Here is a 54,143-nt window from a genome sequence, read left to right as displayed (position 1 = left end):
ACGGTCAATCTCGCCGAATGGTGCGGGCATCTCCTGGAGCGGCTGCACCGGCAGTGCGAGGCGACGGCCGATCCGGAGCTGATCAAGCTCTACAATGATCTGAAGAGCTATCCCATGCCGGCGCGCTCGGCGCCGCTGTCGAGCGACAAGGTCGCGATCCCGTTCAAGCTGCGGCATGGCGGAGAGATCCTCAGCTTTTTCTCCACCACCATGGTGTTCGGCACGCCGGTCGACATCACCCTGTCGGAGCTGGCGCTGGAGACGTTCTTCCCGGCGGACGAGCGCACCGCCGAGCAGTTGAAGCAGATGGCCGCCCGCCTGCAGTGACGCCGTTTACAGGACCGAGCACCGCTCGCATAATCGCCGAATGGACACACGCGCGTTCCGGCGATTGCGGCCGGCCAATCCCGTCGGTGATCTCCTGCGCGGCTGGCGCACGCGCCGTTCGTTGAGCCAGGCGGAGCTCGCGTTCGAGGCCGGCATCTCGATCAAGCATCTGAGCTATGTCGAGACCGGCAAGGCGGCAGCAAGTAGGGACATCCTGCTGCAGCTCGCGTCCGCGCTGGATCTGTCGTTGCGCGACCGCAATGCGCTGCTCGAGGCCGGCGGCTTCGCGCGGCAATATGGCGAGCGCGATCTATCGGCGCCGGAGCTTGCCGAGGCGCGGCGTGCCATCGATCTTCTGCTCAGCCGTCACGAGCCGTTCCCGGCGATCGTCACCGACCGGCGCTGGAACGTGATGCAGGCCAATCGCGCCGCCTCGCGCCTGATGAGCATGCTGCTTGGCCCTGAGCGCATGCAGCGGCCGCTCAATCACATGCGCATGTTCCTCGCGCCCGACGAGCTCAAGCCGTTCGTCGAGAACTGGCCGATTGTTGCGGCTGCGCTGCTGGCGCGGGCGCGGCATGAAGCAATGGCCGCGCCGCTTGACGAGGCCTTGCAATCGACCTGGCGCGAATTGATGCGGCTGCCGCAGCTTCCTGCGCCGACCGAGGACAATTCCGTGCCAGGACCACTCTGCGAGGTGTGCCTGCGCAAGGGCGATGTCGGCATTGGTCTGGTCGGTGCGGTGCTGACGCTCGGCACCCCGCAGGACGTAACGCTGCAGGAGCTTCGCGTCGAAATGTTCATGCCTGTTGATGCCGCGTCCGAAGGCGCCTTGGTTGCGCTTGCAGCTCAGGACGCCTGAGCCTGCGCCTCGCGCCGCTCGAAGCTCATGGCTTGCATCACTTCCGCGAACGGTCCGTTGCGGTCACTCAGTGTCGCCGTGGTGAGGCCCGCGCCATTGGCGCCGACGCGCGTGGCGGCACGGATCAGGATCCATTCGCCCTCGGGCGGACGGAAGAAATAGAGGCTGATCTCCGGGTTGATGAAGGTCCATTGGCGCATGTCGACGATCTGGGCGACGCCGCTGGAGAAGTCCGCGGCCTGCACCGCCTGGAGCAGCGGCGTGTTCGGTTCGCCCTCGACCAGCGGCGCATCGAGCCGCATCCAGGCCGCGGCCGGGCCCGGCTTCTCCAGGGCGCCCTCGATCAGGCGCACCGACACGTTCTGGAAATAGCGACTCCATTTCTGCGCGAAGGCGGGCGGCAGGGTGCCGGCCTCGGGCCCCTTGTCGACGGCCACGGGCCTCGCGAAGGGGTCGATGGGCGACTCGCCGCTCGGCGCCGTCAGCAGCGCCGTGCAGCGGCCGATCTCGGTGTCGCCGTCCATCAGCCGCACCTGCAGGGTCTTGGCCTTGCGACCGTCGCGCAGCTTCTCGCTGACCGCCCTGAACAGGCGCAGGCCCGCCGGCCGCCACAGATCGAAGGTCAGGCGCCGCACCGCAAAGCCGGATTTGGCGGCGAGGCGCTCGACCTCGCGGGTCATCAGCGCGGTGGTGGCGCTTCCCTGCAGCATGTCCGGCGACCACGGGCCGCCGGCATGCTCGGTGGGCCGGAACAAATCGCCTTCCGGCTTGAAAATGGCGGTCATCGCGGTCTCCCCTTGGGCTTGATCGTGGCCGCAACTATCGGGGCGGGGGCAACGTGCCACAATAACCGCAGAGGTGAAGTCGTGAGCCATGCAGGACGGGTGCCTTGCACCGCCCCCGGTTCGGCTTATGTTCGGGCGGACCCTCGAAGTGCCCGAAGGAGGCGCCTGACATGAGCACGCTGAAACCGCTCCAGATCGACGTCGTCTCCGACGTGGTCTGCCCCTGGTGCTATATCGGCAAGCACCGCATCGAGAGCGCGCTGGCGCTCGTGCCCGACGTTCCGGTCAAGCTCAATTTCCGCCCCTTCTTCCTCAATCCCTGGGTGCCGCGCGAGGGCATCAGCCGCGAGGCCTATCTCACCCAGAAGTTCGGCTCGGTCGAAGCCTATAAGGGCATTGCGGGGCGCGTCGTCGCGGCCGCGAGCGAGGAGGGGCTCGTCTACAAGCCGGAGCTGGTGGCGCGCCAGCCCAACACGACCGACTGCCATCGCCTCATCCTCTGGGCGGAAGCGATCGGCAAGGCGCCCGAGATGAAGCAGCGCCTGATGGAGCTGTACTTCCGCGACGGCGGCGATCTCACCGATGTGAACGTGCTGGTGCAGGCGGCTGCCGATATCGGCCTCGATGCCGACGACGTTCGCAAGCGCCTCGCGACCGACGAGGACGTCGCGCGCGTCTCGGCAGATGCGCAGGAAGCCGCCGACAAGGGCATCTCCGGCGTGCCGACCTATGTCTTTGCACAGAAGTACGCCGTCTCCGGCGCGCAGGATCCGAACCTGCTCGCCCGCGCCATTCGCCAGGTCTCGGCGGAAATCAACGCGCAGGCGGCGGAGTAGGCTGAGAAAGTTGAATCTGTCGTCAGCTTGGGCAATTGTTCGGGGCGCGAGGACAATATGAAGATTAAGATTGTCATACACGAGGCGGAAGAGGGGGGCTTCTGGGCCGAAGTCCCGGCCATCCCTGGTTGTGCCACGGAAGGCGATACCATGGATGAGCTCATGGCAAATCTTCGCGACGCGATTGAAGGATGTCTGTCGGTCGAAGTAGCGCCGCCGGAGCCGGGTGGCATCGAACGGATTTTGGAACTGACGACGTGAAATCCGTCTCTGGTCGGGAGTTCGCGCGTATCGTCGAACGACACGGCTGGAGTTTACTTCGCGTCAGCGGCAGTCATCACATCTACGGCAAGCCGGGCAGCATCGTCCGGCTCTCCGTTCCGATCCATGGCAATAAGCCCCTAAAGACGGGGTCCTGCGTCATCTCGTCAAGATGGCTGAGCTATCGGACGACGATCTATAGGCTCACTTCCTGATCAAATGAGCCGCGTATCGGGCCGCCGCGTAGGCGATCTTGTGCGTCGCGAGCGCTCCATGAACCAGCGTCACGACCGGATCACTCCGCCGCAGCGGGATCAGCACATCGCCGATCGCGAGGCGTCCGCGCCAGATCGGGTTGATCATGGGATGATCGGCACTCGCCGTGGAATCCGCGCTGGCGATGGTGGGATCGGCGCAGAGATGGCGGGTGAGGTCCAGCGTCAGCTGCACGCCGGGCGAATATTTTGCAAAGCGCTCGTCGATGCCGAGCTTGAAGAAGAAGGCGCGATTCTGGTGGCGCAGCACGATGCCGGCGGCAATCGGGGTCGCGCCGGCGCGAAGCGTGACGATCTCGCACTGTGCAGCCTCTGCCAGCGCCGGCACGGCGCGGCGGATGAAGGTTGCGTCGCCCGCGTGCTGAACCAGCGCGGTGCCGCGCTTGCCCTTCCAGCCGCTGGCTTCGAGCTGCAGGAAGCTTTCGAGCGCAGGTCCGATCTCGTCGGAGCTGCGCGCAATCTCGAACACGACAGGGCCGTGCTCCTCGAGACGGTGGCGCTGTCGCCGCAGCTCCTTGAGCTTCTTGGCGCCGAGCGCGTCGCGCAACAGCATGTCCCCATCCTGCGTCGCATCGAGGCTGGCGCGGATGTAGGAGCTGAGGATACGCGGCTTCAGGCCGTCGCGCTTCAGCACCTGCTTGAGCGATGCCATGGCTGCGCCGTCGAGGGCGACGTCGGTCAGCACGAGCGCATGCGCGCCGGCCTCGCGTGCCTGCTGCAGCAGACGCGCGGCAGCCTCGAGCGGAGCGTCGCGGTCGAGCAGCGGGCTGCACAGCGTGCCATAGGGATGCGCGCTCACCAGGGCGGGCAGGGGAATCTTCAGGGCGCGCCAGAGCGAGATCACCGGCATCAGGCCGATCAGCCGCGCCGAAGAGTCGTGTGCGGCCAGAGCCAAGGCATCCGTGCGACCGCGCGCCGTTGCACTGACGGCGAGCTCCCAGGCGGGCAGATAATATCCGTTCGGCTCGATCGCCCGCTGCGCCAGCGCGCGCCATTGGCCGGTGTCGACGGCGGCAATCGGGACAGGCGCGTGCGCCATCGCGGCATCCCTTGCCGATGCCGGATTGATCGCAGCCTGATGCGCGATGTCGACCACGTCCCGTCGTCCCCCGTTCGCGCGAGCTGAGCCCGTGCTACCGGTCATGCTTAGCGCAAAGATTGGAAAATACCGTTGGGACGCCGCTGCAATTCGAGCGGTAGTGTTAACATTCCATTCAGCATCCGGCCGGGGGGTGATCCCGAAGTTTCAGGGCGGTCGCATATGACTTGCCCTGAGGAATCGTGACCAGTCTCCCGGCACGCCCGCCGTCTTACGAAGGCGAGAGTCCGACTTGCCGGCGCAGAAGAGGCGGTACAGAATCTCCAGCACTGCGCGGACTTCCGGTCTCGCGATTGCCTGCGAAACTACCTCGTTCGGGAGAGGCTCATGGTCTCGACATCATTTACGCCGATCGCGTCCCTTGTTGGCGGTGCGATGATTGGCCTCGCGGCCGTTCTGCTGATGTGGGCAACGGGCCGGATCGCCGGCGTCAGCGGCATCGCGGCGCGGCTGTTTCCGCCCTATGAGGATAGCGAATTCGCCGGGCGCCTCGCCTTCGTGGCCGGTCTCGCCGCCGCGCCCGTGCTGGTGCGGCTCGTCACGGGAGGTCTGCCGGAGCAGACGATCGCGGCGGGACCGGCTCTCCTGATCGTCGGCGGATTGCTCACGGGGTTCGGTTCGGTGTGGGGCAGTGGCTGCACCTCCGGCCACGGCGTTTGTGGCCTGTCGCGGCTGTCGGTGCGCTCGCTGGTCGCCACAATGACCTTCATGGCCGCCGGAATGGCCACCGTCTTCGTGATGCGGCACTGGAGCTGATCGCCATGGCAATCCTCGTTCAATTCGCGATCGGGTTGATCTTCGGCATCGGCCTCATCGTCTCCGGGATGTCGAACCCCGCAAAGGTGCTGAACTTCCTGGACATCGGCGGCATTCCGGCAGGGACATGGGATGCGAGCCTCGCATTCGTCATGGCGGGCGCGGTGGCGGTGACCTTCGTCGGATTCAACCGCGTCCTGAAGCTCGCGCGTCCGCTCTTCGCCGACCGATTCTATCTGCCGACGCGGCTCGACATCGATCCCAGGATCGTTGCAGGTCCTGCGATCTTCGGCGTCGGCTGGGGGCTGGTGGGCTTCTGTCCGGGGCCGGCGCTGACCGCGCTCGGATTTGGCTCGCTCTCTGCCGTCATCTTCGTCGTGGCGATGTGCGCCGGCATGGTGCTCGCCCGCTTCATCGCTCATCTGCCGTCGTTGACGCGCCTCGTCACGCCGGCCGATCCGCTCGAAACCTGAAGTCACGCCAAGAGAGCCGTCATGGACCACAGAGGCACTCATCAAGCTCGGCGGTTCCAGCAGCCCGACATCGGCGGTTGGTTCGGTCGCACGAACGGGACCGGGCGAATAGTCTCGTCCGGTCCCGACCATCAAGCCTTCATCGATCACCAGCGGTCGTCGACCCCGACGCCGACGCTGACGCCGGGCGCGCGAATGCCGACGCCGGCGCGCGGGCCGTCATCCCAATCGCGATGATAGGTCCGGCGCTCGTAGTAGCGCTCGCGCGGCATGTAGTTGTAGGAATCGCGCACGATCACGCGCGAACCGCCGCGTGTGCGATAGCAGCGGCCATCCTCGTCGCAGACAAGTCGCACCTGCTGCACGAGATCCGGATTGGTGTACTCGCTGCTCGTATAGATATCGGAAGCCTTCGCCCCCGAGGCGGCGGCCAAAGCACCCACGCCAGCCAACAGCGCAATAGTCAACGTCCTCATCATGTCCTCCTCGAAACTGCCCTCGGCGGTAACAAGAAGGGGAGGCGGTGATCGTTCCCGGTCGCGGTACTGGTTTTTCCCGGAACCTTGTCGTCCAGGCGGGTTCCTAGATCGGCTCGTAAGTCTCCGTCCCGCAGATGTCGTCGGCGTCCGCGCGCCGGCGGTCCACGACCTTGCCGCCGTTGATCGTCACGATGTAGGTCTGGGCGCCGAGCGACGTGCCGGTCGCCGAGGTGAGCTGCGCGCGGACGCACGCGGTCCAGCCCGGTCCTCGCACCTCACGATGGGGCGGGGCGACGTGCACCTCGCGCGGATAGGATGTTGCGAGAAAGACGACGTCGATCTGCTCGCGCACCACGCGCTTGACGTCGGGGGGCGCTTCCGGCGGCGGCTGCTCGGCCTCCTTCATGCGCATGAACTCCGGCACCGGAGCGCGGCTGTCGGCAAAGCCGCAGGCACCGAGCGCCAGCGCGCCGATGAGCAGCGCCGCATAAGCAATGATCCGCAACATCCGTGGAGGTCCCCTGCGGGCCAACAGATAGGCACGAACGCGATCCGACGAAGTCCCGGTCGATCAAGTTTTGCTGAAGTCTTGGAACCCGCAACATTGCTATTCCGCGATTGCGGGCTAGTTTGTACCCCACGCGAGGGGGATTGCTGCAATGAGGATTTTGGTCATCGCGGCCGCCGTGCTGGCACTGACGGTCGCATCAGTGCTGGCGCAGGGCCGGCGCCAGCCCAATGACGGCGCCAAGCCGATCGACAACAGTCTCAAGGTCGACGAGAAGGCCTACAAGGCCGCGCTCGAGCGCATTCCCGAACCCAAGGACAGATACGACCCCTGGGGCGGCGCCCGTCCGGGCGAACCTGCCAAGAAGCCGAAATGAGGTGAGGTGGATTGCGCGGACCTGTATTTCGGTTTCGGAGAAGCGCCGTCGCTCCTGTCGCGCACGACCGATCGTCTCGGTGGACGATTTGTTGCGGGGTCATCATCGATCGCGCTCGCGGTCGTCACGCGCGTGATTGCGAACCACGTTGGTGCCGCCGTCGTATCGAAGCAATCATGATCGTGTTGTGCATGTGATGCGAACGTTCGTTCACATCGCGCCTGCTATTACACGAAAGCGAGGCCGACGCGCTTGTCGCTGCGCCAAACTGTGCGACAATGCCGTACGAAATGGTCGCACGCGATCGAGAGCGTGACCGATTGCGGCAACATGACGGGAGTGTCGAGGTCGATCGCCGCGCCGCCCGCCGACATGTTTCGCACCGTGCAAGCAATGCCGCTGTTTTCAAAGGTGATCTTTCCGCCCTTGAAAACACGATGACGTTGCGATGTGCGCTTCTCAATCATCCGCGTCAGTCCTGCCGAGGATTATGAAGTAGTGCATAGAAATTACGTTGAACTAAACTCAATATTGGCGCTACTTGCGCGGCGTTTCAGACTTTGTTTACGACGTTGGAGCGGCGAGCCGCTCCAACGAACCTGCCCAAAGAGCCTACCCAAGAGCCTTTCCTTTATGGCGTGACGCGCCGATGGAGATATTGATGAAGACTTCGCTTTCGCTTCTTTTCGCCGCAGCGCTCTCGCTGGCCGCGATGCCCGCTCACGCCGCCAAGTGGGACCTCTCGACCATGTCCTGCAAGCAGTTCCTGGAGAGCGGCGAGGACAACATCGCGGTCGTGCTGACCTGGATGGACGGCTGGTACAAGGGCGACGAAGACAACGCGATCATCGACACCGACGTCTTCATCGCGAACGCCAAGAAGTTCGGCGCCTATTGTGGAAAGAATCCGACCGTCAGCGTCGTCACCGCCGCCGACGAGATACTCGGCAAATGACGTCGCGGGCGCAATGACGCGAAGCGCGTTCGCGCTTCCTGTCCCGACATGATTGCATCGAGAGCCGCGTCGAGCTTTGCGCTCCGCGCGGCTCTCTTGTTTCAGGGTGCGTTCACCCCGGCAGCATCGCGAACGCGCTCGAGACCATCGCGGCCGGCTTGCCGTCGGCGGCCGAGAGCAGCGTGACGCGGCCAAAGCTCATGGTGCGCCCGAGCCGCACCACGCGCGCGTCCGCCAGCACGTCGGACGCGGAGATTGCGCGCATGAAATGCGTGGTCTGGTCGACCGTGGTCATGGGACGGTAGCCGCGATTGGCCGCGAGGATCGCGATCACCATCGCGGTATCGGCGAGCGCCATCAGAGCCTGGCCGCAGACCACGCCGCCGTTCCGGCACAGCCGCTCCGAAAACGGCATGCGCAGCAGCGCGCCGGGCTGCCAGTCCGCAACGTCCGCGGGCGGCGCATGCTCGAGGCGCTCGACCGCGAGGTTGAGATCCTGGACCCAGGGCGCAAAGACCTCGCCGAGGATGCGTCTGGCGTCGTCGAGGCCGAACTCCGCTTCTGGCTGCGTTTGCATTGCTGTCGCGCGCTCCTGTGTTACTGGATGTTTCGTCGCATTGTGCGCGCATCGGCGAGGCAAAGTCACTCGGTCTCGCGCCGGCCGCCTCGGCTTGAAAATGCCTGACTTGGCCCGATATGATGCCTCGCTTGGGTAGGGTTGGATGATGTTGCGTCGCTGTGTCCTCGTCTTTTGCATGGCCGTGCTCGGTCTTGGGCTGGGCGGGTGCACCAAATGCGGTCCGATCTGGGACGACTGGCTGCATGCGCCGAAATCATGCAGATCGGATCGGCTCTAGCGGCCCTCCGGGTCGTGGCCGGGCTGACAAGGATGACACGGCGCGGGGCGATCCGCGCCTCATGGAAGATCTAAGGAGTGAATGATGAAGCTTTTCCGTTTGGCCGCGGTACTGGCCGTGCTGGCGGGACCTGCCTACGCGCAAATGCCCAATGTCAATTTGATGCAGGATCTCCCCAGCAAGTCCCCGGAGGAGAAGGCCGCCGAGGCCGAGCGTGACAGGGCCTACAAGGAAACGCTGAAGAAGATTCCGGATTCCAAGGCGTCCAGCGATCCCTGGGGCGGCATGCGCGCCGATCCGCCGAAGCAGCCGGCGGCCCCGAAGGCGTCAGCCGCAACCAGTGCGCCGAAGAAGTCCAAGAGCGGTACGGCCGCCAACTGACCCCGTTCCGGTAGGCACGAAGTCTTTCCGACGGGACTCCTCTTGATCCGGCCCGCGCCCTACATTGTCCGTAGCGTAGTGCGTTGAGGAAGGCAGGACATGGCCGATCGTCCGCGGGATCTCGCCGAGCGGATGGCGCGCCGGCGCAAGGCGGCCGGCAAGCCGGGGCCGACCGCGCGCGGTGATGGCTATCTGCGCGAGACTTTTACGCTGCCGCGCGCGGCGGCGCGGGAGAGGGCGCAGGCCTTCTTCGCCCGCTATCCCAAGGCCGGCTATATGAGCGAGGTCGAGACCTGGCGCGAATTGCCGGGCGGCGAGATCGAGTTCACGATGCGGCGGCTGCCCAGCGCGGACTGATGCGCTCTATGGCACATGAGGGCGAACGGTTCAGGCCGTCTTTCGCCCGATCGCCTTCAGCTCCCGGTCGATGCGCAGCTGCACGCGCCGGATCGCCAGCAGGTCGATCCTGGTCTCGGTCTTGCCGGTCTTGATCTGGTCGCCGATGCGGAACTGCCATTGCCAGATTCCGGGAATCGCCGTCTTGGCGATGGTGAACTCGACGCCCCTGTGATTCATGGTCACCTCCCACGATTCACCTTCATGCCTGCAAACATGTTGGTCGTCGCAATATTCCGCAGGCAAGGAAAATCTGTCGCCGGCCGCACGCGAACGGCGCTCGATCTCCGTGGTTCTCCGACCATGAACAAAGTTCCTGGGGCTCGGCGGGCCCACAGCGTGGTTCCGACCCGGGCCGGATCTGCTTCAGCTTGACGGCATGTGCCTTGCTTGCCTGATCGCGGGCAAGCAACCATGGGCCCCTCATGCTCGGCATTCCCCGCCGCTACTCTCACTTCGTCTTCGGCATCATCCAGTCCGGGCTGACCTCGCTGATCGCGGCGGGAATCGCGAGCTTTCCGGCAGGCAGCCCGGTGCTCTTCGTTCGGCACTGGATGGTGTCCTGGCTGATCGCATGGGCCGCGATGCTGCCGGTCGTGCTATTGGCGGCGCCCGCGATCCGCGCCTTCGCGCTGCGCCTGACCCGGGAGGAGCGGGAACCCAGCGCCGGCCGGCAGGCATGAAAAGGCCCCGCCTGGGGAGAGCCAAGCGGGGCTGAGAGTTGTTGGAGGCTGGGTGCTGGGCTGCAACACCATAGCCGAATGACCCTAGCCGGCTGAGCTTACGGCAGCCTGACAGGCGAACGACCGGCAGGAGCGTGATCGAAAGGCCGCAGACTGGCCCCGTACCGGTCCCAATTTCGACATCCGTCCGCACCACTGCGGACACACCCGTCGGCAAGATTTTCATCCGTTCGGCGCAGCCATGGGGGAAACGTGGCGCGCCGACAACGGGGTGGCATCATGGATAACGTAGAGCGGTCATTTGCCGCCGCGACGGCGGCTGGCTTCGTGGTGCTGGTGATAGGCCTGATTCTTCTGGCGCTGCTGTAGACGGGATCGGCGTGCCGGGCGGCTCGCATCGATGGCGCCGGCGCTGCCGCCTTTCAAAAAACGGGAAAACAACCCCATGCACAGTAGGGTGCCGGGCAGTTTCCTCGCTCGGCCAATGGGTTACGGGTAGTATTTAGATACCTTGGAGGCCCGCGGTTGCGGCAGCCGACTGGCGCTGCCGGGGTCGGGGATCCCGCCCTAAACCGCGGCTGGCGCCCCGTCGCGGGGCGGACCTCGACCCGCTCCGGAAGCCGGTCCTGGCGCTGCCTAGTGGACCTTGATCTCGTTCAGCGGCAGATGGAGCTCGGCGGCGCGCTCTTCGCGGTCCTTCTTGCGGAACTCGTTTTCCTTGCGCTCGAACTTCACCATCTCCTCGTGCGCCGCCTCCAGCAGCGGCTTTCGCCTGATCGTGTCGTGGTGCGTGTCGTTGTCCGTCATGAGCTGAGGTCCCCAAAAGTTGCGGTCCCATCCCCACAGAAAACCGGAGACCGCGAAAAGGTTCGGTGCCGCAGGATTACGGAAACATGACGGCGCGCCGGCCGCGCGTCGTTGATGCCGATCATATTCGCTTTGCCGAACCCGGCGGAGGCGCGGCTATTTCGGCGGCTGAAGCCCCGGCGATTTGACCCAATCGCTCAGATGATTGGCAACGTCGGCCTGACGGGCCTTCTTGAGCAGCGCGTCCCGCTCCGGCCCGGGAGGAAGCTTGGACGCTTGGTCGCGGATCTGCTTCACCCATGCGGATAGCCGGTCCTGAAGGGTCAGCTGCTGCTTGAAACGTCGTCGCTTGAACATGGCGCGCTCTTTCCGTGCGAGGAGGCGGGAGCGCGAGGTGAGCGTTCTCATCACCGATAGTGGCCAAGATCCGCGCGGTGATGATGCATTAGGATCCGGAAATGGATCCGCGTCTGTTCAGTTGTGCACTCAGTGCAAAGCGGGGAGGGTGACGATCCAGCATGGCTGATTTGTCGGGCCGCAGAGGTCGGCTCCATCAACCAATGGGGCCGGCTCGCGAGGCGGCCCCAGGTCATCCCAGGAGCTTGTCAAAAGCCACCAAGGCACCGAATGCGGTTGCGGTGACGGCGAGGAAGGCCACGAAATACCATAGGCGATGCATGAGCGGATAATCCGGACGCTCCGCGATGGTTCATGCCGGCTCGACCAGCTCCCATCATTTGGTCAGCGCTTGCTGCACGTCGGCTGATTTTTGCGGCACCAAGGTTCGGGATTCTTGCAATCACCCGGATCGAATGCGGACGGCGCCCGGGCCGCCAACTGAGGCGGCCTTACTGCCGTTGAATGATGCTGGGAGGGAGATTCCCGTCGGCCTTGGGCAGCCCTTCGTCGTCTATCCGCTCTTTGAGATCGGCGGCCCTCTCAATGAAGCCAGCCGCCACTGCTGGGTCGGAACTCGTCTTGGCCAGCTTAAGTAGCGTCGCTGCTACTTCTCGGGTGTTCTTCGTAACCACGGCATTCCCTACATGGATCAAGTGCAGGGAAGAGTCTGGAACAGCCAATTCCGTTCCGATGCTCGGTACAAAAATGCACGCAAGCGATAGGAGGCCTCAGCTCCGGGGCTGGCACCGAGCTGAGGCCTTCGTCTCACCGTCACGTTGTCGAGGCGTGAGGCTGCTATCAAGTCACCTGCCAGAGCCCTAGTTCCGGGAAATCAGGGCACTCGGTATTTCTACCTAGGACACCGGGGGCACATACGGACAGCAGCAAAATCCACAAAGAACATATTGCGAACTGAGAACAAATGGGGTACATTGCTTTTATCGCCGAGCTGCCTCGCAACCGTTTGTCCCTCACGCGAATCCTCGCCATAAGGAGCACGACCCAATGTCCGCAACTGCCCTGCGTATCGTCGAAGGATCTTCCATGGACAAGAGTAAAGCTCTGGCCGCCGCGCTCTCCCAGATCGAGCGGCAGTTCGGCAAGGGCTCGGTGATGAAGCTCGGCAAGAACGACCGCTCCATGGATATCGAGGCGGTGTCCTCCGGCTCGCTCGGGCTCGATATCGCGCTCGGCATCGGCGGCCTGCCGAAGGGACGCATCGTCGAGATCTACGGGCCGGAATCCTCGGGCAAGACCACGCTCGCGCTGCATACGGTGGCGGAAGCGCAGAAGAAGGGCGGCATCTGCGCCTTCATCGACGCCGAGCACGCGCTCGATCCGGTCTATGCCCGCAAGCTCGGCGTCAACATCGACGAGCTCCTGATCTCGCAGCCCGACACCGGCGAGCAGGCGCTGGAGATCTGCGACACCCTGGTGCGTTCGGGCGCCGTCGACGTTCTGGTGGTCGATTCGGTGGCGGCGCTGGTGCCGAAGGCCGAGCTCGAAGGCGAGATGGGCGATGCGCTGCCGGGCCTGCAGGCCCGCCTGATGAGCCAGGCGCTGCGCAAGCTGACGGCCTCCATCAACAAGTCCAACACCATGGTGATCTTCATCAACCAGATCCGCATGAAGATCGGCGTGATGTACGGCTCGCCGGAAACCACCACCGGCGGCAATGCGCTGAAATTCTACGCCTCCGTCCGCCTCGACATCCGCCGCATTGGTGCGATCAAGGAGCGCGACGAGGTGGTCGGCAACACCACGCGCGTCAAGGTGGTCAAGAACAAGCTGGCCCCGCCCTTCAAGCAGGTCGAGTTCGACATCATGTACGGCGAGGGCGTCTCCAAGATGGGCGAGATCCTCGATCTCGGCGTCAAGGCCGGCATCGTCGAGAAGTCCGGCGCCTGGTTCTCCTATGACAGCCAGCGCCTCGGCCAGGGCCGCGAGAACGCCAAGGCGTTCCTGAAGGGCAACCCCGACATCACCGCCAAGATCGAGACCGCGATCCGCCAGAACTCCGGCCTGATCGCCGAGCAGATTTTGGCCGGCACGCCCGAGCGCGACGCCGACGGCGAGGAGCCGGCGGACGAGTAAGCCTCGACCAGCGGAAAGTTTTTCGCGAGGAGCGGGCACTGAGGACGTTGAGTTGCCGACGTCTTTGGTGCCCGTTTCGTTTTGCGTTGCGTTGATCAGGTGGTGCGATGAAGCGTCTGATCTTGACTGGCTGGGGCGGCGGGAGGGAGCTTGCTCAATCGGGGTTGGCCGAGATCGTCATCCCGTTCCATTTTCAATTTGAGTGGGGGCCGCTCCCGCGCGAGGAAAAGCTGTCGGCTTATTTGGCTGCCTACACCGCAGAGCTTGGTCATGCCGAACATTGGTCGGATTGGGTCCGCTGGCCCCGCGGCGCCAAGGGCCGCAAATTGTCGCTGGCTGAATTTTGCGAGCCGTACGACGAGATCGAACTCTGGTTCGGAGCGACTGCCCGCGACCAATTGCAACTGGTCTGGTTGCTCGATCACCTCGGCAACCATCCTGCATTGGCGCAGAAGGTCGGGCTGCGATTGCTGGACTCCGACCTGTTTTTCGGCCCCGAATATGATTTCGCCGAGGGCGAACGCTATATTACCCTCGGGGATATCGGTGCGGAGGAGTTCGAGATTGCCAAATTGGCCTGGTCGGCCTACCGCGCGCCGACCCCGGAGCCCTGCATCGATCTGCTTCACCGCGATCTGAGCGCCTTGCTGATGCTGCGGCCAGCCTTGCTTCAGCTTCTGGCAGAGCTCCCGTCGCCTTTGACAGGGCTAGGCGCGACCGAGATTCGATTTCTGGAGATGCTCGACTGGTTTGCAAACACGAATCCGTTGTTCCATCTACGCTCGCTACGGGGCACTTACGTGTGGGGTGAGGTCGAACTGGGATATTTGCTCGAAGGCCTTGCCCTCGGCCCCAAGCCAGCCGTGGCCGGGCTGGGCGACGAATTACGCACCATCGATCTTGGCAATCTCAGAGCCCGGCACGAAGTTTACCTTCGCAGCCGCTTGTCGCTGACCGAATTCGGTAAGGCTGTCGTTGCCCATCAGGAGGATTTCAGCAGTTACAATCCGATTGATCGCTGGTGGGGCGGCACGCATCTGACCAACGACAGGCTGTGGCGCTACGGCGCTGTCCTGACGAAGCCCTGAGGGCGACGGCGTGACGCGGCTCATTGTGACGACAGATTCGTCCGCCGCCGGCGCCTTACAAGGGGCGGGCTTAGCCGACCTCGTCATTGCGATCGAGCGTCGCTTGGTCTGGGGACCGCCGCCCTCCGAAACGGAATGCGAGGCATTTTTCTCCCCGCGCATGACTCAGCCAAACGGCCTGCACTGGCTCGACGATACGCCGGTTTGGCGCCAGGAAAGGTCTGGCATCAAGGGGCGCGGACTGATCGAGCTGTTTTCAGAGTATGACTCGGCCGAACTAGGGATGGGGCCAGAGCCGAACGCACAATTACTTCTGCTCTGGCTACTCGACCATTGCGGCATCGAGGACGCGGCACTTTCCAAGCTCGCGATACGTCACCTGGACCTTGCCGTGGGCGATGTCGCGCCGGAGCAATTGGCCAAGATGAATCCGCCCATCGTCGAGATCACGCAAGATCACGTCGAACTGGCCGGTCGCGCGTGGCAGGCCTATCGCGCGCCGACGCCGCAGGCCTGGTTCGATCTCCGCGAAGCGGACTTGCGCCTGCTTCCGCGGCTCGGGCGTTGCGTCGTCGCCCTGCTCGAAGAGCTTCCAAACGTGACCAGCGGCCTTGGGGCCACGGAGACGCGGATACTGGAATTGATCGCGCCGGGTGAGGTACCGCCCTTTGACGTCTTCCCGGGATATCAGAAGCCCAACGAGCGTCGCGTCTTCGATTACTGGGAGGTGGGCGCGCTGCTTGATGGTCTCGCGCGATGCGAGAGGCCAGCGGTCGCTGGACTGGACGAAGGCCCATTTTCCCTGGAGATGCACGACGATTCACGCCGCCTCCAGCGCTACAAGCAATCCCGTTTGTCGCTCACCGAGTTCGGCCAAGCGGTGCTTGGCGGCGATGAAAACTTTTGCCGCCACAACCGAACCGATCGCTGGTGCGGCGGCACCCACCTGACCAACGACCGGCTGTGGCAGTGGGACCCCGAGGCCCTCTCACTCATCGCACCTGATTAGTACGTACCTGTTCGCTCAGAGTGTTCTTATTGCGTATTATTTCGAGAGGCAATCGTGTCACATTTGATCCTGGCAACGAACGATCGTGCGGAGGATACACTTCGCCGGTCCGGCGTTGCGAACGTCGCGCTCGGGTTCTATCCGCGTTTTGTCTGGAGGAAACTGCCTTCCGACGAGCGGCTTTTGAGGGGGCTGGAGCGCCGATCGGAGAAGCACTGCAATCCCGGCGATCATTGGCTCGATGACGTTTGTAGCGGCGCGCTCGACGGCTTCGGCACGCGCGATATCGGTTTGTTCGAGCTGTGTGCGAAGTTCGACTCGATTGAAATATGGGTTGATCCTCGGCCGAATGATCAGCTTGTGCTCGTCTGGCTGCTGGAGCTGCTCCGTCCCTACAAGGAGATCACCACGAAGCTGAGCCTTGTGCATGCGGACGACACTGTTGCCAACTATGCCCCGGAGTCTGTCGCAAAATGGAAGCTTCCGGCCTTCAAGGTGACCGAGAATCATTTGGTGACGGCAAGCCGCGCCTGGCGGGCCTATCGGGCTGACACGCCACAACCCTGTTTCGATCTGTTGATGACGGATCTGATGATCTTGCCGAGACTTCGATCGGCGCTGATTGCGGTGCTTGAAGAGCTTCCGGACAGCGTGACGGGACTCGGTGCAACTGAAATGGATCTGCTGGATTTTGTGAACGACGGGCAAACCGACCCGAGGCTCGTCGAAGATGCGAGATGGCTTCGCGATGTATTCGACGAAAACGACGCGCGTGACGCTTTGCTCGAACTGGGGGCGTATTCGGCGCCGCCGCTCTTGTTGGGCGATCCGGCGTTCGACAATGAGGACCGCTACTTCGGCAGGAGTGAGTGGAGGCTCACGCTGACCGAGCTCGGAGGTTCACTTCTCGCCCGTGAAGACGACATGTGGCGTCACAACCCGATCAAACGATGGTGGGGCGGGACCGAGTTGACCAACGAGCAGCTCTGGCGGTGGGATCGCGAATGCCGGTTGCTGGTGGCGCCCTAGGGCAGGTTCGTAGGGTGGACTAGTCTTGCTGAGTCATTCGGCCGCGCCGCAAGAAGTGTTATCGGTCAGGCAGCGCGGATGAGGCCACTGCATGATTATTGTACCGGCCTGATGCTGCCGGTGAACAAGGGCGCGTCGACGATGAAGCGTGTGATCCTGACCAGTTCGTCGGGCGTCGGCCTTGCCCTCGCCGATCGCGCCGACATGGTCATCCCGTTCATCTACCGCTTCGTTTCGGGGCCACTTCCCACCGCTGACCACCTCAACAGTTATCTCGGCGCGCGCGAGTCGTGGTTTGACGCAATGCACTGGTCGGATTGCGTCCGCGTCCGTCAATCGCCCCTTATCAGGCGCCCGGACCGGGCGGGTGGATTGCTCTGGGTCTGCGAAACCTATGGGGTCGATCTCATCGAACTATGGTTCGATCCCGAACCCAATAGTCAATTGCAGTTGATCTGGATCCTCGATTACCTGCGTTCCGAACCATCCATCACAGAGAAGCTGAGATTGCGACGCGTCGATTTCGACCTGCGCGAAGCAGATCCCTCAGAGCTTCGCCGTCGTGATGTGCAGCAGTTCGATATCGCAGAAAGCGATTTTGAGATCGCCAGGATGGCCTGGGAGGCCTACCGCGCGCCGACGCCCGAGCTTTGCGCCGGGCTGCTCGGCAGGCCGCTCGGCAAGCTGTCTTTCCTGAAGCCGGCCATGAAGGACCTGCTCGCAGAACTGCCGTCGCCGGCGACGGGACTGGGGGCGACGGAGACGCGGCTTCTCGAGCGGATTGCGGGCGGCCACAATCGTACCGATGAGCTGTTTCGGCCGGGCGCGCTGGGAACACGCGTGTTCGATCAGTGGGAGCTGGGCGCGCTGCTCGAAGGGCTCGCTTTTGGCCCGGCGCCAGCGGTCGCGGGTCTGGACGGCAAGCTGGCGACACTCGATCCGGACAACGCGAGAAGCCGCAATGCTGCCTTTCGCCGGAGCCGGCTGTCGCTGACTGAATTTGGCGAAGCGGTCCTGGCGGGCCGGGAAGATTTTCGCAGTCACAACCCGATCAAGCGCTGGTGGGGCGGCGCGCTTCTGACCAACGAACGGCTGTGGCGGTGGGATGGCGAACGCCGGTTGCTGGTTGCGCCGTAGAGGCACATTCAGTGTTGTAGGGTGGATTAGCCGAAGGCGTAATCCACCGTTGTTTATCTCCGCGAAAGCTGAAGTGGTGGGTTACGCGGGCGGCCTGCGCTTCGCGCGACCGCCCGCTAACCCACCCTACAAATCCTACTCCGCGGCTTCTGCGTAATCGCTGACCGGCGGGCAGGAGCACACCAGGTTACGATCACCATAGACGTTGTCGACACGGCCGACCGGGCACCAATATTTATCGGTGCGCGAGACGCCGTCGGGGAAGCAGCCCTCGCTGCGGGTATAGGCGCGCTTCCAATCGTCGTCCGCGATGTCGTGCACGGTGTGCGGGGCGTGGCGCAGGGGCGAGGCTTCGATCTTGAAGCGGCCGGCCTCGACCTCCGCAATCTCCTTCCGGATCGCGATCATGGCATCGCAGAAACGATCGAGCTCGGCCTTGGATTCCGACTCGGTCGGCTCGATCATCAGCGTGCCCGGCACCGGGAAGCTCATGGTAGGAGCGTGGAAGCCGTAATCGATCAGGCGCTTTGCGATGTCGTCGACGGTGACGCCGCTCGTCGTCTTCAGCGGACGCGGATCGACGATGCACTCATGCGCGACGCGGCCCTTCTCGTTCTTGTAGAGCACCGGGAAATGCGGATCGAGACGCGCTGCGATGTAATTGGCGTTGAGGATCGCGATCTCGGTGGCGCGCTTCAGGCCTTCACCGCCCATCATCAGGATGTAGATGTAGGAGATGGTGAGGATCGAGGCCGAGCCGAACGGCGCGGCCGAGACCGGACCGACCGGCGCATCCGCTTGCGTCGTCGGGTGTCCGGGAAGGAACGGGGCGAGATGCGCCTTGACGCCGATCGGGCCCATGCCGGGGCCGCCGCCGCCATGCGGGATGCAGAAGGTCTTGTGCAGATTGAGATGGCTGACGTCGGCGCCGTAATCGCCGGGCCTGCTGAGGCCGACCTGCGCGTTGAGGTTGGCGCCGTCGAGATACACCTGGCCGCCATGGCCGTGCACGATGTCGCAGATCTCGCGGATGTGCTCCTCGAACACGCCATGGGTCGAGGGATAGGTGATCATCACCGCGGCGAGATCGTTCGAATGCTTCTCCGCCTTGGCGCGGAGGTCATTGACGTCGACGTCGCCGTTCTTCTCGCAAGACACCACCACCACGTCCATGCCGACCATCGCGGCCGAAGCCGGATTGGTGCCGTGGGCGGAGGAGGGGATCAGGCAGATCTTGCGATGGCTTTGTCCGCGCGCGGCATGGTAGCCACGGATCGCCAAAAGCCCGGCATATTCGCCCTGCGCGCCCGAATTCGGCTGCAGCGAGATCGCGTCATAGCCGGTGATGTCGCAGAGCCATTTCTCCAGCCGCGCGAACAGCGCGTGGTAGCCCTTGGCCTGCTCGCGCGGGGCGAACGGATGCAGCGTGGCAAATTCCGGCCAGGTCAGCGGCATCATCTCGGTGGTCGCATTCAGCTTCATGGTGCACGATCCCAGCGGGATCATGGCGCGGTCGAGTGCGAGGTCGCGATCACTGAGCTTGCGCATGTAGCGCAGCATCTCGGTCTCCGAGCGATGCGCATGGAAGACCGGATGGGTCAGGAAGGCCGTGACGCGCTTCAATTCGTCCGGCAGCGCCTCGCGCGTCTCGGCGTCGATCTCGGCATAGGCAAGCTTGCCGCCGAAGGCGCGCCAGACCGCTTCGACCGTCGCGGGCGTCGTGGTCTCGTCGAGCGCGATGCGAAGCGCGGTATCACCCACGCCGAGATTGATCTTCTCGGCGCGCGCGCGCGCGACGATCTCCTCGCGCTTGCCGCCGGTATCGAGGCTGAGCGTGTCGAAGAAGGTCTCGCTGTCAGGCGCAAAGCCCAGCTTGCGCAAGCCGGTTGCGAGCACGGCGGCGCGGCGATGCACGTTGCGTGCGATCTGTGCCAGACCCTCGGGGCCGTGATAGACCGCATACATCGACGCGATCACGGCGAGCAGCACCTGCGCGGTGCAGATGTTGGAAGTCGCCTTCTCGCGCCGGATGTGCTGCTCGCGGGTCTGCAGCGCGAGCCGATAGGCAGGCATCCCGCGCGAGTCCACGGACAAGCCGACGATGCGGCCGGGCAGCGAGCGCTTCAGCGCATCGCGCACCGCCATATAGGCCGCGTGCGGTCCGCCATAGCCCATCGGCACGCCAAAGCGCTGCGCCGAGCCGATGGCGATGTCGGCGCCTATTTCGCCGGGCGAGGCGAGCAGTGTGAGCGCCAAGAGGTCGGCGGCAACGATGGCGAGCGCGCCCTTGGCCTTCAGCGCGGCGATCGCGGGCCTGAGGTCGCGCAGCGCGCCCGAAGAGCCCGGATATTGCAGCAGCGCGCCGAGCACGTCTGATTTGTCGAGATCGGTGAGGGGGTCGCCGACGACCAGAGACCACCCCAGCGGCTCGGCGCGGGTGCGCATCACCGCCAGCGTCTGCGGATGCACGTCCTTGTCGACGAAGAAGGCCTTGGCCTTGACCTGCGAGTGGCGCTCGGCGAGCGCCATGGCTTCGGCCGCCGCGGTGGCTTCATCGAGCAGCGAGGCGTTGGCGACGTCGAGCCCGGTGAGGTCGCAGATCATGGTCTGGAAGTTGAACAGCGCTTCCAGACGGCCCTGGCTGATCTCGGGCTGGTAGGGCGTGTAGGCCGTGTACCAGGCCGGGTTCTCCAGGATATTGCGCTGGATCACCGCGGGCAGGATGGTGCCGGAATAGCCCTGGCCGATCAGCGAGGTGAAGACCTGGTTCTGGCTTGCGAGCTCGGCCATATGCGCGATCGCCTCGGTCTCGCTCAGCGGCTTGCCGAGATCGAGCGGGGAGGTCTGCCGGATCGAGGCCGGCAGCGTCTCCGCCATCAGTGCATCGACGCTCTTGGCGCTGACGGCCTCCAGCATTGCGGTGACGTCGCGCGCGGATGGGCCGATATGGCGGCGAACGAAACTGGCGGCGGTGTCGCCGTTGGTCTTGCGGTGCGCGGTCATCGCTTGCTCCATCGTCCTTAAGCCGTATGCGCCTTGTAGGCGGCTTCATCCATGAGGCCGCCGAGCTCGCTTTTGTCGGCAATCTTGATCTTGAAGAACCAGGCCGCGCCTTGCGCATCCGAATTGATCAGCGCCGGCTCGGCGGCGAGCGCCTCGTTGGTCTCGAGCACTTCGCCCGTAACAGGGGCGTAGACGTCGGAGGCGGCCTTCACCGACTCCACGACGGCGGCGGCTTCGGCTTTCTTCAAGCTGCGGCCGACCTTGGGCAATTCGACGAACACGACGTCGCCGAGCTGCTGCTGCGCGTAGTCGGTAATGCCGACCGTGGCGGTGTCGCCGTCGATGGCGAGCCATTCATGGTCGGAAGTGTACAGCGTCGTGGTCATTGTCTCGTCCTCAGCGTTTGTAGGTGTTTTTCACGAAGGGCATGGCGGCGACCTGCACGGGTAAGCGCTGGCCGCGCACTTCGGCAAAGAGCTTTGTGCCGAGCGCAGCGAGGCTCACAGGCACGTAGCCCATCGCGACCGGCGCGCTCAGGCTCGGGCCGAAACCGCCCGACGTGACTTGTCCGATCGGCTCGCCACCCGCAGCGTCGGCAAACAGCAGCGCGCCCTCGCGCACCGGCGCGCGGCCCAGGGCGAGCAGGCCGACGCGGCGGCGGGATGCGCCGTTATCGAAATGGGCGAGGATCTTCGCAGCGCCGGGAAAGCCGCCGGCGCGCGCTCCGCCGGTGCGGCGGCTTTTCTGCACCGACCATTCCAGCGCGGCCTCGACCGGCGTGGTCGTGGTGTCGATGTCGTGGCCGTACAGGCAGAGCCCGGCTTCCAGCCGCAGGCTGTCGCGGGCTCCGAGGCCAATCGGGAGCACGTCGGGATTTGCCAGCAGCATTTTTGCGAGGCGTTCGGCATCGCCTGATGGAACCGAGATCTCGAAGCCGTCCTCGCCGGTGTAGCCGGAGCGCGAGACGAAACACTTGATGCCGGCGACCTCGTGCGGCCCGGCGTCCATGAATGTCATGGCCGGCGCCTCTGCACAGAGTTTCGCCAGCGCCGCTTCGGCCTTTGGACCCTGCAGCGCGATCAGCGCGCGGTCGGCAAGCTGCTCGATCACGCAGTCGTCGGACAGGTTGGCGCGCAGATGTGCCTCGTCCTCGGCCTTGCAGGCGGCGTTGACCACCAGGAACAGGTGATCGCCGAAATTGGCGACCATGAGGTCGTCGAGAATGCCGCCGTCTTCGTTGGTGAACTGGGCGTAGCGCTGCCGCCCCGCGGCGATCGCCACGATATCCTGCGGCACTAGCCGCTCCAGCGCGCGGGCAGCGTCTTCCACCTTGCCGGACTTCGGCCGAAGCGAGAGCTGGCCCATGTGGGAGACGTCGAACAGGCCCGCTTTGGTGCGGGTATGGAGGTGCTCCTTCAGCACGCCCGCGGGGTACTGCACGGGCATGTCGTAGCCCGCGAACGGCACCATCTTGCCGCCCAGGGACACGTGGAGGTCGTAGAGGGGGGTACGTTTCAGGGAGTCTTGGTCGTGTGCTAGCATCTTGAGGGCCCTCGGCGGTTCCCCGGGGAGGATTCCCCGATGGACACCAGTCGAAGCCCCATCTGTCGCTGTGCCTGAGAGTATTATCCCGTCGGCGGACGCTGTCCGGGTCTACACCCGTCGGCGCCTCTTTCCAGATGCTGTCAAAGCCACGCGGTCCTTTTGCCTGAGAGTTTCCGGGGCGGTTGCTCCTTCGGCGCCGGCTAAAAGTAGCCGGTCTCTCCCGACGTGGCCGTACGATACAAATGGGTAGAGACCACAGGGGAGCCAAGCCTGTCAACGCGTCCGCACGTCCTATCCAACGGGATTGCAAGGGGATTGAGCGCCTGCGGCAACCCTCTGATCTCCCTGCACAGTTTCTGGACAGCGAAGCTGGCCTTGTCTAAAAGCGCTTTGGCCCGCAGATATCAGCCTGAACGGTCCGGTTTGGACGGCGAGAAGCGGGCCCAAGCATACCGATTGGATGAACATGAGCGGCGTCAACGAGATCAGGTCGACCTTTCTGAACTACTTTGCCGAGAACGGCCACGAGATCGTGCCGTCCTCGCCACTCGTGCCGCGCAACGACCCGACGTTGATGTTCACCAATGCCGGCATGGTGCAGTTCAAGAACGTGTTCACCGGCGTCGAGAAGCGGCCCTACCAGCGCGCCACCACCTCGCAGAAATGCGTGCGCGCCGGCGGCAAGCACAACGACCTCGACAATGTCGGCTACACCGCGCGCCATCTCACCTTCTTCGAGATGCTCGGCAATTTCTCGTTCGGCGATTACTTCAAGGAGCGCGCGATCGAGCTCGCCTGGAAGCTGATCACCAAGGAGTTCGGGCTGAAGAAGGACAAGCTGCTCGTCACCGTCTATCACACCGACGACGAGGCGGCGGGTCTGTGGAAGAAGATCGCCGGCTTCTCCGAGGACCGCATCATCCGCATTCCGACCTCGGACAATTTCTGGGCGATGGGCGACACCGGGCCGTGCGGCCCGTGCTCGGAAATCTTCATCGACCGCGGCGAGCACATCTGGGGCGGGCCCCCGGGCTCGCCGGAAGAGGATGGCGATCGCTTCCTCGAATTCTGGAATCTCGTGTTCATGCAATACGAGCAGGTGACGAAGGAGGAGCGCGTCGGTCTGCCGCGTCCCTCGATTGACACCGGTATGGGCCTGGAGCGCATGGCCTGCATCCTCCAGGGCGTCGAGAGCGTGTTCGAGACTGACCTGTTCCGCAACCTGATCGAGGCCACCGCGTCCGCGCTCGGCAGCGGCCCGACCGCGCAGAATGCCGCCTCGTTCCGCGTCATCGCCGACCATTTGCGCTCCTCGGCCTTCCTCGTCTCCGACGGCGTGCTGCCCTCGAACGAGGGCCGCGGCTATGTGCTGCGCCGGATCATGCGCCGCGCGATGCGCCATGCGCAGCTGCTGGGCGCCAAGGAGCCGTTGATGCACCGGCTGGTCTGGGCGCTGGTTCGCGAGATGGGCCAGGCCTATCCGGAATTGATGCGCGCGGAAAAGCTGATCGAGGAAACGCTGCGGCTGGAAGAAACCCGCTTCCGCAAGACTCTTTCGCGCGGCTTGGCCATTCTCGACGAGAAGAGCGCGTCCTTGAAGAAAGGCGACATGTTCGACGGCGACGTCGCCTTCACGCTGTACGACACCTACGGCTTCCCGCTCGACCTGACGCAGGACGCGCTGAAGTCGCGCGGCATCGGCGTTGACCAGGCGGCGTTCACCGACGCGATGGAGCGCCAGAAGGCCAAGGCGCGCGAGTCCTGGAAAGGCTCGGGTGAGGCCGCGTCCGAAGCGATCTGGTTCCCGCTGCGCGAGAAGCTCGGCGCCACCGAATTCCTGGGCTACGAGACCGAGAGCGCCGAAGGCGTGGTCTCCGCGCTGGTCAAGGACGGCGCCGAGGTCACGAGCCTCAAGGCCGGCGAGACGGGCGCGCTTCTGCTGAACCAGACGCCGTTCTATGCGGAGTCGGGCGGCCAGGTCGGCGATACCGGCGTGCTCTCGGGCGAGGGCGGCATCAAGGTCCGCGTCACCGATACGCAGAAGAAGCTCGGCGATCTCTTCGTCCATATCGGCACGGTCGAGAGTGGCGAGTTGAAGCTCGGCACGGCGCTGCAGCTCGAGGTCGATCATTCCAGGCGCTCGACCATCCGCGCCCATCACTCCGCGACCCACATCATCCACGAGGCGCTGCGCCAGGTGCTCGGCGATCACATCGCCCAGCGCGGCTCGATGGTCGCGCCGGACCGGCTGCGCTTCGACTTCGTGCATCCGAAGCCGATCACGGCCGAGGAGCTCGCCCGGGTCGAGGACATCGCCAACGACGTGGTGCTGGAGAACGACGAGGTCACCACGCGCGTCATGGGCGTCGACGAGGCCCGCGAGGCCGGGGCGCGCGCGCTGTTCGGCGAGAAATATGGCGACGAGGTCCGCGTCGTCTCGATGGGCAGGACCGCGCGCGAGCGCGGCGCCAACGCGCTTGGCTGGTCGGTCGAGCTCTGCGGCGGCACCCATGTCAAGCGCACCGGCGATATCGGCCTGATCACGGTCACGAGCGAAAGCGCGGTCGCCTCCGGCGTGCGCCGTATCGAGGCGTTAACGGGCAACTACGCGCGAAAACACGCCAACGACACCATGGCGCTGGCAAAGACCGCGGCGAACGAGCTGCGCACCTCGCTCGACGACGTGCCGGCGCGCATCGCCGCTCTGATGGAGGAGCGCAAGAAGCTCGAGCGCGAGCTCTCCGACGCCCGCAAGAAGCTGGCGATGGGCGGCGGTGCCTCCGCCGGCAACGGCGCAGCGTCGGGTGTGCGCGAGGCCGGCGGCGTCAAGCTGATGGCGCGTGCGGTGGAAGGCATCGAGATGAAGGATCTCAAGAGCCTTGCCGACGACGGCAAGAAGCAGATCGGCTCGGGCGTCGTCGCCATCGTCGGCGTCACCGAGGACGGCAAGGCCGGAATCGTGGTCGGCGTCACGCAGGACCTCACCGCGCGCTTCAACGCCGTGAATCTCGTGCGCATCGCCTCCGAGGCGCTCGGCGGCAAGGGCGGCGGCGGCCGGCCCGATATGGCCCAGGCCGGCGGCCCCGATGGCGCCAAGGCGTCCGAGGCCTTGAGCGCGATCGAAAAAGCGATGGCAGGCGCGTAAGGCCGCCATGCGCCTCGTTCCGCGAGGACGTGGGCTTTCCGATCCGGACTTGAGGGATCGCCTCTACGAATTGCTGGAGCACGACCCCTTGGCCTATTCGGTCGGGTCGCGCTTCATCCAGCTGATCATCGCCGTCATCGTGCTCAACGTCGCCGCGATGATCCTCGCCTCGGTGCCGGAGCTCGACGCGCGGTTCGGCATGCTGTTCGCGGGCATCACCGTCCTCGCGGTGATCGTGTTCGCGCTGGAATATGCGGCGCGGTTGTGGACGGTGGCGGGGCATACCCAGCGCAAGGGGTCGGCGCTGTCCGACCGGCTGGGCTATGGCTTCTCGGCACTCGGCATCATCGATCTCATGGCGTTCCTGCCGGCGGCAATCGTGCTCGCGACGGGACGGCACGCGACGTTGGCAGCGCTCGGCGTGCTGCCGTTCTTCAAGCTGATACGGTACTCGCCGGCGATGCGCTCGCTGCTCGCCGCTGTGCATGCCGAGCGGCGCGCGCTGATCGGCTGCATCGTCATCCTGATCGGCGCCGTCCTGACCTTCGCCTCGCTGCTCTACGCCATCGAGCGCGACGTGCAGCCCGACAAGCTCGGCACCATCCCGCAAGCGATGTGGTGGGCGATCGTGACGCTCGGCACCGTCGGCTATGGCGACGTCGTGCCGGTGACGCCGCTCGGCAAGTTCGTCTCGACCTTCGCGATCATCTCAGGCTTTGCCATGATCGCGCTGCCGGTCGCGATCATCTCCTCCGCGTTCGCCGAAGAGGTGAAGCGGCGCGATTTCGTCGTCACCTGGGGCATGCTGGCGCGGGTGCCGCTGTTCTCGCACCTCTCCGCCGCGGAGATCGCCGACATCATGCGCCTATTGCGCGCGCGCACCATCGAGCAGGGCGAGATCCTGGTGCGGCGGGGCGATGTCGCCTCGTCGATGTATTTCATCACCGCCGGCGAGGTCGAGATCGCGCTGCCGAACCAGCATGTGCGCCTCGCCGACGGCACCTTCTTCGGCGAGATCGCGCTGCTGCACAAGACCAAGCGCAGCGGCACGGTAACGGCAACGCGCAAGACGCGGCTGCTCGTGCTCGACGCGCAGGACTTCCATGCCCTAATCGCGCGCATGCCGACGCTGGCCGCCCACGTCCACGAGACCGCGAAGGCGCGGCTCGCCGACACCGGCGACCTCGCGCTCGCGGAGCTCGCGCAGGCGAAGAAGGGAGGCACCGACCGCTGAGCGGTCAGCCCTTCTTCAGGAAGACGTAATCGGCCGCGTAGGGCGCGGTTTTGAATTCGCCGGCCTTGTCGCAAGCGCCGTCGAGCTTGCCGCCATGGGTGTTGATGCGCTGGACCGTGGTGACCGGCGTCAGCGTGCCGCTGCCGCGGCGGGCGGCGACTTCCAGCTTGAGCCACGGGATATCGGCAGGCGTTGCGCCCGGTGCGTTGCCGACGGCCTTGCCGACCACGGCGCTACCGTCGGCGAGCTCCCAGTTCGGGCCGGCATAGTGGCGGCCAACGGTCTTGCCTTCAGACAGCAGCGTCGCGACGGGCTCGCGGAAGGCCCAGGCGAGCTTGCCGTCGGGGGCTGACTTGCACTCATAGACCTGCGCGCCCTCGGCGTGGACGCTGAGCACGATGGTCTCGCCGGGGGCGGCGATGGCGTTGGGTAGCGGCTCGGCGGCCAGCGCAGGGGCACTCGCCAGCGCGAAGACCGCGAACGCAACGCTCATGAATGATGGCATGCACGGTCCTCGATCAACGGTCTCGTCATTGCGAGGAGCTCTTGCGACGAAGCAATCCAGACTGTCCCCGCGGAGGGATCTGGATTGCTTCGCTGCGCTCGCAATGACGGGTGGAGCAGGTAGCTTACGCCGCCAGCTCCTTGGTCAGGTTCTCGGCGACCTTGTCGAGGAAGCCGGTGGTCGAGAGCCAGCGCTGGTCGGCGCCGACCAGCAGCGCGAGGTCCTTGGTCATGTAGCCGGCCTCGACGGTGTCGACGCAGACCTTCTCCAGCGTGGCCGCGAACTTGGCGAGCTCGGGGTTGTTGTCGAGCTTGGCGCGGTGGGCGAGGCCACGGGTCCAGGCGAAGATCGACGCGATCGAGTTGGTCGAGGTCTCCTTGCCCTTCTGGTGCTCGCGGTAGTGACGGGTCACGGTGCCGTGGGCAGCTTCCGCCTCAACGGTCTTGCCGTCGGGGGTCAGCAGCACCGAGGTCATCAGGCCGAGCGAGCCGTAGCCCTGCGCGACCGTGTCGGACTGCACGTCGCCGTCGTAGTTCTTGCAGGCCCAGACATAGCCACCGGACCACTTCAGCGCCGAGGCGACCATGTCGTCGATCAGGCGGTGCTCGTAGGTCAGGCCCTTGGCGTCGAACTCCTTCTTGAACTCGCGGTCGAAGATGTCCTGGAAGATGTCCTTGAAGCGCCCGTCATAGACCTTGAGGATCGTGTTCTTGGTCGACAGGTACACCGGGTAATTACGGAGCAGGCCGTAATTGAAGGAGGCGCGGGCGAAGTCGATGATGGAATCGTCGAGATTGTACATCTCCATCGCGACGCCGGCGCCGGGCGCCTTGAACACTTCCTTCTCGATCACGGTGCCGTCCTCGCCGACGAACTTCAGCGAGAGGGTGCCCTTGCCGGGGAACTTGATGTCGGTGGCGCGGTACTGATCGCCATAGGCGTGGCGGCCGATGATGATCGGCTTGGTCCAGCCGGGAACCAGGCGCGGCACGTTCTTGCAGATGATCGGCTCGCGGAAGATCACGCCGCCGAGGATGTTGCGGATGGTGCCGTTCGGCGACTTCCACATCTGCTTGAGGTTGAACTCCTTCACCCGGGCCTCGTCGGGGGTGATGGTGGCGCACTTGACGCCGACGCCGACCTTCTTGATCGCCTCGGCGGCGTCGATGGTGACCTGATCGTTGGTGTGGTCGCGGTATTCCATGCCCAGGTCGAAATAGAGCAGCTCGACATCCAGGAACGGGCTGATCAGCTTGTCCTTGATGTACTGCCAGATGATCCGGGTCATCTCGTCGCCATCGAGTTCGACGACGGGATTGGATACCTTGATTTTTGCCATGATCGGGGAAGCCCTCTTGGGAACGGCGCTTTTGGCGCGCCAACGTGAATATCCGCCGCCTCTTAGCACCGCCGCGCGGCGGGCGAAAGCCAAGGGATTATGCACTTTTAGCTCATCCAGCTTGCGCAGGCGGGAAGCGGCGGGCCGGGCCGCTTCCGGGTCCGGCCTCACGTTCCAGGCGAGTTTCAAAAGTTGAATCCAAGCCGTTATTTCTCTTGAGAATTTTGTCAGGACGGGCAAACGACAGGCGGACAGCGCCCGGGCCGGCCCAAGACCAGTTCGAACGACCGGCTTGAATCAATTCCTGAAGACGGCCTCGCCAAGGCCTTGAGAGACAGTGTGAAAGCAAAGCGAGATGTCGGGGACTGACAAGAGCAAGGCCGGCCTTTCCCTCGACGGTCCCATCGTGATCCTGGTCGAGCCGCAGCTCGGCGAGAACATCGGCATGGCCGCGCGCGCCATGGGCAATTTCGCCCTCGACCGCTTGCGCATCGTCAATCCCCGGGATGGCTGGCCCAACATCGCGGCCCAGCGGGCGGCGGCCGGCGCCGACCACATTCTGGAAAAGGTCGAGTTGTTCGGCACGGTGGAAGAGGCGGTCGCCGATCTCGACCTCTTGTTCGCCACCACCGCGCGCCCCCACGACCAGGCCAAGCCGGTGATCGGGCCGGAGGCCGCAACGGCCGAGATCGCCGGGCACGTCGCGACCGGCGGCAGGGCCGGCATCCTGTTCGGCCGCGAGCGCTGGGGCCTGACCAACGAGGAGGTCGGGCTCTCCAACCGCATCATCACCTTCCCGGTCAATCCGGGCTTTGCCTCGCTCAACCTCGCCCAGGCCGTGCTGCTGATCGGCTATGAATGGTTCAAGCGGGCGACATCCGGCGAACTGCCGCACGCCATGCCGGAGCGCTCCGAGCGCGCCTCGCAGCACCAGATGCAGGCCTTCTTCGACAACCTCGTGCGTGAGCTCGACAAGGTCGAGTTCCTGCGGCCTGCCGAGAAGCGCGACACCATGCTGGTGAACCTGCGCAACATCTTCACCCGGATGGAGCCGACCAAGCAGGACATGCACACCCTGCACGGCGTCATCATGGCGATTGCCGAGGGGCGCAAGGGCCCGGCCAAGGGCGGCGTGCTCGACGGCGAGCAGGCCACGCGCCTGCGCGCGCTGCTGGCCGAGCACGGGCAGGGCGGCGGTGTCCCCGACAGCGGCTCGACCGTGCGCGGCCTCGCCCGCCTGCTCCGCCGCAACCCGACCGACGCCGAGCGACTGTTGTGGCAGGCGCTCACCCGCGACCGCCGCTTCGCAGGTGGGTTCAAGCGCCAGACCCCGGTGGGGCGCCACATCCCGGACTTCGTCTCGTTCCCGCACCGGATCGCGATCGAGCTGGTCAATCCCGGCGAGGGGGAGGCGATCGCAGCGGACCGGGCGGGGCGGCGGGCGTGGCTCGAGGCGCGGGACTATCGCGTGCTCGACATTCGCGCGGCGGATGTGGAGCGGGATCTGGAAGCGGAGCTGGTGCGGCTGCAGGGGATGATGGAGCAGGGAGTTTAGGTTGCGTCACGCGCCGCTGTTGTAGGGTGGGCAAAGGCGTTCTTACGCCGTGCCCACCATGTCTCTGCAAACATGAAAAAAGTCGTGGGCACAGCGCTGCGCCTTTGCCCACCCTACGACTCAGCGCTGAAACACAACCTTGCCGCCCACGAGCGTCATGTCCGCTTTGATGTCCTTGATCTGCTCCTCCGGCACGATTGTGTAGTCGGCGGAGAGCACCACGATGTCGGCAAGCTTTCCGGGCTCAATGGTCCCCTTGCGCTCCTCATCGAACGTGTAGCGCGAAGCCGCGCTGCTGTAGAGCCGTAGGGCCTGCTCGCGCGTGATGGCTTCTGCCGAGCCGTAGACGTTTCCGTTGGGGTCCTTCCTGGTGACCATGATGTACATGTTGAGGAAGGGATTGATCGGGTTCACGGGAAAATCCGTGCCGGCGCCGAGGCTGTTGAGCCCCATTTTTTCGATCAACGTCCGGGTCGGTACGGCGCGGTCAGCGGTCGCTTTCCCGAGAAATCGTTCGACGGTGGCTGCCTTGTCCCACATGAAAACGTTCTGGAAATCGATGCGCACTCCCAGCTTTTGCGCGCGCTCCATCTGTTCTGGCCGGATCAGGCTGGCGTGAATGAGGACGAAGCGACGGTCGCGGATCGATTTTTCCTTGTCCACCGCCTCGAATGCATCGAGCACCTGGTCAATACCAAGGTCACCCACCACGTGAACACCGACACGCCAGTCATAACGGTTGCAGATGGAGATGAGTTGCTTCAGCCGCTCGGGCGTTTGCTGCGCAATGCCATGGTAGTTGTCATGTGAATCGGGATACACGTCGCGCATGAGCGCCGTCTTCAGCGTCATGCCGCCGTCGTAGAAGATCTTGATGCCGGCGAACTTGAGCCAATCGTCGCCGAAACCCGAGGAGGCTCCGTTGCCTGCGATGATCGCCTCCCAGGCGGTCAGATCGGCCGGGGGCTCGGGCCGAAACATCGCGCCGGTGCGCAAAGTGGCTTTTCCGGACGCGACAAGCTTCCGCAAGATGCGGATGTCGCGCGCCTCTGTCGCTCCCTCGACCACGCTGGTGATGCCGAAGCTGTTCAGTACGCCTTCTGCAATGGTGAATTGTCGGATTTCGTCGTCTTCTGTCCAGGGCGGTACGGCCTTCTCGACCCGATCGATCGCTGTCTCCACAAGCAGGCCGGTCAATTCGCCGGCGGCGTCGCGCTCAAACTTTCCCCCACTTGGGTCCTCGGTGGTCTTGTCGATTCCGACCCGCTGCAGAGCCATCGTATTCGCCATCGAGAAGTGCCCGACAGTGCGCAGATAGACCGGATTGTCTGGAGCGACGCTGTCGATTTCCTGCCTCGTGAGATAACGCTTCTCGGCCAATTGGGAAGGCGGATGCCACGCGCCACCTACAATCCACTCGCCCGGCTTCTTCTTCGCAGCAAATGCCTTGATAGCCTCGAGTGCTTCCGCGACCGTCTTGGCTCGGCCCATGATGACGACGTAGTCGCCCAGACCAGCGGCCTTGAAGTGAGCGTGTGTATCGATCAATCCAGGGATGACGGTCTTGCCCGACACATCGATCACGCGGGTCCGGGCGCCCGCAAGCGCCCTTATCGAAGCACTGGATCCGGTTGCCAGGATCTTTCCATCTGCGACGGCCACCGCCTCCGTGACCGTCGATCGCTCGTCCAGCGTCAGAACCTTTCCGTTGATGAGGACCAGGTCAGGCGCGCTGAGCTCCGGCCGCTGCGCCTCAACATCCGCGATGCCCGCGATCCACATACTCGTGGCAACGATTGCGAACGCCGTTATCTTGCGAACCATGACGTCCCCTTGGATCTTGTTTTTGCTGGACGAAGATTTTCAAGGGTAGCTTTGATCGAACATGGGTTCAACGCTTCTCGATGCTCGGCAGCGGAGCGCAATCCCGGACGGTGTTCCCGCATCCGCTGCGCTCCATGCGGGCTACGAGACCAGCGCGTTTAGACCGCCTCCAGCTGTTCCGCTGCGCGCTTCTTCTTCGCCTTGGCCTGGCCGAGCAGGGGGCCTGCGGTAAGTGCGGCCGTATCCGCCACCCCCGGGTCGCGCGAGATCATCGCGGCGACGATGGCGCCGTCGATGATGAGGCCGAGCTGATGCGCCAGCACCGCGGGCTCGGCTGAGCCGAGCTCGCCGGCGAGCTTCTCGATGTGGCCGAGCACGATCTTCTTGTGCTTCAGCGCGATGTTGCGGAACTGTTTTGCGTCCTTGTCGTGCTCGCCGACGGCGTTGATGAAGGGGCAGCCGTAGAAGCGCTCCTCGGCGAACCAGCTCTTCAGTGCGGGGAAGATGCGCGTCAGCTTTGCCTGCGCATCGCCGCCGCCTTGCTCCATGGCGCCGATGAACCATTCGCGCCATTGCTTGCCTTCGCTCTCCAGCACCGCGTTGACGAGGTTGGTCTTGGAGCCGAACAATTTGTAGAGCGTGGTCTTGGCGGTGCCGGCCTCCTCGATGATCGCATCGATGCCGGTGGCGTTGATGCCGTTCTTGCAGAACAGATGCGTCGCCGCGCTCAAGAGGCGACCGCGTGCCGACTCGTCCTCGGCGGCGGCAGTATGGGGCGAATTCTTTCTCGATGACGTCTTTGCCATGGACTCAAACTTACCCGCAGCCGTGCCGCATCAGCAAGCCGCATCTGTTTCGCGCTGAAAAGATTCGCAGAGCCTGGCCGGTCTGCATCGCCTTTGAGCAAGGACCGGCTGACCAATCCGCAGGCAGGAAGGCTTAAGCGGCTCCAAAGCTTCGCCTTTTGTTTTTCGCGGGCTCTGGCACGCTCCATGCAAGGAAACAGACCGTTCGGTATCCTGCCGATTTCCACTTCTGCCAGGGAGAAGACTGATGACTGCCGTCGTTCAGAAGACAGTGCTGACGGGGTGCCTCGCGCCCATCGACAAGAACGGGCTCGAGCAACTGATTGCCAACGGCAAGGCAAATCCGAAGGTCATCAAGACCTTGAAGTGCAAGACGGTCGCGGAAGGCAAATTCCGCCACGCCAACTATATCCGCAACCTGCCGCCCTACATCGTCGACGAGCCGCCGGGTCTGCTCGGTGACGACACTGCGCCCAATCCGTCGGAAGCCTCGCTGGCCGCGCTCGGCTCGTGCCTTGCGGTCGGCCTGCATGCCAACGCCGTGCACCGCGGCTGGATCGTCAACAAGCTCGAGCTCGAGCTCGAAGGCGATCTCAACATCACCGCGGTCTGGGGCACCGGCGACACCTCCGACAAGCCGGTCGGATTCACCGACGTCCGCGTCAAGGTCGACATGGAATGCGAGGGCATCTCGCCGGACGAGATCAACGCGCTGGTCGCCCATGTGAAGAAATGGTCGCCGGTCGCCAACACCTTCACCCGGCCGGTCAATCTCGAGGTCGGCATCTAGCAGAGCGGCAATCAGGACAGGGTGCGGGAGACGATCATGGGTTCACTGGCTTTATCGCGGGCCGACGTTCTGGATCAGCCCGCACCGTCCATTGCGGGCGAGGTGGCGCGGATCGCGCGCGAAGAGCTCGCGCCGCTGGCCGCCGGCATCGACGACGGATCGGTCTATCCGGCCGAGGTGCTGCGCAAGTTCGGCGCGGTCGGAGCGTGGGGCAGCCACGTGCCGCACGAAGGCCCCGCCGATCTGCGCTGCGCGATCCAGGCGATGGCGGCGATCGGCGAGGTCTGCGGGGCGACGGCCTTCATGGCCTGGTGCCAGAACACGCTGGTGTGGTACGCGGCGAATTCCACCAATGTGAAGCTCGCCAAGCGCTTCGGCGATGCCTTCTCGACCGGTCGCGTGCTCGGCGGCACCGGGCTCTCCAATCCCATGAAGAGCTTTTTCGGCATCGAGAAGCTGAAGCTGAAGGGCCGCAAGGTCGAGGGCGGCTACATCGTGCGCGGTGCGCTGCCCTGGGTCTCCAATCTCGGCCCCGATCATTTCTTCGGCACTATCTTCGAGCGCGAGGACGAGCCGGGCATCGCAAGTGGCGAGCCCAGGACGGTCATGTTCCTGGCCGATTGCTCCGACCCGGCGATCACGCTGACACCGTGCAAGCCGTTCCTCGCCATGGACGGCACCGGCACTTATGGCGTGCAGTTCCGCGACGCTTTCGTGCCTGATGAGCTGATCCTCGCCGATCCCGCCGCGCCCTTCGTCAAGAAGATCCGCGCCGGCTTCATCCTGCTCCAGGCCGGCATGGCGCTCGGGGTGATCAAGGATTGCATCAACATCATGGACGAGGTCGACAATCCCCTCGGCCATATCAACCGCTATCTGCCGCAGCAGCCGGTGCACTTCCGCGAGCTCGCCGCCGAGCTCGAGGCCGAGGCCATGGCGCTGGCGCGCGATCCCTACAACGAGGAGGAGACCTACTGGCGCAAGGTGATCGCGCTGCGGCTTCGCGCCGGCGAAGCCAGCGTCGCGGCGGCGCATGCAGCGATGCTGCATTGTGGCGCCCGCGGCTACCTGAAGAGCCACCGCGCGCAGCGGCGTCTGCGCGAGGCCTATTTCGTCGCGATCGTCACGCCCGCCACCAAGCAGCTGCGCAAGATGCTCGCCGATTTCTGAGTTCCGAGCCTTAAAGTTTTTACGAGTCCACCCGAAGACCCACCAACCTCAACGGAGAGGCTGCCATGACTGACGTTCTGATCACTGCCGTCGAACTCGCCGATCTCTTGAAGACCGAGCCGTGTGTCGTGATCGACACCCGCAATCCCGATGCTTACGCCGCCGGGCACCTGCCGGGCGCCGTCAACGTGCATGAGATCTTCACGTTCCTGGCGACCTCGACGCCGGAAGGAATGGCCGAGCTCAAGACAAAATTCGCCGATGCGTTCGGTGGCGCGGGTCTCTCCGGCAAGGAGACCGCCGTCATCTACGAGCAGTCGATGAACTCCGGCTTCGGGCAGTCCTGCCGCGGCTATTACCTGCTCACCATGCTCGGCTATCCCAAGGTGAAGGTGCTGCATGGCGGCTTCGACGCCTGGTCGGCCGCGGGCTTCCCGGTGACCAAGGACGTGCCGACGCCGGCGAAGGCTTCGTTCGCGATCGTGCCGGAAGCCAGTGAGATCCTGATCGATGCCAAGACCATGCTCGGTGCCGTCGGCAAGCCGGGCATCGCGATCCTCGACGTGCGCGACGTCGACGAGTGGATCGGCGACAGCTCCTCTCCCTACGGCAAGGACTTCTGCCCGCGCAAGGGCCGCATCCCGGGTGCCGTGTGGCTGGAATGGTATCGGATGATGAAGCCGACCGCCGAGGGCCCGCGCTTCAAGTCCAAGGACGAGATTTTGGCCGAATGCGCCACCGTCGGCATCTCGCAGACGACGCCGGTCTATCTCTACTGCTTCAAGGGCGCGCGCGCCTCGAACACGTTCCTGGCGCTGAAGAACGCCGGCGTGAAGGACGTGCGGATGTATTTCGGCTCCTGGAACGAATGGTCGCGCGATCCCTCGCTGCCGATCGAGCAGGGCCTGCCGATCGCAGCTGACGTGACGACCAAGGCGGCGTGAGCCGCCAGTCGCCGCAGAGTTCGGTCCACCTCTCCCCAACGGGGAGAGGTCGGATTGCTATGGCGCGCAATTGCGCGCCTAAGCAATCCGGGTGAGGGGGCGCCGTACTCGGTGGGACTGAAACCCCTCACCCGGATCGCATCTTTCGATGCGATCCGACCTCTCCCTTCGGGAGAGGTGTTCTCCGTCTCACATCGATATGACCAAGACTATCCTGCTTTAGTGGCCCGCGGACGAGGCGTAATTCCCAGCGCCTTGATCCGCGAGGCCAGCGTGGTCGGCTTGATGTCGAGCATCTCGGCCGCGCCGCCGGGGCCGAACACTTTTCCGGCGCAGGCCTCGAGCGCGGCCAGGATGTTGGCGCGCTCGTGGTCGCGCATTTCCGACGACGTCATCACGGCGGAGCGCGCGTCGGCCTTCTGACGGGCGGCGCCGGTAGGTGCTTGTGCACCTGAAGTGTCCGGCAGATCGATGCGCAGGCGGCCGTTCTGCGACAGGATCGCAGCGCGCTCGATCACGTTCTGCAGTTCGCGGACATTGCCGGGCCAGTCGTAACGGGTCAGCCGCCGTGCATCGCCCTCCGACAGGCGCAAACTCGATTTCAGCGCCTTGCCCTCGCGCGTTAAAAAGTGCTGCGCGAGCAACGGAATATCCTCGCGCCGCTCGCGCAGGGGGACAGTCTCGATCGGGAATACGTTGAGGCGGAAGTAGAGATCCTCGCGAAAGCGGCCGCGCTGGACCTCCTGCTTGAGATCGCGATTGGTCGCGGCGATGACGCGGACGTCGACCGCGCGGGTGCGCTCCTGGCCGACGCGCTCGAAATGCCCCTCCTGCAACACGCGCAGCAGTTTGCCTTGCAGCTCGAGCGGGATCTCGCCGACCTCGTCGAGGAACAGCGTGCCGCCGTCGGCAAGCTCGAAGCGGCCGATGCGGTCGCGCGTTGCGCCGGTGAAGGCGCCGCGGACATGGCCGAAGAACTCGCTCTCGAACAGTTCGCGCGGGATCGCGGCGCAGTTGACGCGGATCAGCGGGCGGTCGCTGCGGGTGGAATCCTCATGGATGGCGCGGGCGATCAGCTCCTTGCCGGTGCCGGACTCGCCGGTGATCATCACAGCCGCGGTGGTCGGCGCCACCAGCTTGACCTGGCGCAGTGTCTTCTGGATCGCCTCGCTGCCGCCGATGATGCCGCGCGGATTGGTTTCGATGCGGATTTCCTCCTGGAGATAGGCGTTCTCCAGCTCGAGCCGCTCGCGCAGCCGGTCGACCTCGGCAAGGGCGGCGTGCAGCTTCTCGTCGGCCTCGCGGCGCTGGCTGACGTCGCGAAACACCACGACGGCGCCGACCACGACGCCGCGGTCGCGGATCGGCGTCGAGGTGTACTCGACCCAGGCGGGCGAGCCGTCCTTGCGCCAAAACACCTCGCCGTCGACCTGGTGCACGGCGCCGTCGCGGAACGCCGCATAGATCGGGCAATCATGATTGTGATAGTGCCGGCCGTCGTGGTGGGTGTGGTGGACGATCGGGTGGATCTCCTTGCCGACCAGCTCCTCGGCGGTCCAACCCAGCATCCGCTCGGCCGCGGGATTGACGAAGGTGGTCTTGCCTTCGGCGTTGACGCCATAGATGCCTTCGCCGGCGGCGCGCAGGATCAACTGGTTCTCGCGCTCGATGTCCTGGAATACGCGCTCGACCCGCTGCCAGGTCGAGATGCCGCCGCGCATATGGTCTTCGGCGGCGGCATCGACATTGCGCCGGCGGCGCGCTTCGAGATCGGTCAGCGTCAGCAGCAGCAGCGTGCGGCCGTCATGCGGCAGCAGGCAGCCGGCATATTCGAGCCGGAGATCTTGCCCGGTCGCGTGGCGGGGATTGAGCGCCGTGGTCCAGTAGGCGCCCTTGTGCAGCACGGCCTGGGTGAAGACGGTGAGGGCGGCAAGCTCGCCGGCGTGGAGCGTGCTGGCCCTGGTCTGCCGCAGCAGGGCGCGGTCGTAGCCGAGCAGGGCACAGGCGGCGGGATTGGCATCGACGATCTGGTCGCCGTAGGGATCGACCAGCAGTGTCGCTTCGACCGAGGATTCGAAGGCTGCGATGCGCGGGTCGATGACAGGGGCCACATCGTCGTGGACGGGCATTGGCGTCGTTGCCTTGCGAGATCTCGTAATTGAACTACGAGATTTCGTTTATCACGAGTTTTCGTAGCGGCCAAGCGCGGGTGAAAGTGCTGCGTCATCAAGGCACTGGCCGGCCGAAGGGGCATGGCATGCTCCTTGCGTAATTGCTCCTCGCAACGACGCGCAGGAGGGCCGATGTCCACGTTCGACAATCCGTTTGATCCCGATCGCAACCTTCGAGCCGGCTGTGTTTGCGGCCAGCATCGTTCCGCAGCTGAGCACGAGCAGGCGACGGCGCTGCACTGCGAACCGGTCGCAAGCGAAGAGAAGCGTTATGAGGGCGTGGTCGCTTCCGCCGTGATGCGCGCCCTGTTTCCGCAGGACGTGGCGCGGCGCGCTTTCCTGAAGTCGGTCGGTGCATCGACCGCGCTCGCGGCACTGTCGCAGTTCTTCCCGCTCAAGACGGCGACCGAGGTGTTCGCGCAAGCCGGCGCGCCCGAGAAGAAGGACCTCAAGGTCGGCTTCATCCCGATCACCTGCGCCACGCCGATCATCATGGCAGCGCCAATGGGCTTCTATGCCAAGCACGGCCTCAATGTCGAAGTGGTGAAGACCGCCGGCTGGGCCGTGATCCGCGACAAGACCATCAACAAGGAATACGACGCCGCGCATATGCTGGCGCCGATGCCGATCGCGATCTCGCTCGGTCTTGGCGCCAACGCCATTCCTTTCGCCGTGCCTGCAATCGAGAACATCAACGGGCAGGGCATCGTGCTCGCTACCAAGCACAAGGACAAGCGCGATCCGAAGGACTGGAAGGGGCTGAAATTCGCCATCCCCTTCGACTATTCCATGCACAATTACCTCTTGCGCTACTATCTGGCCGAGCACGGTCTCGATCCCGATACCGACGTGCAGCTGCGCTCGGTGCCGCCGCCGGAGATGGTCGCGAATTTGCGTGCCGACAACATCGACGGCTTCCTTGCGCCCGACAACATCTGCCAGCGCGCGATCTATGACGGCGTCGGCTTCATGCATCTGCTCTCCAAGGAGATCTGGGACGGCCATCCCTGCTGCAGCTTTGCCGCAAGCCGCGAATTCATCACGACGGCGCCGAACAGCTTCGCGGCGCTGACGCGGGCGATCGTCGATGCCACCGCCTACGCCTCGAAGGCGGAGAACCGCAAGCAGATCGCCGAGGCGATCGCGCCTGCGAACTACATCAACGCGCCGGTCACCGTGCTGGAGCAGGTTTTGACCGGGACCTATGCCGACGGCCTTGGTGGCGTGAAGACCGATCCCAAGCGCGTCGATTTCGATCCGTTCCCCTGGCAGTCCTTTGCGGTGTGGATGCTGACGCAGATGAAGCGCTGGGGCCAGATCAAGGGCGACGTCGATTACAAGGCGGTGGCCGAGCAGGCGTATCTGGCGACCGATACCAAGAAGCTGATGACCGAGATGGGGCTGACGCCGCCGGCGAGTGCCTACAAGTCGTTCGCGGTGATGGGGAAGAATTTCGATCCGGCGAAGCCGGAGGACTACGTCGCGAGCTTCAAGATCAGGAAGGCGTCGTGATGATGGGCACTCTTGTGTCCCGGACGCGATGCAGCACGCAGTGCTGCTTCGCAGGGCCGGGACCCAGTCCTGCCGCATGGGTCCCGGTTCTGCGTCGCATCGCTTCGCGCTGCGCCGCGCCCGGGACACGATACCGGGGATATGCATGATGACCACCTCCCTTCGCCTTCGCGCGGGCCTCGTCTCGATCGTGCTGCTCGCCGCCTTTCTCGGCATCTGGCATCTCGCCACGCGCTCCACTGCGCCGGTGACGACGATGAGCCCGGAATACGCCAAGCTGATGGGCCTCACGGCGACGCAAGGCAAATCGGCGATGCCCGGGCCGCTCGATGTCGGCGCAAAACTCTGGGAGCACCTGAAGCGGCCGTTCTACGACAACGGGCCGAACGACAAGGGGCTCGGCATCCAGCTCGCTTATTCCATCGCGCGCGTCGGCACCGGCTATCTGCTGGCCGTGCTAGTGGCGATCCCGCTCGGCTTCCTGATCGGGATGTCGCCGCTGCTGAGCAAGGCGCTCGATCCGTTCATCCAGGTCTTGAAGCCGATCTCGCCCTTGGCCTGGATGCCGCTCGCGCTCTACACCATCAAGGATTCCTCGGTCTCGGCGATCTTCGTCATCTTCATCTGCTCGATCTGGCCGATGCTGCTCAACACGGTGTTTGGCGTCGCGACCGTGCGCAAGGAATGGATCAACGTGGCGCGGACGCTGGAGGTCGGCACGGTCAGGCGCGCCTTCACCGTGATCCTGCCGGCAGCGGCGCCGACGATCCTGACCGGCATGCGCATCTCGATCGGCATTGCCTGGCTCGTGATCGTCGCGGCCGAGATGCTCGTCGGCGGCACCGGCATCGGCTATTTCGTCTGGAACGAGTGGAATAATTTGTCGATCACCAACGTCATCATCGCGATCCTCTTGATCGGGATCGTCGGCATGCTGCTCGACCAGATCCTGGCGCGCTTCACGCGCATGGTCACGTTTCCGGAGTAGAGGCGATGACCGACAAGTTCATCTCGATCGAAGGCATTGCCAAGCGCTATCCCGGCGCGGGCGGCGCGACGACCACCATCTTCGAGAACCTTTGGCTCTCGATGGCGCGCGGCGAGTTTGCCTGCGTGATCGGCCATTCCGGCTGCGGCAAGACGACGGTGCTCAACATCCTCGCCGGCCTCGATGCGCCGAGCGAGGGCGCGGTCATCGTCGACGGGCAGGCGATCTCGGGCACCAGCCTCGACCGCGCCGTGATCTTCCAGAGCCATGCGCTGCTGCCCTGGCGCACCGTGCTTGGCAACGTCAGCTATGCCGTCAGCTCGAAATGGCGGAGCTGGGACCGGGCCAAAGTCAAGGCGCATGCGCAAGAATTCATCGATCTCGTCGGACTCTCCGGCTCCGAGCACAAGCGTCCGTCGGAGCTGTCGGGTGGCATGAAGCAGCGCGTCGGCATCGCGCGGGCGCTGTCGATCACGCCGAAGATGATGCTGATGGACGAGCCGTTCTCGGCGCTGGACGCGCTGACGCGCGGCACGCTGCAGGACGAGGTGCGGCGCATTTGCCTGGAGACCGGGCAGACCGCGTTCATGATCACCCATGACGTCGACGAGGCGATCTATCTCGCCGACAAGATCTTCCTGATGACCAACGGTCCCGGCGCGGTGCTGGCGGAGGTGATCGAGAACCCCCTGCCGCGGGATCGCGGCCGCACCGATCTGCACCGCCATCCACTCTACTACGCGCTGCGCAACCACATCATCGATTTCCTGGTGACGCGCAGCAAGACCTTCACCACTGAAAGGCCCGATCACGATCCGCGCAACGTGCCGACGGTGCAGATCGGCAAACCCGGCCTTTCGATCGCATCGACCGGCGAAGAGCCGCGACAGACCTGGATGCCGGGGACAAATCCCGGATTGAGCGCCTAGCAAGGAGACCCCGACAATGAAGCGCGAAGACCTCACCGAGAAGCTGCTCGACATCAAGCGCGAGAAGGGCTGGAGCTGGAAGCACATCTGCGAAAAGATCGGCGGCTATTCCGAGGTTCTGATCGTCGGTGCGATCATGGGCCAGATGAAGCTGACAAAGCCGCAGGCGGCCAATGCCGGCGAGCTGTTCGGCCTGTCGAAGGCGGAAGTTGCCATGCTCAACGAGGTGCCGATGCGCGGCACCGGCACGCCGATGCCGCCGACCGACCCGCTGATCTACCGCTTCTACGAGATGGTGATGGTGAACGGCCCGGCCTGGAAGGCGCTGATCGAGGAGGAATTCGGCGACGGCATCATGTCGGCGATCGACTTCGACATGGGCATCGAGCGCGTCGCCAACCCCAAGGGCGACCGCGTCAAGATCACCATGAGCGGCAAGTTCCTGCCGTACAAATATTACGGCGCCAGCGGCAACGTGCCGGAATACGGCTTCAAGGAGGAGTGATTTGGTTTTTCCGTCGTTCCGGTCGGCGCGGCAGCGGCGATCCGGAATCTCGAGATTCTCAGGTGCGCAATTGCGCACCTGAGTTCGCGCCGTTGGAGCGCCCCGGAATGACGCTTAGCGTCATTTCCCCGCCTTCACCTCGGCGGCGGCAACCGCGAGCAGCTCGCTCATCTTGGCGCGAATCGCCTGCTCGGTGACGGCGACGTTCTTGGCGGCGAAATCGGCCGTCAGCTTGCGCAGGACGTCGGCATCGCCGGCCTCCTCGAAATCGGCCGCGACCACCTCCTTGGCATAGGCGGTGGCGGCATCGCCGGTGATGCCGAGCTTCTCGGCCGCCCACAGGCCGAGCAGCCGGTTGCGGCGGGCCTCCGCCTTGAACTTCTGCTCCTCGTCGAGGGCGTACTTCTTCTCGAAGCCTTCCTGGCGCTTATCGAACTCGCTCATACCTTGTTCCAAATCCTCGCTGAATGGAGCGGAGCCTTCCGTTGCGGCGACCCGGCTGCATGCCTACATAGATAGCACGAATCGGCAAAACAACGGGCCGTTAAGCCGCAGGCAAGACGGTATAAGTTGGCGCCGGACGGCCGGATCGATTGTGCTCGGACAGCCAATCGGATAGGTTGCCTGAGGCTTGGTTCCCGTTCTGTTTCCAAAGGGTTATCGATGGGTTCCTGGCCGTTCACGGCAGCTCCGCTGTGGGTCGTAATCCAAGTCAACCGGAGCACACCAAATTCATGGATTTCAACAAAACACGGTACATCCCCATGAGCCGTCGGCGTCGCATTTATGAAGGCAAGGCAAAGGTTCTTTACGAAGGCCCGGAGCCCGGTACCCTGATCCAGCACTTCAAGGACGACGCCACCGCGTTCAATGCGAAAAAGCATCAGGTGATCGAGGGCAAGGGTGTCCTCAACAACCGGATCTCAGAGTACCTGTTTCAGCACCTCAACGACATCGGGGTGCCGACCCATTTCATTCGCCGCCTCAACATGCGCGAGCAGTTGATTCGCGAGGTCGAGATCGTGCCCCTGGAAGTGGTGGTGCGGAACGTCGCCGCCGGCTCGCTGTCGCAGCGCCTCGGCATCGAGGAGGGCACGCAGCTGCCCCGCTCGATCATCGAATTCTATTACAAGAACGACCAGCTCAACGACCCCATGGTGTCGGAAGAGCACATCACCGCCTTCGGCTGGGCGACGCCGCAGGAGATCGACGACATCATGGCGCTCGCCATCCGCGTCAACGACTTCCTCACCGGCCTCTTCCTCGGCATCGGCATCCGCCTCGTCGACTTCAAGATGGAGTGCGGCCGCCTGTTCGAGAACGAGATGATGCGCATCATCGTCGCCGACGAGATCTCGCCGGACAGCTGCCGTCTGTGGGACATCAAGTCGAACGAGAAGCTCGACAAGGATCGTTTCCGCCGCGACCTCGGTGGTCTGCTGGAAGCCTATACGGAAGTTGCAAAGCGTCTCGGCATCCTCATGGAGAACGAGCGTCCCCAGGGCACCGGCCCGGTGCTGGTGAAGAGCTGAAGAGGACTTTTGACGTGAAGGCACGTGTCACCGTTACCCTGAAGACGGGCATCCTCGATCCGCAAGGCAAGGCCATCGAAGGCGCGCTGAAGTCGCTCGGCGTCGACGGCGTCGCCAGCGTCCGCCAGGGCAAGGTGTTCGACATCGAGCTCGCCGGCGCCGACAAGGCCAAGGCGGAGGCAGCACTGAAGGAAGCCGCCGACAAGCTCTTGGCGAACACCGTGATCGAGAATTATGCGATCGAGATGAAAGCGTAAGGAACAGGCCAAATGCCCGACGTGACGGCCGAGCTCATGTTCGAGGTGTTGAAGCCGATCCAGGCGCGACTGGCGCAGGTCGATGGCAAGATCGATGAGACGAAGCAGGAAATTCTGGCGTTGCGAACGTCCCAAAATGCCGCTCGCCAGGATGTCACGAGTGTCTTTCAGGAGATCGCGGCGGTTCATGCCACGCTGGTGAGGCATGAGGGCAGGCTTGACCGGATCGAGCGCAGGCTAGAACTGAACGAGGCGCCTGTTCGATAGCCTCGGTTCAGAGCGTCACAGCCATCCCACCCGCCGAAAGCGCCAGTACAGCGACCCGCAGGCGGTCAGCATGACGCCGAGCAGCATGAAGTAGCCGTACTCCCATTCCAGCTCCGGCATGTGCTTGAAGTTCATGCCGTAGATGCCGGCGAGCGCGGTCGGGATGGCGATGATGGCGAGCCAGGACGCGAGCTTCTTCGACACCGCGGTCTCGTGGGCCTGGCCGACCAGCAGGCTCGCCTCGAAGGCGAAGGCCAGCACCTCGCGCATGGAATCGATGCGCTCCTGGATGTTGCGGACATGGTCGGTGACGTCGCGGAACAGAGGCTGCATCGTCGCGCGCACCATCGACAGCTCATCGTGCTCGAGACGGCGGCAGACCTCCACCAGCGGCCCGATTGCGTTACGGAGCCGCAACAGGTCACGCCGCAGCATGTAGAGCCGCTCGATCTGCGTCTTGGTGATCGCGTGCGCGAGCACGTCGTCCTCGATCTTCTCGATCTCTTCGTGAATGCTTTCCAGCACGGGCGAGTAATTGTCGACGATGAAATCGAGGATGGCGTAGAGGATGTAATCCTCGCCGCGTGCGAGCGCCCGCGGGCAGCTCTCGCAGCGTTCGCGCACCGGCGTGTAGGATGTCGAAGCGCCGTGGCGCACCGAGACCAGATAGCCTTCGCCGACGAAGATGTGGGTCTCGCCGAAGGCAATGCGTCCCTCGACCAATTGCGCGGTGCGCGCGACGATGAACAGGGCCTCGCCATATTGCTCGATCTTCGGCCGCTGATGGGCGTGGTTGGCGTCCTCGATGGCGAGGTCGTGCAGGTCGAACTGCTTCTGCACCGCGCCGAGCAGCGCCATGTCGGGCTCGTGCAGCCCGATCCACACGACGTGGCCGGGCTTGGCTCGCCAACTCGAGGCCTCGCTGATGGCGATATTGGCGACGCGGCGGCCGTCGACATAAGCGCCGGCGGCGACGACGCCCTCGGTGGACACCGGTTCGGAGGGGAATGCGGGCAGCGACGGGACGTTCATGGCTTCAATCCCGGGCAAATCAAGTGACCAAAGCGAGTGGCTATGGCCTGTGTACAACGGCGCTCCGCCACGCTAGCACTGGTAAAATCTCCGTCAAATGGTTATGTCTGTTCACGAATTGGCCGGTCGGCCAGCCTCATTCCCAGCCGCGTCGGAACCTCTGCCATGAAAGCCGCCATTCTCGTCTTTCCCGGAATCAATCGCGAGCGCGACATGGCGCGCGCCCTGAGGCTGATCTCCGGCAGCGAGCCTGCAATGGTCTGGCACGCCGAGACCTCGCTGCCTGCGGGCACCGATCTCGTGGTCGTGCCCGGCGGCTTCTCCTACGGCGATTATCTGCGCTGCGGCGCGATTGCGGCACGCGCGCCGGTGATGGACGCGGTGCGCGACTATGCGGCCAAGGGCGGCCTCGTGCTCGGCGTCTGCAACGGTTTTCAGATCCTCTGCGAGTCCGGCCTCCTGCCGGGCGTCTTGATGCGCAATGCGCGGCTGAAATTCATCTGCCGCGACGTGCATCTGCGCGTCGAACGCTCCGACACGCCGTTCACCCGCGGCTACAATGCCGGTCAGGTGATCCGCGTGCCGGTCGCGCACGGCGAGGGCAATTACGAGGCGGACGAAGAGACCATCAAGCGGCTCGAAGGCGAGGGGCGGGTGCTCTATCGCTACTGCTCCGCCGATGGCGTGGTCGACGAGGCCGCCAACATCAACGGCGCGGCACATTCCATCGCCGGCATCGTCAACGACAGGGGCAACGTGCTCGGCATGATGCCGCATCCGGAAAACCACGTCGAAGACATCATGGGCTGCACCGACGGCCGCGGCCTGTTCGCCGGTCTCGCCCAGCATCTGGAAAAAGCCGCGTGATCTCGTTCCTGGTGAAGCGTGCTCTCGCCGCAGTCGCGGCGCTAACGTTCGCGACATTTTCAGTAGCGACTTGCGCATCCGCGCAAGATTATCCCAAGCGTCCCATCACCATGATCGTGCCGTTCGCGGCAGGGGGCACCTCGGACGTGATCGCGCGGGCGGTTGCCGAGCAGATGGGGATTGCGCTCGGTCAGACCATCGTGATCGAGAATGTTGCCGGCGCCGGCGGCTCGACCGCGCTGGCGCGGGCCGCCCGCGCCGAGCCTGACGGCTACACCATCGCGATCGGCAATGCCGGCACCAATGCGGCGACCTATACGATCTATCCAAAACTGCCGTTCACCCCTGAGTCCTTCGTGCCGATCGCGATGGTGGCGAAGACGTTCGGCATCATCGCGCTGCGCAAGGACTTTCCGGCGAAGGACCTCAAGGAGTTCATCGCCTATGCCAAGGCCAATCCGGGCAAGATCAATCTCGGCCATGCCGGCGTCGGCTCCTCCAACTATCTGATCTGCAAGAGCTTCGTCACATCAGCGGGGATCGATGCGACGCTGGTCGGCTATCGCGGCGCCGCGCCGGCACTGACTGACGCGATCGGCGGCCAGATCGACGGCGTCTGCGACGCGGCCGCCTCGGTGTCCCAAGCAATCAACGACAAGCTGGTGAAGGGCCTCGTGGTCGGCTCGACCGTTCGGCTCGCGACGCTGCCGGATCTGCCGACCTCGGCGGAAGCAGGCCTGCCCGAGTTCGAGGCGCAGGGCTGGAACGGCCTGTTCGCGCCCAAGGGCACGCCGCCGGCCGTCCTCGCCAAGCTGAATGCGGCGGCACGCACGGCCGTCGAGACCGAGGCGGTGAAGAAGCGCTTCGCCGATCTGTCGACCGTTGCCCCCGATGCCGACGAGCATACGCCGGAAGTGCTGCAAAAGCTCGTGACGCGTGACGTCGAGAAGTACCGCAAGATGCTGGCAGACGACGCCAACAAGTAGCCTGCCCAAGGAGCCTGGCGGCGGCCGGCGTATGGCCGCCCAAAAGGCTTACTGGAGCACAGGAATGCGGGCGATGACCTTGATCTCGAAGTCGAAGCCAGCAAGCCAATTCACGCCGACGGCCGTCCAGTTCGGATAGGGCGGATCGCCGATCTCCTCGGTGCGAACGGCCATCACCGTCTCGATCTGGCTCGCCGGATCGGTGTGAAACGTGGTGACGTCGACGACATCGTCCAACGTGCATCCACCAGCTGCGAGCACGGCACGCAAATTGGCGAACGCGCGCCGGACCTGGTCCTCGAACACCGGCTCGGGCGAGCCGTCCTCGCGGCTGCCGACCTGCCCCGACACGAAGAGCAAGTCACCGGAGCGGATCGCCGCGGAATAGCGATGCACTTGATAGAGTGCGTGGCGGTTTGCGGGGAAGATTGCCTCTCGCTGGGGCATGGCAGGAGCCTTTCAATCGATGGATGGGGGCGGATGGAACGTGGGCGTTCCATGGGTGGCGTTTCGCGGCATTTTCAGATACGTTTCGTATGTCAGATATCATTCACATACGAGGCGTATGTCAAGGGGGTCGAGTGGCAAAGGGGAAGCGCGCCGCGGCCATGGCGGAAAATCGGGCCAAGCTCATCCGCGCCGCCCGCGAGGCATTCGCCACGCAGGGCTATGCGGCCGCGTCGATGGACGACCTCACTGCCGCCGTCGGTCTGACGCGGGGCGCGCTGTATCACAACTTCGAAGACAAGAAGGGGCTGCTCTGGGCCGTCGTCGAGCAGATCGATGGGGAGATGGCGGAGCGGCTCCGCATCGCCCGGGAGCAAGCGCCCAGCCTGTGGCTGGGCCTGCTCGCGGAGGGAAGCGCCTATATCGAAATGGCGCTCGACCCCGAGATCCAGCGCATCATGCTTCTGGATGGACCTGCCGTGCTCGGCGATCCCTCCAAATGGCCCGGCGAGAACGCCTGTCTCGACATCACCATGCGAACGATCCGCGCGCTGATCGAGCAGGGGGTCGTGAAGCCGGTCGACGTCGAAGCGGCGGGGCGGTTGCTGAACGGCGCTGCGCTCAGCGCCGCGTTGTGGGTCGCGGCCGCCGACGATCCCAAGAGTGTGTTGAGCAAGGCCGTTGATGCGTTTCGAGAGCTGGCGAGTGGATTGCTGCGCGAGGCGGTTTGAGCGTGAGGCTCGTGAACCTGCATCGCGTTTGAGACGACTGACTCCTCGTCACCATCACGGCGCGCATCCAGCTTCGCTGACTTTTGCGGGTTGAGGCAACTCAAAGTTGTTTCATTGCATCGATCGCGATATCAGGAAGCGGCGCTGTCGTTGTGCTTTCCGGATGTCACATGCCCGTCGCTTTGGTCGTTCTGCTGCTCGATATCACGCTGATCTATCATGCCTCGCGAACCGGACGGTTGCGGCTCTGGGCCTTCATCATCCTGCTGGTGCCGATGATGGGCGCGATTGCCTATATCGCGGTCGAGCTCATTCCCGAATGGTTTTCCAGCCCCGGTGCACGGCAGGCGCGCCAGCGTGTCGCCAATCGTCTCGATCCCGAGAAGCGCTATCGCGAGCTGTCCGACCGGCTGGCCGGCACCGACACCATCGCCAACCGCGCGGCGCTGGCGGACGAGTGCGCAAATATCGGCCGGTTTGCCGAAGCGGAAGCGCACTACGATCACATCCTGAAGCTGCCCATGGGCCACGATCCCGCCTATGCGCTGCGCAAGGCGCAGGCGCAATTTGGCGCCAGCCGCCCGGCCGATGCGCTCGCCACGCTGGACGATCTGCAGAAGCAATGGCCCGACTTCGATTCCGCCGATGCGCATCTGCTCTATGCCCGCGCGCTCGCCGAGGTCGGACGTCTCGACGAGGCGCTGGAGGAATACCACGCGCTCGCCGGCTACTTCCCCGGCGCCGAAGCGCGGGTGCGCTACGGCATGCTGCTGCAAACGGTCGGCCGCACCACTGAAGCGCGCATGGTCTTCAACGAGCTGCTGATCCAGATGCGCCGCGCGCCGAAATATCTGCGCAAGGCGCAGGCGGAATGGCTGTCGATCGCGGAGAAGCAGCTGTCGACCTAGCCGCTCGCTAGCGCCACTTCAGCCGCTCCGCCGGCACCGTCATGGCCGCAACGCCCGCCATCACCAGCACCAGCCCCAGCGCGAGGTTCGACGGCACGCTCTCGCCGAGCAGCAGCACCGAGAGGCCGACGCCGATCGGGATGCGCAGATAGCCTTGCGCGTTGGTCGTGAGCGTGCCGAGCCGGCCGAGGCAGATGTAGAACAGCATCAGGCCGAGAGCACTGGAGACGATGCCCATGACGATCGTGGCCACGATCGCGGTGGGCGTCGGCTGCAGCGTCCAGGGCTGGTCGATGATCAGCGCGGGCGGCAGCAGCACGAGGCCGCCGAACAAGAGCGAACCTGCCGCCACCACCATCGGGTCGTATTCGGACAGGCGGAGGCCGAAGATCGTCGCGCAGGCAAAGGAAATGGTGGCAAGCAGGATCGCGATCTCGGCAATGATCTCGCTACCGAAGCCGCGTAGCGCATCGAGCCCGACGATAGCGACGGTGCCGGCGAGTCCCAAAATCGCGCCGGCGAGCTTGAGCAGCGTCGCCGGCTCGTGCCGCGTGATCAGCGAGGTGATCAGGAAGGCGAAGATCGGCGTGGTCGAGGCCAGCACCACCGTGTTCGAGGCCGGCACATATTGCTGCGACCACGTGATGATCAGGAACGGGACGGTCGAGTTGATCAATTGCTGGGTTGCGAACAGCTTCCAGGCTTTCGCCTCGGTGGGGATCCTGGTGCCGCGCATCCACAGGATCGCGAACAGGAAGGCGGCGGCAATCAGCGAGCGCGCCGAGATGAAGGTGATGGGCGGGATGGTGGGGAGCGCCAGCTTGGCTAGCGGATAGGTCGAGCTCCAGCAGCAGGCGAGCGCAAGCAGCAGCGCATAGTCGCGCCAGCTGTGCGCACCTTTGGCGGCCATGGATGGCAACGGCGCTGATGCGGCCGGCCTCGCGCGGCCCGCCTCGGATGTGCTCTGCGGCACCTTGTTCTGCTCCCCGGCGCCAAAAGCGCTTGCCGGAAGTCTGGGCGAGGGTGCGCGAAAAGGGAAGCGTCGAGCTATGCGTCTGGCTGCGGGAGTGCCTTCCGCTTCATCCGCTTGATCGTGCCGGAAAAGGTCAGCAGCAGCCGCTCGCCGGACATCATCTTGCCGCGCAGGAAGATCAGCGAACCGCCGGCGCGGGTGACCTCGCCGGTGCATTCGATCAGCTCGCCCTCGCGTGCCGCGTCGAGGAATTCGCAGGCGAAATTGGTCGTCACCGCCCGGCTGTCCAGGACATGGGTGGCGATCGCAAACAGCGAATAGTCGGCGAAGGCCATGTAACAGCCGCCATGGACGTTCCCGGAGCCGTTGAGATGCTTCTTCTCGACCCGGAAGGCGCTGCGGACGCTGCCGTCTGCCTCGATCCGGTGCCAGAAGGGGCCGACATGGGACTCAAAACTGTCGCGAATCCAGGTCCGCCAGCCCACAAATTCGCCTTCGGTGGCGACATGGAGCTCGGGGCGGCGCGGCGGGGGCGCTTTGGTCAATTCGTGCAAGGAAATAGGCCTTCAATTGCGGGTCTTTAGACCTTAAATCCGATCCGACCGCGCCGTGCAATTCCCGTTCCCGCGGGCTCCCGGCGCAAAACGTGGGACAGCGGGAAAATGCGCCATAAAGGGCTTTTCGAAGCCGTCCGATGTTCCTAAGAACGGCCAAACCGCCGCCGAAAGCCTCGAATCCATGAAGAATGAACCCAAGATCACCCCCGAGCTGGTTGCCGCCCACGGGCTCAAGCCCGACGAGTATGAGCGAATCCTGAAGCTGATCGGGCGGGAGCCGACCTTCACCGAGCTCGGCATCTTCTCGGCGATGTGGAACGAGCACTGCTCGTACAAATCCTCGCGCATCCATCTGCGTGGCCTGCCGACCAAGGCGCCCTGGGTGATCCAGGGCCCCGGCGAGAATGCCGGCGTGATCGACATCGGCGATGGCCAGGCCGTGGTCTTCAAGATGGAGAGCCACAACCACCCGAGCTATATCGAGCCGTACCAGGGCGCGACCACCGGCGTCGGCGGCATTTTGCGCGACGTCTTCACCATGGGCGCGCGTCCCATCGCCTGCCTCAATGCGCTCAGCTTCGGCGCGCCCGAGCATCCGAAGACGCGGCATCTCGTCTCCGGCGTGGTGGCGGGCGTCGGCGGCTACGGCAATTCCTTCGGCGTGCCGACGGTCGGCGGGCAGGTGCGCTTCCACACTCGCTACGACGGCAACATCCTCGTCAATGCCATGGCGGTGGGTCTCGCCGATGCCGACAAGATCTTCTATGCGGCGGCCTCCGGCGTGAACATGCCGATCGTCTATTTGGGCTCCAAGACCGGCCGCGACGGCATTCACGGCGCCTCGATGGCCTCGGCCGAGTTCGACGACAAGTCCGAGGAGAAGCGTCCGACTGTGCAGGTCGGCGATCCCTTCGCCGAGAAGCTGCTGCTCGAAGCCTGCCTCGAGATCATGGAAAAGGGCTGCGTCATCGCGATCCAGGACATGGGCGCAGCGGGCCTGACCTGCTCGGCGGTGGAGATGGGCGCCAAGGGCGACCTCGGCGTCGACCTCGACCTCGATGTGGTGCCGACCCGCGAGACCGGCATGAGCGCCTACGAGATGATGCTCTCGGAGAGCCAGGAGCGCATGCTCATGGTGCTCAAGCCCGAGAAGGAGAAGGAAGCCGAGGCGATCTTCAAGAAGTGGGGTCTCGACTTCGCCGTCGTCGGCTACACCACGCCGAGCAAGCGTTTCGTGGTCAAGCATGGTGGCGACGTCATGGCCGATTTGCCGATCAAGGAGCTCGGCGACGAGGCACCGGTCTATGACCGGCCGCATGTCCCCTCGGCCGCGTTGCCGGTCGTGCATGCCCGCGACGTGCCGGCGCCGATGGCCTTAGGTAGCGCGCTGGAGAAGCTGATCGGCACGCCCGATATGTGCTCTAAGCGCTGGGTCTGGGAGCAGTACGACCACGTCATTCTCGGCAACACCATGCAGCGTCCGGGCGGCGATGCCGCCGTGGTGCGCGTGCAGGACGGGCCGAAGGGCCTCGCGCTCACCGTCGACGTCACGCCGCGCTATTGCGAGGCCGATCCTTATCAGGGCGGCAAGCAGGCGGTCGCGGAAGCCTGGCGTAACATCACGGCGGTCGGCGGCAAGCCGCTCGCGATCACCGACAATCTCAACTTCGGCAACCCTGAGCGGCCCGAGATCATGGGCCAGTTCGTCGGCTGCCTGAAGGGCATCTCGGAAGCCTGCCGCACGCTGGACTTCCCGGTCGTGTCCGGCAACGTCTCGCTCTACAACGAGACCAATGGCCGCGCGATCCTCCCGACACCCTCGATCGGCGGCGTCGGCCTGCTCGACGATTTCACCAAGTCTGCCTCGCTCGCCTTCAAGGCCGAGGGCGAAGCGATCCTCCTGATCGGCGAGACCCACGGCTGGCTCGGCCAGTCCGTCTATTTGCGCGACATCTGCGGCCGCGAGGAGGGCGCACCGCCGCCGGTCGATCTCGCCGCCGAGAAGCGCAACGGCGACGTCGTGCGCGGCATGATCCATGCGGGCACTGCGACTGCGGTGCACGATCTCTCCGACGGCGGTCTCCTGATCGCGCTGGCCGAGATGGCGATGGCGGGCGGCATCGGCGCCAAGCTGCTGGCGGCGCCGACCGCGCTGGTGCCGCAGGCCTATTGGTTCGGCGAGGACCAGGCGCGCTATCTCGTCACCGTGCCGGAAACCGAAGCCGGCCGCGTGCTCGCCAAGATGCGCGGCTGCGAGGTGCCCTGCGTGCGGATCGGCACCACCGGAGGCGATGCCATCGCGATCGCCGGCGAGGCGCCGGTGACGATCGACAGCTTGCGCAAATCGTTCGAGTGCTGGCTGCCGGAGTACATGGGCGGCAAGGCGGCCTGAACTGCTGCCACACACTCCGTCATTGCGAGCGTAGCGAAGCAATCCAGAATCTCACTGCTGAGGCAGTCTGGATTGCTTCGTCGCAAGTGCTCCTCGCAATGATGGGCGGAGAGGCTATGCCTCACAACACCTTCGACGCGCCCGGGATCTGCCGCAACGCTCGCGTCAGCGCCCAGCTCGCCGCGACAGTCAGCACAAACCCGATCGTGGCCTTGACGATCGCCGGCAGGTCATAGTCGAACAGCCAGTATTGCAGCCACAGTGCGATCGGATAGTGCACCAGGAACATGCCGAACGCGTCGCCCTGCATTGGATCGAGCAGCCTGGCTGAGCCTGATTGCTTGAACCTCTGGAAAAAGGCCAGGATCAGAAACATGATGGCCACGCTGAAGACAGTGAAGCAGATGGCATAGAGCGCTTCATACCAGTCCGGCAACGGTGACGGGTTGCCCAGTATTTCGCGCTTGATGAAGATCAGCCCCCACAAGAGGCAGTACGGAACGATCGCCAGGACCATCCAGTCCCAGCTGACCTTTGCCATGCGGCCGTCGACAGCGAGCAGCCCGCGATCCATTTGCGCAACGCCGATGCCGGCACCGAAAAAGAAGTAGGTCGCATAGAGCATCACGCGCCCGTGCTGGACCGAGAACGGCCCGAACTCGAACCAACTGCTATGCCCGTAGCGAACCAGCCCGGGAATGTAGAACGCCGCGGTGACGGCCAGCATGACCGCGAAGAACACCGCGGGCCGGCGGCGACCATGTAGCGAGAGGCGATTGATCGGATCGAGCAGATTGGGCGACAGCCGGTGCAGCAGGCAGGCAACCAGGTCGAAGGCGAACAAGACCCAAAGGAACCAGATCGGCCCGCTCGGCCACGGGCCCTTCGTGACCATATTCCACCAGAATTCCGAAAAGCCGATCTCGGGATGCTGCCGCAGGGAGATCGCGTAATAGGCGACCGGAATGATCGTAAAGGCGCAGATCGCGAAGGGTAAGCCAAGCCGAAGCAGGCGATCTGCCAAATAGCCCCGCACTCCCTTCCGGGCGATTCCAGACCAGGCGAACAGCCCCGACAGGAAGAAGAACATCGCCATGAAGAAACTGTCGGTGGCGAGCACGATCATGTCGAAACCGAAGAAATATGTCGGATCGGTATGACCGAAATAGGTATAGGGGATCACCGCGTGATGCAGCAGCACGACCAGAGTGAGGAAGGTGCGGGCGCGATCGATCGCCAAATTGCGCACCTTGCTCTGCGGCGCGGCATGCACCTCTGCGCCGATCGTCGCTGAATGTGACATCGTCATCGTGGCCGCCCCGATCCTGATTCCGGCTGGACTGTGCCGCCGGGAACT

The 54,143-nt window shown here is 64.4% G+C and carries 58 protein-coding genes and 1 riboswitch (1 of these 59 only partly in view); of the genes, 35 read left to right on the top strand and 23 right to left on the bottom strand.

Annotated elements, in window-relative coordinates:
- Both AB7M16_RS07225 and AB7M16_RS07220 read left to right on the top strand, forming a co-directional pair.
- Positions 1–327 carry the final stretch of a helix-turn-helix domain-containing protein gene (locus AB7M16_RS07225; protein WP_453943493.1) on the top strand. 495 nt of this gene lie to the left of the window's left edge, so 327 of the gene's 822 nt are visible here — the last part of the coding sequence; its start codon lies beyond the left edge, outside the window; the stop codon is at positions 325–327.
- A 40-nt stretch (positions 328–367) separates the two neighbouring features.
- Entirely contained in the window at positions 368–1,189 is an 822-nt protein-coding gene (locus AB7M16_RS07220; RefSeq protein WP_453943492.1) for a helix-turn-helix domain-containing protein, read from the top strand.
- Here AB7M16_RS07220 and AB7M16_RS07215 read toward each other — a convergent pair.
- Positions 1,177–1,974: a thioesterase family protein gene (locus tag AB7M16_RS07215; protein ID WP_453943491.1), complete on the bottom strand. Its 798-nt coding sequence runs from the start codon at positions 1,972–1,974 to the stop codon at positions 1,177–1,179. The two genes, AB7M16_RS07220 and AB7M16_RS07215, sit on opposite strands and share 13 nt — an antisense overlap.
- 170 nt (positions 1,975–2,144) lie before the next feature.
- On the opposite strand from AB7M16_RS07215, the gene AB7M16_RS07210 reads away from it, so the two are divergent.
- The 3 genes from AB7M16_RS07210 to AB7M16_RS07200 are packed head-to-tail and all read left to right on the top strand — an operon-like array spanning position 2,145 to position 3,286.
- The gene (locus AB7M16_RS07210) at positions 2,145–2,810 is read left to right on the top strand and encodes a DsbA family oxidoreductase (RefSeq protein WP_197963080.1); all 666 of its coding nucleotides are present in this window, start codon (positions 2,145–2,147) and stop codon (positions 2,808–2,810) included.
- Between the two features lie 57 nt (positions 2,811–2,867).
- Entirely contained in the window at positions 2,868–3,071 is a 204-nt protein-coding gene (locus AB7M16_RS07205) for a type II toxin-antitoxin system HicB family antitoxin (protein WP_212257987.1), read from the top strand.
- Positions 3,002–3,286, top strand: a complete 285-nt coding sequence (locus AB7M16_RS07200) for a type II toxin-antitoxin system HicA family toxin (RefSeq protein WP_453943490.1) — start codon at positions 3,002–3,004, stop codon at positions 3,284–3,286. The genes AB7M16_RS07205 and AB7M16_RS07200 overlap by 70 nt, the downstream gene beginning before the upstream one ends.
- Here AB7M16_RS07200 and AB7M16_RS07195 read toward each other — a convergent pair.
- On the bottom strand, positions 3,276–4,442 hold the full coding sequence (locus AB7M16_RS07195) for a GNAT family N-acetyltransferase (RefSeq protein ID WP_453943489.1): 1,167 nt from the start codon (positions 4,440–4,442) through the stop codon (positions 3,276–3,278). The two genes, AB7M16_RS07200 and AB7M16_RS07195, sit on opposite strands and share 11 nt — an antisense overlap.
- A gap of 330 nt (positions 4,443–4,772) precedes the next feature.
- On the opposite strand from AB7M16_RS07195, the gene AB7M16_RS07190 reads away from it, so the two are divergent.
- Both AB7M16_RS07190 and AB7M16_RS07185 read left to right on the top strand, forming a co-directional pair.
- The gene (locus tag AB7M16_RS07190) at positions 4,773–5,201 is read left to right on the top strand and encodes a YeeE/YedE family protein (protein ID WP_453943488.1); all 429 of its coding nucleotides are present in this window, start codon (positions 4,773–4,775) and stop codon (positions 5,199–5,201) included.
- A gap of 5 nt (positions 5,202–5,206) precedes the next feature.
- Positions 5,207–5,674: a DUF6691 family protein gene (locus tag AB7M16_RS07185; RefSeq protein WP_172782917.1), complete on the top strand. Its 468-nt coding sequence runs from the start codon at positions 5,207–5,209 to the stop codon at positions 5,672–5,674.
- A gap of 146 nt (positions 5,675–5,820) precedes the next feature.
- Here AB7M16_RS07185 and AB7M16_RS07180 read toward each other — a convergent pair whose 3' ends face one another.
- Together AB7M16_RS07180 and AB7M16_RS07175 are read right to left on the bottom strand one after the other, a co-directional pair.
- Positions 5,821–6,153: a hypothetical protein gene (locus tag AB7M16_RS07180; RefSeq protein WP_172782918.1), complete on the bottom strand. Its 333-nt coding sequence runs from the start codon at positions 6,151–6,153 to the stop codon at positions 5,821–5,823.
- Positions 6,154–6,256: 103 nt separating this feature from the next.
- On the bottom strand, positions 6,257–6,661 hold the full coding sequence (locus AB7M16_RS07175) for a hypothetical protein (protein WP_453943487.1): 405 nt from the start codon (positions 6,659–6,661) through the stop codon (positions 6,257–6,259).
- A gap of 151 nt (positions 6,662–6,812) precedes the next feature.
- Between AB7M16_RS07175 and AB7M16_RS07170 the strand changes: the two genes are divergently transcribed.
- Positions 6,813–7,037: a hypothetical protein gene (locus tag AB7M16_RS07170; protein ID WP_453943486.1), complete on the top strand. Its 225-nt coding sequence runs from the start codon at positions 6,813–6,815 to the stop codon at positions 7,035–7,037.
- Between the two features lie 227 nt (positions 7,038–7,264).
- Here AB7M16_RS07170 and AB7M16_RS07165 read toward each other — a convergent pair whose 3' ends face one another.
- A complete protein-coding gene (locus AB7M16_RS07165; RefSeq protein ID WP_453943485.1) occupies positions 7,265–7,504 on the bottom strand; it encodes a PilZ domain-containing protein in 240 nt (79 codons plus the stop codon).
- 194 nt (positions 7,505–7,698) lie between these two features.
- Here AB7M16_RS07165 and AB7M16_RS07160 point away from each other — a divergent pair, with 194 nt between their 5' ends.
- Positions 7,699–7,992, top strand: coding sequence for an HdeA/HdeB family chaperone (locus tag AB7M16_RS07160; protein WP_212257992.1), 294 nt, complete (start codon positions 7,699–7,701; stop codon positions 7,990–7,992).
- Positions 7,993–8,104: 112 nt separating this feature from the next.
- Here AB7M16_RS07160 and AB7M16_RS07155 read toward each other — a convergent pair whose 3' ends face one another.
- Positions 8,105–8,569 carry a PaaI family thioesterase gene (locus AB7M16_RS07155; RefSeq protein WP_172782923.1) on the bottom strand — a complete coding sequence of 155 codons (465 nt, stop codon included), beginning with the start codon at positions 8,567–8,569 and terminating at the stop codon, positions 8,105–8,107.
- 364 nt (positions 8,570–8,933) lie between these two features.
- Here AB7M16_RS07155 and AB7M16_RS07150 point away from each other — a divergent pair, with 364 nt between their 5' ends.
- Entirely contained in the window at positions 8,934–9,230 is a 297-nt protein-coding gene (locus AB7M16_RS07150) for a hypothetical protein (protein WP_212257994.1), read from the top strand.
- A gap of 99 nt (positions 9,231–9,329) precedes the next feature.
- Complete coding sequence (locus AB7M16_RS07145) at positions 9,330–9,587, top strand: hypothetical protein (RefSeq protein ID WP_172782925.1); 258 nt, start codon at positions 9,330–9,332, stop codon at positions 9,585–9,587.
- A 30-nt stretch (positions 9,588–9,617) separates the two neighbouring features.
- On the opposite strand, the gene AB7M16_RS07140 is transcribed toward AB7M16_RS07145, so the two are convergent.
- The gene (locus AB7M16_RS07140) at positions 9,618–9,806 is read right to left on the bottom strand and encodes a hypothetical protein (protein WP_172782926.1); all 189 of its coding nucleotides are present in this window, start codon (positions 9,804–9,806) and stop codon (positions 9,618–9,620) included.
- A 245-nt stretch (positions 9,807–10,051) separates the two neighbouring features.
- Between AB7M16_RS07140 and AB7M16_RS07135 the strand changes: the two genes are divergently transcribed.
- Entirely contained in the window at positions 10,052–10,309 is a 258-nt protein-coding gene (locus AB7M16_RS07135) for a DUF2798 domain-containing protein (RefSeq protein WP_172782927.1), read from the top strand.
- 636 nt (positions 10,310–10,945) lie between these two features.
- Here the strand turns inward: AB7M16_RS07135 and AB7M16_RS07130 are convergent.
- Complete coding sequence (locus AB7M16_RS07130; RefSeq protein WP_172782928.1) at positions 10,946–11,116, bottom strand: hypothetical protein; 171 nt, start codon at positions 11,114–11,116, stop codon at positions 10,946–10,948.
- A 156-nt stretch (positions 11,117–11,272) separates the two neighbouring features.
- A complete protein-coding gene (locus AB7M16_RS07125; protein WP_453943484.1) occupies positions 11,273–11,473 on the bottom strand; it encodes a hypothetical protein in 201 nt (66 codons plus the stop codon).
- Between the two features lie 1,047 nt (positions 11,474–12,520).
- Here AB7M16_RS07125 and recA point away from each other — a divergent pair.
- The 5 genes from recA (at position 12,521) to AB7M16_RS07100 (ending at position 17,872) form a co-directional block, all read left to right on the top strand.
- A complete protein-coding gene (gene recA / locus AB7M16_RS07120; protein WP_027577058.1) occupies positions 12,521–13,609 on the top strand; it encodes a recombinase RecA in 1,089 nt (362 codons plus the stop codon).
- Between the two features lie 107 nt (positions 13,610–13,716).
- Positions 13,717–14,697 (top strand): hypothetical protein, encoded by a 981-nt coding sequence (locus tag AB7M16_RS07115; protein WP_453943483.1) that lies wholly within the window; start codon positions 13,717–13,719, stop codon positions 14,695–14,697.
- A gap of 10 nt (positions 14,698–14,707) precedes the next feature.
- Entirely contained in the window at positions 14,708–15,706 is a 999-nt protein-coding gene (locus AB7M16_RS07110) for a hypothetical protein (RefSeq protein ID WP_172782931.1), read from the top strand.
- 54 nt (positions 15,707–15,760) lie between these two features.
- Entirely contained in the window at positions 15,761–16,735 is a 975-nt protein-coding gene (locus tag AB7M16_RS07105; RefSeq protein WP_453943482.1) for a hypothetical protein, read from the top strand.
- Positions 16,736–16,813: 78 nt separating this feature from the next.
- On the top strand, positions 16,814–17,872 hold the full coding sequence (locus tag AB7M16_RS07100) for a hypothetical protein (protein WP_439366672.1): 1,059 nt from the start codon (positions 16,814–16,816) through the stop codon (positions 17,870–17,872).
- Positions 17,873–18,007: 135 nt separating this feature from the next.
- On the opposite strand, the gene gcvP is transcribed toward AB7M16_RS07100, so the two are convergent.
- The 3 genes from gcvP to gcvT are packed head-to-tail and all read right to left on the bottom strand — an operon-like array spanning position 18,008 to position 22,417.
- Positions 18,008–20,875, bottom strand: coding sequence for an aminomethyl-transferring glycine dehydrogenase (gene gcvP / locus AB7M16_RS07095; RefSeq protein WP_453943481.1), 2,868 nt, complete (start codon positions 20,873–20,875; stop codon positions 18,008–18,010).
- Between the two features lie 17 nt (positions 20,876–20,892).
- Positions 20,893–21,261, bottom strand: a complete 369-nt coding sequence (gcvH, locus tag AB7M16_RS07090; protein ID WP_172782933.1) for a glycine cleavage system protein GcvH — start codon at positions 21,259–21,261, stop codon at positions 20,893–20,895.
- 10 nt (positions 21,262–21,271) lie between these two features.
- Positions 21,272–22,417, bottom strand: coding sequence for a glycine cleavage system aminomethyltransferase GcvT (gene gcvT / locus AB7M16_RS07085; protein ID WP_453943480.1), 1,146 nt, complete (start codon positions 22,415–22,417; stop codon positions 21,272–21,274).
- Between the two features lie 145 nt (positions 22,418–22,562).
- Positions 22,563–22,653: riboswitch (glycine riboswitch) on the bottom strand.
- A 233-nt stretch (positions 22,654–22,886) separates the two neighbouring features.
- On the opposite strand from gcvT, the gene alaS reads away from it, so the two are divergent.
- Positions 22,887–25,565 carry an alanine--tRNA ligase gene (gene alaS, locus AB7M16_RS07080; RefSeq protein WP_453943479.1) on the top strand — a complete coding sequence of 893 codons (2,679 nt, stop codon included), beginning with the start codon at positions 22,887–22,889 and terminating at the stop codon, positions 25,563–25,565.
- A 7-nt stretch (positions 25,566–25,572) separates the two neighbouring features.
- Entirely contained in the window at positions 25,573–26,799 is a 1,227-nt protein-coding gene (locus AB7M16_RS07075; RefSeq protein WP_453943478.1) for a cyclic nucleotide-gated ion channel, read from the top strand.
- Positions 26,800–26,803: 4 nt separating this feature from the next.
- Here the strand turns inward: AB7M16_RS07075 and AB7M16_RS07070 are convergent, their stop codons facing one another.
- Both AB7M16_RS07070 and AB7M16_RS07065 read right to left on the bottom strand, forming a co-directional pair.
- Positions 26,804–27,304 (bottom strand): DUF3455 domain-containing protein, encoded by a 501-nt coding sequence (locus AB7M16_RS07070; protein WP_453943477.1) that lies wholly within the window; start codon positions 27,302–27,304, stop codon positions 26,804–26,806.
- A gap of 124 nt (positions 27,305–27,428) precedes the next feature.
- Complete coding sequence (locus tag AB7M16_RS07065) at positions 27,429–28,643, bottom strand: NADP-dependent isocitrate dehydrogenase (RefSeq protein ID WP_453943476.1); 1,215 nt, start codon at positions 28,641–28,643, stop codon at positions 27,429–27,431.
- A gap of 355 nt (positions 28,644–28,998) precedes the next feature.
- On the opposite strand from AB7M16_RS07065, the gene AB7M16_RS07060 reads away from it, so the two are divergent.
- Positions 28,999–30,198 carry a TrmJ/YjtD family RNA methyltransferase gene (locus tag AB7M16_RS07060; RefSeq protein WP_453943475.1) on the top strand — a complete coding sequence of 400 codons (1,200 nt, stop codon included), beginning with the start codon at positions 28,999–29,001 and terminating at the stop codon, positions 30,196–30,198.
- Between the two features lie 120 nt (positions 30,199–30,318).
- On the opposite strand, the gene AB7M16_RS07055 is transcribed toward AB7M16_RS07060, so the two are convergent.
- The gene (locus AB7M16_RS07055) at positions 30,319–32,022 is read right to left on the bottom strand and encodes an amidohydrolase (RefSeq protein ID WP_453943474.1); all 1,704 of its coding nucleotides are present in this window, start codon (positions 32,020–32,022) and stop codon (positions 30,319–30,321) included.
- Between the two features lie 158 nt (positions 32,023–32,180).
- Positions 32,181–32,828: a TetR/AcrR family transcriptional regulator gene (locus AB7M16_RS07050; RefSeq protein WP_453943473.1), complete on the bottom strand. Its 648-nt coding sequence runs from the start codon at positions 32,826–32,828 to the stop codon at positions 32,181–32,183.
- A gap of 247 nt (positions 32,829–33,075) precedes the next feature.
- Between AB7M16_RS07050 and AB7M16_RS07045 the strand changes: the two genes are divergently transcribed.
- The 3 genes from AB7M16_RS07045 (at position 33,076) to AB7M16_RS07035 (ending at position 35,732) form a co-directional block, all read left to right on the top strand.
- A complete protein-coding gene (locus AB7M16_RS07045; RefSeq protein WP_027576569.1) occupies positions 33,076–33,618 on the top strand; it encodes an OsmC family protein in 543 nt (180 codons plus the stop codon).
- A 36-nt stretch (positions 33,619–33,654) separates the two neighbouring features.
- Positions 33,655–34,788, top strand: a complete 1,134-nt coding sequence (locus tag AB7M16_RS07040) for an acyl-CoA dehydrogenase family protein (protein WP_453943472.1) — start codon at positions 33,655–33,657, stop codon at positions 34,786–34,788.
- 65 nt (positions 34,789–34,853) lie between these two features.
- Positions 34,854–35,732 (top strand): sulfurtransferase, encoded by an 879-nt coding sequence (locus tag AB7M16_RS07035; RefSeq protein WP_453943471.1) that lies wholly within the window; start codon positions 34,854–34,856, stop codon positions 35,730–35,732.
- Between the two features lie 209 nt (positions 35,733–35,941).
- Here the strand turns inward: AB7M16_RS07035 and AB7M16_RS07030 are convergent, their stop codons facing one another.
- Positions 35,942–37,861 carry a sigma 54-interacting transcriptional regulator gene (locus tag AB7M16_RS07030; RefSeq protein ID WP_453943470.1) on the bottom strand — a complete coding sequence of 640 codons (1,920 nt, stop codon included), beginning with the start codon at positions 37,859–37,861 and terminating at the stop codon, positions 35,942–35,944.
- A gap of 174 nt (positions 37,862–38,035) precedes the next feature.
- Between AB7M16_RS07030 and AB7M16_RS07025 the strand changes: the two genes are divergently transcribed.
- The 4 genes from AB7M16_RS07025 to cynS all read left to right on the top strand — a co-directional run bounded on the left by AB7M16_RS07025 (position 38,036) and on the right by cynS (position 41,837).
- Positions 38,036–39,415: a CmpA/NrtA family ABC transporter substrate-binding protein gene (locus AB7M16_RS07025; protein WP_453943469.1), complete on the top strand. Its 1,380-nt coding sequence runs from the start codon at positions 38,036–38,038 to the stop codon at positions 39,413–39,415.
- Positions 39,416–39,563: 148 nt separating this feature from the next.
- Positions 39,564–40,403 (top strand): nitrate ABC transporter permease, encoded by an 840-nt coding sequence (gene ntrB, locus AB7M16_RS07020; protein ID WP_453943468.1) that lies wholly within the window; start codon positions 39,564–39,566, stop codon positions 40,401–40,403.
- 5 nt (positions 40,404–40,408) lie between these two features.
- Positions 40,409–41,332, top strand: coding sequence for an ABC transporter ATP-binding protein (locus AB7M16_RS07015; RefSeq protein ID WP_453943467.1), 924 nt, complete (start codon positions 40,409–40,411; stop codon positions 41,330–41,332).
- Positions 41,333–41,348: 16 nt separating this feature from the next.
- Positions 41,349–41,837 carry a cyanase gene (cynS, locus tag AB7M16_RS07010; protein WP_025037304.1) on the top strand — a complete coding sequence of 163 codons (489 nt, stop codon included), beginning with the start codon at positions 41,349–41,351 and terminating at the stop codon, positions 41,835–41,837.
- 120 nt (positions 41,838–41,957) lie between these two features.
- On the opposite strand, the gene AB7M16_RS07005 is transcribed toward cynS, so the two are convergent.
- On the bottom strand, positions 41,958–42,281 hold the full coding sequence (locus AB7M16_RS07005; RefSeq protein ID WP_172782947.1) for a DUF1476 domain-containing protein: 324 nt from the start codon (positions 42,279–42,281) through the stop codon (positions 41,958–41,960).
- A gap of 320 nt (positions 42,282–42,601) precedes the next feature.
- Here AB7M16_RS07005 and purC point away from each other — a divergent pair, with 320 nt between their 5' ends.
- From purC to AB7M16_RS06990, 3 genes are read left to right on the top strand one after another with little or no spacing between them, the layout of a single operon-like run.
- Complete coding sequence (purC, locus tag AB7M16_RS07000; protein ID WP_172782948.1) at positions 42,602–43,369, top strand: phosphoribosylaminoimidazolesuccinocarboxamide synthase; 768 nt, start codon at positions 42,602–42,604, stop codon at positions 43,367–43,369.
- Positions 43,370–43,383: 14 nt separating this feature from the next.
- Complete coding sequence (gene purS, locus AB7M16_RS06995; RefSeq protein WP_036012950.1) at positions 43,384–43,626, top strand: phosphoribosylformylglycinamidine synthase subunit PurS; 243 nt, start codon at positions 43,384–43,386, stop codon at positions 43,624–43,626.
- 12 nt (positions 43,627–43,638) lie between these two features.
- Entirely contained in the window at positions 43,639–43,893 is a 255-nt protein-coding gene (locus AB7M16_RS06990; protein WP_172782949.1) for a hypothetical protein, read from the top strand.
- 15 nt (positions 43,894–43,908) lie between these two features.
- On the opposite strand, the gene AB7M16_RS06985 is transcribed toward AB7M16_RS06990, so the two are convergent.
- On the bottom strand, positions 43,909–44,925 hold the full coding sequence (locus AB7M16_RS06985) for a magnesium and cobalt transport protein CorA (protein ID WP_212258014.1): 1,017 nt from the start codon (positions 44,923–44,925) through the stop codon (positions 43,909–43,911).
- Between the two features lie 165 nt (positions 44,926–45,090).
- Here AB7M16_RS06985 and purQ point away from each other — a divergent pair, with 165 nt between their 5' ends.
- Together purQ and AB7M16_RS06975 are read left to right on the top strand one after the other, a co-directional pair.
- Entirely contained in the window at positions 45,091–45,792 is a 702-nt protein-coding gene (purQ, locus tag AB7M16_RS06980) for a phosphoribosylformylglycinamidine synthase subunit PurQ (protein WP_172782952.1), read from the top strand.
- A complete protein-coding gene (locus tag AB7M16_RS06975) occupies positions 45,789–46,778 on the top strand; it encodes a tripartite tricarboxylate transporter substrate binding protein BugD (RefSeq protein WP_453943466.1) in 990 nt (329 codons plus the stop codon). Before purQ ends, AB7M16_RS06975 begins: the two co-directional genes overlap by 4 nt.
- A gap of 48 nt (positions 46,779–46,826) precedes the next feature.
- Here the strand turns inward: AB7M16_RS06975 and AB7M16_RS06970 are convergent, their stop codons facing one another.
- Positions 46,827–47,225 carry a RidA family protein gene (locus AB7M16_RS06970; RefSeq protein WP_453943465.1) on the bottom strand — a complete coding sequence of 133 codons (399 nt, stop codon included), beginning with the start codon at positions 47,223–47,225 and terminating at the stop codon, positions 46,827–46,829.
- A gap of 161 nt (positions 47,226–47,386) precedes the next feature.
- Between AB7M16_RS06970 and AB7M16_RS06965 the strand changes: the two genes are divergently transcribed.
- Entirely contained in the window at positions 47,387–47,956 is a 570-nt protein-coding gene (locus tag AB7M16_RS06965) for a TetR/AcrR family transcriptional regulator (RefSeq protein ID WP_212258018.1), read from the top strand.
- A gap of 170 nt (positions 47,957–48,126) precedes the next feature.
- Positions 48,127–48,864, top strand: coding sequence for a tetratricopeptide repeat protein (locus AB7M16_RS06960; protein ID WP_453943464.1), 738 nt, complete (start codon positions 48,127–48,129; stop codon positions 48,862–48,864).
- A gap of 7 nt (positions 48,865–48,871) precedes the next feature.
- Here AB7M16_RS06960 and AB7M16_RS06955 read toward each other — a convergent pair whose 3' ends face one another.
- Together AB7M16_RS06955 and AB7M16_RS06950 are read right to left on the bottom strand one after the other, a co-directional pair.
- Positions 48,872–49,837, bottom strand: a complete 966-nt coding sequence (locus AB7M16_RS06955) for a DMT family transporter (RefSeq protein ID WP_453943463.1) — start codon at positions 49,835–49,837, stop codon at positions 48,872–48,874.
- A gap of 74 nt (positions 49,838–49,911) precedes the next feature.
- Positions 49,912–50,391: a PaaI family thioesterase gene (locus tag AB7M16_RS06950; RefSeq protein ID WP_260371388.1), complete on the bottom strand. Its 480-nt coding sequence runs from the start codon at positions 50,389–50,391 to the stop codon at positions 49,912–49,914.
- A gap of 184 nt (positions 50,392–50,575) precedes the next feature.
- Here AB7M16_RS06950 and purL point away from each other — a divergent pair, with 184 nt between their 5' ends.
- Positions 50,576–52,786 carry a phosphoribosylformylglycinamidine synthase subunit PurL gene (gene purL, locus AB7M16_RS06945; protein ID WP_453943462.1) on the top strand — a complete coding sequence of 737 codons (2,211 nt, stop codon included), beginning with the start codon at positions 50,576–50,578 and terminating at the stop codon, positions 52,784–52,786.
- Positions 52,787–52,907: 121 nt separating this feature from the next.
- On the opposite strand, the gene AB7M16_RS06940 is transcribed toward purL, so the two are convergent.
- The gene (locus AB7M16_RS06940) at positions 52,908–54,095 is read right to left on the bottom strand and encodes an acyltransferase family protein (protein WP_172782959.1); all 1,188 of its coding nucleotides are present in this window, start codon (positions 54,093–54,095) and stop codon (positions 52,908–52,910) included.
- Between the last annotated feature and the right edge of the window lie 48 nt (positions 54,096–54,143).

It is taken from the genome of Bradyrhizobium sp. USDA 372, assembly GCF_053629095.1.
Note: the sequence above shows the minus strand (reverse complement) of the source record. Positions and strands in the feature narration are given on the sequence as shown.

Coding starts and splice junctions, on each gene's coding strand:
- AB7M16_RS07220 (WP_453943492.1), top strand. CDS start 368: ATGGACACACGCGCGTTCCGGCGATTGCGGCCGGCCAATCCCGTCGGT.
- AB7M16_RS07215 (WP_453943491.1), bottom strand. CDS start 1,974: ATGACCGCCATTTTCAAGCCGGAAGGCGATTTGTTCCGGCCCACCGAG.
- AB7M16_RS07210 (WP_197963080.1), top strand. CDS start 2,145: ATGAGCACGCTGAAACCGCTCCAGATCGACGTCGTCTCCGACGTGGTC.
- AB7M16_RS07205 (WP_212257987.1), top strand. CDS start 2,868: ATGAAGATTAAGATTGTCATACACGAGGCGGAAGAGGGGGGCTTCTGG.
- AB7M16_RS07200 (WP_453943490.1), top strand. CDS start 3,002: ATGTCTGTCGGTCGAAGTAGCGCCGCCGGAGCCGGGTGGCATCGAACG.
- AB7M16_RS07190 (WP_453943488.1), top strand. CDS start 4,773: ATGGTCTCGACATCATTTACGCCGATCGCGTCCCTTGTTGGCGGTGCG.
- AB7M16_RS07185 (WP_172782917.1), top strand. CDS start 5,207: ATGGCAATCCTCGTTCAATTCGCGATCGGGTTGATCTTCGGCATCGGC.
- AB7M16_RS07180 (WP_172782918.1), bottom strand. CDS start 6,153: ATGATGAGGACGTTGACTATTGCGCTGTTGGCTGGCGTGGGTGCTTTG.
- AB7M16_RS07175 (WP_453943487.1), bottom strand. CDS start 6,661: ATGTTGCGGATCATTGCTTATGCGGCGCTGCTCATCGGCGCGCTGGCG.
- AB7M16_RS07170 (WP_453943486.1), top strand. CDS start 6,813: ATGAGGATTTTGGTCATCGCGGCCGCCGTGCTGGCACTGACGGTCGCA.
- AB7M16_RS07165 (WP_453943485.1), bottom strand. CDS start 7,504: ATGATTGAGAAGCGCACATCGCAACGTCATCGTGTTTTCAAGGGCGGA.
- AB7M16_RS07160 (WP_212257992.1), top strand. CDS start 7,699: ATGAAGACTTCGCTTTCGCTTCTTTTCGCCGCAGCGCTCTCGCTGGCC.
- AB7M16_RS07155 (WP_172782923.1), bottom strand. CDS start 8,569: ATGCAAACGCAGCCAGAAGCGGAGTTCGGCCTCGACGACGCCAGACGC.
- AB7M16_RS07150 (WP_212257994.1), top strand. CDS start 8,934: ATGAAGCTTTTCCGTTTGGCCGCGGTACTGGCCGTGCTGGCGGGACCT.
- AB7M16_RS07145 (WP_172782925.1), top strand. CDS start 9,330: ATGGCCGATCGTCCGCGGGATCTCGCCGAGCGGATGGCGCGCCGGCGC.
- AB7M16_RS07140 (WP_172782926.1), bottom strand. CDS start 9,806: ATGAATCACAGGGGCGTCGAGTTCACCATCGCCAAGACGGCGATTCCC.
- AB7M16_RS07135 (WP_172782927.1), top strand. CDS start 10,052: ATGCTCGGCATTCCCCGCCGCTACTCTCACTTCGTCTTCGGCATCATC.
- AB7M16_RS07130 (WP_172782928.1), bottom strand. CDS start 11,116: ATGACGGACAACGACACGCACCACGACACGATCAGGCGAAAGCCGCTG.
- AB7M16_RS07125 (WP_453943484.1), bottom strand. CDS start 11,473: ATGTTCAAGCGACGACGTTTCAAGCAGCAGCTGACCCTTCAGGACCGG.
- recA (WP_027577058.1), top strand. CDS start 12,521: ATGTCCGCAACTGCCCTGCGTATCGTCGAAGGATCTTCCATGGACAAG.
- AB7M16_RS07115 (WP_453943483.1), top strand. CDS start 13,717: ATGAAGCGTCTGATCTTGACTGGCTGGGGCGGCGGGAGGGAGCTTGCT.
- AB7M16_RS07100 (WP_439366672.1), top strand. CDS start 16,814: ATGAGGCCACTGCATGATTATTGTACCGGCCTGATGCTGCCGGTGAAC.
- gcvP (WP_453943481.1), bottom strand. CDS start 20,875: ATGACCGCGCACCGCAAGACCAACGGCGACACCGCCGCCAGTTTCGTT.
- gcvH (WP_172782933.1), bottom strand. CDS start 21,261: ATGACCACGACGCTGTACACTTCCGACCATGAATGGCTCGCCATCGAC.
- gcvT (WP_453943480.1), bottom strand. CDS start 22,417: ATGCTAGCACACGACCAAGACTCCCTGAAACGTACCCCCCTCTACGAC.
- alaS (WP_453943479.1), top strand. CDS start 22,887: ATGAGCGGCGTCAACGAGATCAGGTCGACCTTTCTGAACTACTTTGCC.
- AB7M16_RS07075 (WP_453943478.1), top strand. CDS start 25,573: ATGCGCCTCGTTCCGCGAGGACGTGGGCTTTCCGATCCGGACTTGAGG.
- AB7M16_RS07070 (WP_453943477.1), bottom strand. CDS start 27,304: ATGCCATCATTCATGAGCGTTGCGTTCGCGGTCTTCGCGCTGGCGAGT.
- AB7M16_RS07065 (WP_453943476.1), bottom strand. CDS start 28,643: ATGGCAAAAATCAAGGTATCCAATCCCGTCGTCGAACTCGATGGCGAC.
- AB7M16_RS07060 (WP_453943475.1), top strand. CDS start 28,999: ATGTCGGGGACTGACAAGAGCAAGGCCGGCCTTTCCCTCGACGGTCCC.
- AB7M16_RS07055 (WP_453943474.1), bottom strand. CDS start 32,022: ATGGTTCGCAAGATAACGGCGTTCGCAATCGTTGCCACGAGTATGTGG.
- AB7M16_RS07050 (WP_453943473.1), bottom strand. CDS start 32,828: ATGGCAAAGACGTCATCGAGAAAGAATTCGCCCCATACTGCCGCCGCC.
- AB7M16_RS07045 (WP_027576569.1), top strand. CDS start 33,076: ATGACTGCCGTCGTTCAGAAGACAGTGCTGACGGGGTGCCTCGCGCCC.
- AB7M16_RS07040 (WP_453943472.1), top strand. CDS start 33,655: ATGGGTTCACTGGCTTTATCGCGGGCCGACGTTCTGGATCAGCCCGCA.
- AB7M16_RS07035 (WP_453943471.1), top strand. CDS start 34,854: ATGACTGACGTTCTGATCACTGCCGTCGAACTCGCCGATCTCTTGAAG.
- AB7M16_RS07030 (WP_453943470.1), bottom strand. CDS start 37,861: ATGCCCGTCCACGACGATGTGGCCCCTGTCATCGACCCGCGCATCGCA.
- AB7M16_RS07025 (WP_453943469.1), top strand. CDS start 38,036: ATGTCCACGTTCGACAATCCGTTTGATCCCGATCGCAACCTTCGAGCC.
- ntrB (WP_453943468.1), top strand. CDS start 39,564: ATGACCACCTCCCTTCGCCTTCGCGCGGGCCTCGTCTCGATCGTGCTG.
- AB7M16_RS07015 (WP_453943467.1), top strand. CDS start 40,409: ATGACCGACAAGTTCATCTCGATCGAAGGCATTGCCAAGCGCTATCCC.
- cynS (WP_025037304.1), top strand. CDS start 41,349: ATGAAGCGCGAAGACCTCACCGAGAAGCTGCTCGACATCAAGCGCGAG.
- AB7M16_RS07005 (WP_172782947.1), bottom strand. CDS start 42,281: ATGAGCGAGTTCGATAAGCGCCAGGAAGGCTTCGAGAAGAAGTACGCC.
- purC (WP_172782948.1), top strand. CDS start 42,602: ATGAGCCGTCGGCGTCGCATTTATGAAGGCAAGGCAAAGGTTCTTTAC.
- AB7M16_RS06990 (WP_172782949.1), top strand. CDS start 43,639: ATGCCCGACGTGACGGCCGAGCTCATGTTCGAGGTGTTGAAGCCGATC.
- AB7M16_RS06985 (WP_212258014.1), bottom strand. CDS start 44,925: ATGAACGTCCCGTCGCTGCCCGCATTCCCCTCCGAACCGGTGTCCACC.
- purQ (WP_172782952.1), top strand. CDS start 45,091: ATGAAAGCCGCCATTCTCGTCTTTCCCGGAATCAATCGCGAGCGCGAC.
- AB7M16_RS06970 (WP_453943465.1), bottom strand. CDS start 47,225: ATGCCCCAGCGAGAGGCAATCTTCCCCGCAAACCGCCACGCACTCTAT.
- AB7M16_RS06965 (WP_212258018.1), top strand. CDS start 47,387: ATGGCGGAAAATCGGGCCAAGCTCATCCGCGCCGCCCGCGAGGCATTC.
- AB7M16_RS06960 (WP_453943464.1), top strand. CDS start 48,127: ATGCCCGTCGCTTTGGTCGTTCTGCTGCTCGATATCACGCTGATCTAT.
- purL (WP_453943462.1), top strand. CDS start 50,576: ATGAAGAATGAACCCAAGATCACCCCCGAGCTGGTTGCCGCCCACGGG.
- AB7M16_RS06940 (WP_172782959.1), bottom strand. CDS start 54,095: ATGACGATGTCACATTCAGCGACGATCGGCGCAGAGGTGCATGCCGCG.